The sequence below is a fragment of the Bifidobacterium sp. UTBIF-68 genome (genome assembly GCF_006408855.1).
Taxonomy (GTDB): Bacteria; Actinomycetota; Actinomycetes; order Actinomycetales; family Bifidobacteriaceae; genus Bifidobacterium; species Bifidobacterium reuteri.
In genome coordinates this window covers 57672-111395 of record NZ_JFAN01000014.1, presented here as the reverse complement: position 1 = coordinate 111395, position 53724 = coordinate 57672, and the positions used below count along the sequence as shown (strand labels likewise).

65 protein-coding genes, 2 tRNA genes and 1 pseudogene (2 of these 68 running past the window's edge) are annotated in these 53724 nt (G+C 62.5%); 12 read left to right on the top strand and 56 right to left on the bottom strand.

Annotated features, from left to right (window positions below; all coding sequences use genetic code 11):
- From BW14_RS04985 to BW14_RS04770, 47 genes are all read right to left on the bottom strand, one after another.
- A protein-coding gene (locus BW14_RS04985) for a tape measure protein (RefSeq protein WP_140489368.1) crosses the window boundary here: on the bottom strand, positions 1-1743 show its 5' portion. 1242 nt of this gene lie to the left of the window's left edge; only the first 1743 of its 2985 coding nucleotides appear in the window; it begins with the start codon at positions 1741-1743; its stop codon lies off the left edge, out of view.
- A 16-nt stretch (positions 1744-1759) separates the two neighbouring features.
- Entirely contained in the window at positions 1760-2116 is a 357-nt protein-coding gene (locus BW14_RS04980) for a DUF5361 domain-containing protein (protein WP_140489367.1), read from the bottom strand.
- Positions 2117-2127: 11 nt separating this feature from the next.
- A complete protein-coding gene (locus tag BW14_RS04975; RefSeq protein WP_140489366.1) occupies positions 2128-2442 on the bottom strand; it encodes a hypothetical protein in 315 nt (104 codons plus the stop codon).
- A 58-nt stretch (positions 2443-2500) separates the two neighbouring features.
- The gene (locus tag BW14_RS04970; protein ID WP_140489365.1) at positions 2501-3124 is read right to left on the bottom strand and encodes a hypothetical protein; all 624 of its coding nucleotides are present in this window, start codon (positions 3122-3124) and stop codon (positions 2501-2503) included.
- A gap of 10 nt (positions 3125-3134) precedes the next feature.
- Complete coding sequence (locus tag BW14_RS04965; protein WP_140489363.1) at positions 3135-3488, bottom strand: DUF3168 domain-containing protein; 354 nt, start codon at positions 3486-3488, stop codon at positions 3135-3137.
- 8 nt (positions 3489-3496) lie between these two features.
- On the bottom strand, positions 3497-3754 hold the full coding sequence (locus BW14_RS04960) for a hypothetical protein (RefSeq protein WP_140489362.1): 258 nt from the start codon (positions 3752-3754) through the stop codon (positions 3497-3499).
- Positions 3755-3756: 2 nt separating this feature from the next.
- A complete protein-coding gene (locus BW14_RS04955) occupies positions 3757-4110 on the bottom strand; it encodes a hypothetical protein (RefSeq protein ID WP_140489361.1) in 354 nt (117 codons plus the stop codon).
- Positions 4107-4520: a hypothetical protein gene (locus BW14_RS04950; protein ID WP_140489360.1), complete on the bottom strand. Its 414-nt coding sequence runs from the start codon at positions 4518-4520 to the stop codon at positions 4107-4109. Before BW14_RS04950 ends, BW14_RS04955 begins: the two co-directional genes overlap by 4 nt.
- Positions 4517-5764 carry a DUF5309 family protein gene (locus BW14_RS04940; protein WP_181162295.1) on the bottom strand — a complete coding sequence of 416 codons (1248 nt, stop codon included), beginning with the start codon at positions 5762-5764 and terminating at the stop codon, positions 4517-4519. The genes BW14_RS04950 and BW14_RS04940 overlap by 4 nt, the downstream gene beginning before the upstream one ends.
- A 24-nt stretch (positions 5765-5788) precedes the next feature.
- Positions 5789-6400 carry a DUF4355 domain-containing protein gene (locus BW14_RS11905; protein ID WP_181162294.1) on the bottom strand — a complete coding sequence of 204 codons (612 nt, stop codon included), beginning with the start codon at positions 6398-6400 and terminating at the stop codon, positions 5789-5791.
- Positions 6401-6498: 98 nt separating this feature from the next.
- On the bottom strand, positions 6499-7233 hold the full coding sequence (locus tag BW14_RS11900; protein WP_181162293.1) for a hypothetical protein: 735 nt from the start codon (positions 7231-7233) through the stop codon (positions 6499-6501).
- Entirely contained in the window at positions 7133-8683 is a 1551-nt protein-coding gene (locus BW14_RS04930) for a phage portal protein (protein WP_140489358.1), read from the bottom strand. Before BW14_RS04930 ends, BW14_RS11900 begins: the two co-directional genes overlap by 101 nt.
- A complete protein-coding gene (locus BW14_RS04925; RefSeq protein WP_258186047.1) occupies positions 8680-10131 on the bottom strand; it encodes a terminase in 1452 nt (483 codons plus the stop codon). Before BW14_RS04925 ends, BW14_RS04930 begins: the two co-directional genes overlap by 4 nt.
- Complete coding sequence (locus BW14_RS04920; RefSeq protein WP_140489357.1) at positions 10097-10522, bottom strand: hypothetical protein; 426 nt, start codon at positions 10520-10522, stop codon at positions 10097-10099. Before BW14_RS04920 ends, BW14_RS04925 begins: the two co-directional genes overlap by 35 nt.
- Before the next feature lie 15 nt (positions 10523-10537).
- Complete coding sequence (locus BW14_RS04915) at positions 10538-11302, bottom strand: hypothetical protein (RefSeq protein WP_140489356.1); 765 nt, start codon at positions 11300-11302, stop codon at positions 10538-10540.
- 77 nt (positions 11303-11379) lie between these two features.
- The gene (locus tag BW14_RS04910) at positions 11380-12183 is read right to left on the bottom strand and encodes an ADP-ribosylglycohydrolase family protein (RefSeq protein ID WP_140489355.1); all 804 of its coding nucleotides are present in this window, start codon (positions 12181-12183) and stop codon (positions 11380-11382) included.
- The gene (locus tag BW14_RS11895) at positions 12180-12335 is read right to left on the bottom strand and encodes a hypothetical protein (protein WP_181162292.1); all 156 of its coding nucleotides are present in this window, start codon (positions 12333-12335) and stop codon (positions 12180-12182) included. The genes BW14_RS04910 and BW14_RS11895 overlap by 4 nt, the downstream gene beginning before the upstream one ends.
- Before the next feature lie 2 nt (positions 12336-12337).
- On the bottom strand, positions 12338-12955 hold the full coding sequence (locus BW14_RS04905; protein ID WP_140489354.1) for a hypothetical protein: 618 nt from the start codon (positions 12953-12955) through the stop codon (positions 12338-12340).
- A gap of 43 nt (positions 12956-12998) precedes the next feature.
- On the bottom strand, positions 12999-14027 hold the full coding sequence (locus tag BW14_RS04900; RefSeq protein ID WP_219847187.1) for a DUF4417 domain-containing protein: 1029 nt from the start codon (positions 14025-14027) through the stop codon (positions 12999-13001).
- Positions 14014-14571 (bottom strand): bifunctional DNA primase/polymerase, encoded by a 558-nt coding sequence (locus BW14_RS04895; protein WP_181162291.1) that lies wholly within the window; start codon positions 14569-14571, stop codon positions 14014-14016. Before BW14_RS04895 ends, BW14_RS04900 begins: the two co-directional genes overlap by 14 nt.
- Positions 14572-14879: 308 nt before the next feature.
- The gene (locus BW14_RS04890; RefSeq protein WP_219847186.1) at positions 14880-15212 is read right to left on the bottom strand and encodes an HNH endonuclease; all 333 of its coding nucleotides are present in this window, start codon (positions 15210-15212) and stop codon (positions 14880-14882) included.
- Positions 15209-15520 (bottom strand): hypothetical protein, encoded by a 312-nt coding sequence (locus BW14_RS04885; protein WP_140489351.1) that lies wholly within the window; start codon positions 15518-15520, stop codon positions 15209-15211. The genes BW14_RS04890 and BW14_RS04885 overlap by 4 nt, the downstream gene beginning before the upstream one ends.
- 134 nt (positions 15521-15654) lie before the next feature.
- Positions 15655-15732, bottom strand: a tRNA-Leu gene (locus tag BW14_RS04880).
- 8 nt (positions 15733-15740) lie between these two features.
- Positions 15741-15825, bottom strand: a tRNA-Ser gene (locus BW14_RS11890).
- Positions 15826-15915: 90 nt separating this feature from the next.
- A complete protein-coding gene (locus BW14_RS04875; RefSeq protein WP_140489350.1) occupies positions 15916-16758 on the bottom strand; it encodes a hypothetical protein in 843 nt (280 codons plus the stop codon).
- Positions 16759-16897: 139 nt separating this feature from the next.
- Positions 16898-17125, bottom strand: coding sequence for an RNA polymerase subunit sigma (locus BW14_RS04870; RefSeq protein WP_140489349.1), 228 nt, complete (start codon positions 17123-17125; stop codon positions 16898-16900).
- Complete coding sequence (locus BW14_RS04865; protein ID WP_140489348.1) at positions 17116-17349, bottom strand: hypothetical protein; 234 nt, start codon at positions 17347-17349, stop codon at positions 17116-17118. Before BW14_RS04865 ends, BW14_RS04870 begins: the two co-directional genes overlap by 10 nt.
- Before the next feature lie 3 nt (positions 17350-17352).
- Positions 17353-17577, bottom strand: a complete 225-nt coding sequence (locus BW14_RS04860) for a WhiB family transcriptional regulator (RefSeq protein WP_140489347.1) — start codon at positions 17575-17577, stop codon at positions 17353-17355.
- The gene (locus BW14_RS04855) at positions 17574-17828 is read right to left on the bottom strand and encodes a hypothetical protein (protein ID WP_140489346.1); all 255 of its coding nucleotides are present in this window, start codon (positions 17826-17828) and stop codon (positions 17574-17576) included. Before BW14_RS04855 ends, BW14_RS04860 begins: the two co-directional genes overlap by 4 nt.
- On the bottom strand, positions 17825-18037 hold the full coding sequence (locus tag BW14_RS04850; protein WP_140489345.1) for a hypothetical protein: 213 nt from the start codon (positions 18035-18037) through the stop codon (positions 17825-17827). The genes BW14_RS04855 and BW14_RS04850 overlap by 4 nt, the downstream gene beginning before the upstream one ends.
- Positions 18034-18252: a hypothetical protein gene (locus BW14_RS04845; RefSeq protein ID WP_140489344.1), complete on the bottom strand. Its 219-nt coding sequence runs from the start codon at positions 18250-18252 to the stop codon at positions 18034-18036. Before BW14_RS04845 ends, BW14_RS04850 begins: the two co-directional genes overlap by 4 nt.
- A complete protein-coding gene (locus BW14_RS04840; RefSeq protein ID WP_140489343.1) occupies positions 18249-18578 on the bottom strand; it encodes a hypothetical protein in 330 nt (109 codons plus the stop codon). The genes BW14_RS04845 and BW14_RS04840 overlap by 4 nt, the downstream gene beginning before the upstream one ends.
- Entirely contained in the window at positions 18575-18790 is a 216-nt protein-coding gene (locus BW14_RS04835) for a hypothetical protein (RefSeq protein ID WP_140489342.1), read from the bottom strand. Before BW14_RS04835 ends, BW14_RS04840 begins: the two co-directional genes overlap by 4 nt.
- Before the next feature lie 96 nt (positions 18791-18886).
- Positions 18887-19195, bottom strand: coding sequence for a hypothetical protein (locus BW14_RS04830; protein ID WP_140489341.1), 309 nt, complete (start codon positions 19193-19195; stop codon positions 18887-18889).
- The gene (locus tag BW14_RS04825) at positions 19192-19500 is read right to left on the bottom strand and encodes a DUF3310 domain-containing protein (RefSeq protein ID WP_140489340.1); all 309 of its coding nucleotides are present in this window, start codon (positions 19498-19500) and stop codon (positions 19192-19194) included. The genes BW14_RS04830 and BW14_RS04825 overlap by 4 nt, the downstream gene beginning before the upstream one ends.
- A 67-nt stretch (positions 19501-19567) precedes the next feature.
- On the bottom strand, positions 19568-20215 hold the full coding sequence (locus BW14_RS04820; RefSeq protein WP_140489339.1) for an exonuclease domain-containing protein: 648 nt from the start codon (positions 20213-20215) through the stop codon (positions 19568-19570).
- Positions 20212-20619, bottom strand: coding sequence for an HNH endonuclease (locus tag BW14_RS04815; RefSeq protein WP_140489338.1), 408 nt, complete (start codon positions 20617-20619; stop codon positions 20212-20214). Before BW14_RS04815 ends, BW14_RS04820 begins: the two co-directional genes overlap by 4 nt.
- Complete coding sequence (locus BW14_RS04810) at positions 20616-21608, bottom strand: hypothetical protein (RefSeq protein ID WP_140489337.1); 993 nt, start codon at positions 21606-21608, stop codon at positions 20616-20618. Before BW14_RS04810 ends, BW14_RS04815 begins: the two co-directional genes overlap by 4 nt.
- Before the next feature lie 23 nt (positions 21609-21631).
- A complete protein-coding gene (locus BW14_RS04805; RefSeq protein ID WP_140489336.1) occupies positions 21632-22054 on the bottom strand; it encodes a hypothetical protein in 423 nt (140 codons plus the stop codon).
- Positions 22055-22068: 14 nt separating this feature from the next.
- Entirely contained in the window at positions 22069-22587 is a 519-nt protein-coding gene (locus BW14_RS04800) for a single-stranded DNA-binding protein (RefSeq protein ID WP_140489335.1), read from the bottom strand.
- Positions 22588-23094 (bottom strand): hypothetical protein, encoded by a 507-nt coding sequence (locus BW14_RS04795; RefSeq protein ID WP_140489334.1) that lies wholly within the window; start codon positions 23092-23094, stop codon positions 22588-22590.
- Entirely contained in the window at positions 23091-23375 is a 285-nt protein-coding gene (locus BW14_RS04790) for a hypothetical protein (protein WP_140489333.1), read from the bottom strand. The genes BW14_RS04795 and BW14_RS04790 overlap by 4 nt, the downstream gene beginning before the upstream one ends.
- A gap of 371 nt (positions 23376-23746) precedes the next feature.
- A complete protein-coding gene (locus BW14_RS11885) occupies positions 23747-23902 on the bottom strand; it encodes a hypothetical protein (protein ID WP_181162290.1) in 156 nt (51 codons plus the stop codon).
- The gene (locus tag BW14_RS04785) at positions 23902-24084 is read right to left on the bottom strand and encodes a hypothetical protein (RefSeq protein ID WP_140489332.1); all 183 of its coding nucleotides are present in this window, start codon (positions 24082-24084) and stop codon (positions 23902-23904) included. The genes BW14_RS11885 and BW14_RS04785 overlap by 1 nt, the downstream gene beginning before the upstream one ends.
- 107 nt (positions 24085-24191) lie before the next feature.
- Entirely contained in the window at positions 24192-24602 is a 411-nt protein-coding gene (locus tag BW14_RS11880) for a hypothetical protein (RefSeq protein ID WP_181162289.1), read from the bottom strand.
- On the bottom strand, positions 24586-25026 hold the full coding sequence (locus tag BW14_RS04775; protein WP_140489330.1) for a hypothetical protein: 441 nt from the start codon (positions 25024-25026) through the stop codon (positions 24586-24588). Before BW14_RS04775 ends, BW14_RS11880 begins: the two co-directional genes overlap by 17 nt.
- Positions 25023-25295, bottom strand: a complete 273-nt coding sequence (locus BW14_RS04770; RefSeq protein WP_140489329.1) for a helix-turn-helix transcriptional regulator — start codon at positions 25293-25295, stop codon at positions 25023-25025. The genes BW14_RS04775 and BW14_RS04770 overlap by 4 nt, the downstream gene beginning before the upstream one ends.
- A gap of 144 nt (positions 25296-25439) precedes the next feature.
- Between BW14_RS04770 and BW14_RS04765 the strand changes: the two genes are divergently transcribed.
- Together BW14_RS04765 and BW14_RS04760 are read left to right on the top strand one after the other, a co-directional pair.
- Positions 25440-25880 carry a helix-turn-helix transcriptional regulator gene (locus tag BW14_RS04765; RefSeq protein WP_140489328.1) on the top strand — a complete coding sequence of 147 codons (441 nt, stop codon included), beginning with the start codon at positions 25440-25442 and terminating at the stop codon, positions 25878-25880.
- 704 nt (positions 25881-26584) lie between these two features.
- Positions 26585-26896: a hypothetical protein gene (locus BW14_RS04760; protein WP_044089382.1), complete on the top strand. Its 312-nt coding sequence runs from the start codon at positions 26585-26587 to the stop codon at positions 26894-26896.
- Positions 26897-26974: 78 nt separating this feature from the next.
- Here BW14_RS04760 and brnA read toward each other — a convergent pair whose 3' ends face one another.
- The 3 genes from brnA to BW14_RS12095 all read right to left on the bottom strand — a co-directional run bounded on the left by brnA (position 26975) and on the right by BW14_RS12095 (position 30004).
- Positions 26975-27259 (bottom strand): type II toxin-antitoxin system BrnA family antitoxin, encoded by a 285-nt coding sequence (brnA, locus tag BW14_RS04755; protein WP_140489327.1) that lies wholly within the window; start codon positions 27257-27259, stop codon positions 26975-26977.
- Positions 27243-27515 carry a BrnT family toxin gene (locus BW14_RS04750; protein ID WP_044089381.1) on the bottom strand — a complete coding sequence of 91 codons (273 nt, stop codon included), beginning with the start codon at positions 27513-27515 and terminating at the stop codon, positions 27243-27245. Before BW14_RS04750 ends, brnA begins: the two co-directional genes overlap by 17 nt.
- 359 nt (positions 27516-27874) lie before the next feature.
- On the bottom strand, positions 27875-30004 hold the full coding sequence (locus BW14_RS12095) for a hypothetical protein (RefSeq protein ID WP_081886458.1): 2130 nt from the start codon (positions 30002-30004) through the stop codon (positions 27875-27877).
- Between the two features lie 616 nt (positions 30005-30620).
- On the opposite strand from BW14_RS12095, the gene BW14_RS04740 reads away from it, so the two are divergent.
- The 8 genes from BW14_RS04740 to valS all read left to right on the top strand — a co-directional run bounded on the left by BW14_RS04740 (position 30621) and on the right by valS (position 41175).
- Positions 30621-32633: an alpha-1,4-glucan--maltose-1-phosphate maltosyltransferase gene (locus BW14_RS04740; protein WP_375138431.1), complete on the top strand. Its 2013-nt coding sequence runs from the start codon at positions 30621-30623 to the stop codon at positions 32631-32633.
- 64 nt (positions 32634-32697) lie between these two features.
- Positions 32698-33192: an inorganic diphosphatase gene (locus BW14_RS04735; protein WP_044089378.1), complete on the top strand. Its 495-nt coding sequence runs from the start codon at positions 32698-32700 to the stop codon at positions 33190-33192.
- A gap of 479 nt (positions 33193-33671) precedes the next feature.
- Positions 33672-34250 carry a manganese efflux pump MntP family protein gene (locus BW14_RS04730; RefSeq protein ID WP_140489326.1) on the top strand — a complete coding sequence of 193 codons (579 nt, stop codon included), beginning with the start codon at positions 33672-33674 and terminating at the stop codon, positions 34248-34250.
- Between the two features lie 48 nt (positions 34251-34298).
- Positions 34299-35003: a membrane protein gene (locus BW14_RS04725; protein WP_044089376.1), complete on the top strand. Its 705-nt coding sequence runs from the start codon at positions 34299-34301 to the stop codon at positions 35001-35003.
- Between the two features lie 226 nt (positions 35004-35229).
- On the top strand, positions 35230-35988 hold the full coding sequence (locus BW14_RS04720; RefSeq protein WP_181162288.1) for a response regulator transcription factor: 759 nt from the start codon (positions 35230-35232) through the stop codon (positions 35986-35988).
- A 110-nt stretch (positions 35989-36098) separates the two neighbouring features.
- Positions 36099-36758: an endonuclease III gene (gene nth, locus BW14_RS04715; RefSeq protein ID WP_140489324.1), complete on the top strand. Its 660-nt coding sequence runs from the start codon at positions 36099-36101 to the stop codon at positions 36756-36758.
- A gap of 48 nt (positions 36759-36806) precedes the next feature.
- A complete protein-coding gene (locus tag BW14_RS04710; RefSeq protein WP_140489323.1) occupies positions 36807-38357 on the top strand; it encodes an ABC transporter substrate-binding protein in 1551 nt (516 codons plus the stop codon).
- Between the two features lie 85 nt (positions 38358-38442).
- Complete coding sequence (gene valS, locus BW14_RS04705) at positions 38443-41175, top strand: valine--tRNA ligase (RefSeq protein WP_044089372.1); 2733 nt, start codon at positions 38443-38445, stop codon at positions 41173-41175.
- A 365-nt stretch (positions 41176-41540) separates the two neighbouring features.
- Here the strand turns inward: valS and BW14_RS04700 are convergent, their stop codons facing one another.
- Complete coding sequence (locus BW14_RS04700) at positions 41541-43595, bottom strand: hypothetical protein (RefSeq protein WP_044089370.1); 2055 nt, start codon at positions 43593-43595, stop codon at positions 41541-41543.
- 198 nt (positions 43596-43793) lie between these two features.
- Entirely contained in the window at positions 43794-44183 is a 390-nt protein-coding gene (locus BW14_RS04695) for a chorismate mutase (protein ID WP_044089369.1), read from the bottom strand.
- A gap of 104 nt (positions 44184-44287) precedes the next feature.
- Between BW14_RS04695 and BW14_RS04690 the strand changes: the two genes are divergently transcribed.
- Together BW14_RS04690 and BW14_RS04685 are read left to right on the top strand one after the other, a co-directional pair.
- On the top strand, positions 44288-46522 hold the full coding sequence (locus tag BW14_RS04690; protein WP_044095742.1) for a P-loop NTPase fold protein: 2235 nt from the start codon (positions 44288-44290) through the stop codon (positions 46520-46522).
- Between the two features lie 107 nt (positions 46523-46629).
- Positions 46630-47247, top strand: a complete 618-nt coding sequence (locus BW14_RS04685) for a hypothetical protein (protein ID WP_044089366.1) — start codon at positions 46630-46632, stop codon at positions 47245-47247.
- A 131-nt stretch (positions 47248-47378) separates the two neighbouring features.
- Here BW14_RS04685 and rho read toward each other — a convergent pair whose 3' ends face one another.
- From rho to BW14_RS12225, 4 genes and pseudogenes are all read right to left on the bottom strand, one after another.
- Positions 47379-49484, bottom strand: a complete 2106-nt coding sequence (rho, locus tag BW14_RS04680) for a transcription termination factor Rho (protein WP_044089365.1) — start codon at positions 49482-49484, stop codon at positions 47379-47381.
- A 375-nt stretch (positions 49485-49859) separates the two neighbouring features.
- Entirely contained in the window at positions 49860-51473 is a 1614-nt protein-coding gene (locus BW14_RS04675; protein ID WP_044089364.1) for an NAD(P)/FAD-dependent oxidoreductase, read from the bottom strand.
- Between the two features lie 324 nt (positions 51474-51797).
- A complete protein-coding gene (locus BW14_RS12230; protein WP_140464798.1) occupies positions 51798-52922 on the bottom strand; it encodes a phosphatase PAP2 family protein in 1125 nt (374 codons plus the stop codon).
- Between the two features lie 309 nt (positions 52923-53231).
- Positions 53232-53724 (bottom strand): annotated as a pseudogene (locus tag BW14_RS12225) (histidine-type phosphatase); its annotated part runs 1160 nt beyond the window's last position; the annotation flags it as partial.

Sequence of the window (53724 nt, the reverse complement as noted above, 5' to 3'; positions counted from 1 at the left end):
CTGGATCGCCTGCAAGGGTGCGACGATGAGCGCGCCGATGACGGTGAACACGTTGACGATGAAGTCGCGTATCCCGTTGAAGATCGTGGTCACGGTCGTGCTGATGCCGGTCCAGACGCCGGTCAGGAACGTGGTGATCGCGTTCCATGCCGAGGTGACGCCGCCGCTGATCGTCGCCCATAGGCCGGTGAGGAAGTCGCCGATGCCGTCCCACGCGGATCGGACGCCGCCTGTGATCGTGGCCCATAGGTTGGCGAAGAATTCGCCGAGCCCGTTCCACAATGCCTTCGCGCCCTCCACGAGCGCGGTCCATGTCTCGGACAGCCATGAGGTGAACGCGGCCCATGCCTTGCGCCCGGTCTCGGTCTGGGTGAAGAACCAGACGAAGCCGGCGACGAGCGCGGCGACGAGCGTGATGACGATGGCGATGGGGTTCGCCATGAACAGGGCCCACAGGGCCTTGAGCGGGCCGCCTGCTGCGGTGACCACGGTGGAGAATTCAAGGCCGAGGGCCTTGGCTGCGCCTAGGGCGGTCTTGAATGCGTCGATGCCTTTGGTGACGCCGGTGACGGTCGCGTTGACTGTCTTCCACGTGGCGAACGCGGTGCCGAACGCGACGATGAACGGCATGAGTCCGGGCAGGATGTCCGAAAGCGTCTTGAGCACGTCGGCGACGGTCTTGATGGCGGCGGCGGCACCGTCGGGCGGGATGAGCTTGAGCCAGTCGATGACGAGGTTGACGACCTGCTTGATGACGTTGACGATGTTGTCCCATGCGGCCTTGAACGACTGGAGCGCGCCGTTGTCCTGCAACTTGCCGTACAGCTGTCCCAGCCATTCCTTGACGTAGCCCACCACCCCGGCCGCAGCGTCGCCGATCATGTTGAAGCTGCTGGAGAACGTGTTGACGGCATTGGCGATGTTCTCGCCGCCTATGACGTCGATGACCTTGGCGACGTTGTTCTTGACGCGGGTCTGGAGGTTCGCGAAGCTGGTGGCGATGCCGTTGGTGGAGTCCTTGGCCTGCTGCTGGAAGCTCGCGAATCCGTTGACGCCCTCCTTGTCGAGGCTCAGGAGCGCGTCGTTGAACTGGTCGAAGGTGATCTGCCCGTCCTTCATGGCCTCGTACAGGTCCATGCTGTTGGCCGTGGGGCCGACGAGGGCCTGCGCGAGCTGGTTGAGCTGGCCGGGCATGGCGGCCATGACGCTTCGCCATGCGGTCAGGTCCGGTTTGCCGTTGGCGAGCATCTGGTTGTACTGCTCCATGGCGTTGGCTTGGAGCACGGTGCTTTTGCCTCCGGCGAGCAGCGCGTCGTTGAAGGCGAGGCTGATGTTGGTGGCCTCGTCCAGCGAGCTGGTGATGGGGGCGAGCTGCTGCACCATGCCGGTCATGGAATCCAGTGACGTGGGAAGGCCTTGAAGCCTGTCGCTCATCTTTTGCACCTGTTTGGCCGCGTCGGCGCTGGAGTAGCCGAGGTTCTGCATGACCTTCGGGAACGAGTTCATGGTGTCCACTCGGCTGACCGCGCCGCCGATGCTGGATGAGATGACGCCCATCGCCTTGGACGTGACCGCTGCGGCGGCCCCGACGATGCCGCCCTTGGCGAGCAGGCCGGATGCGAAGCCCTTGCCTGCCTGCGCGCCGCCTGCGTCGCCGGCTGAGCCGAAGGCGTCCTGTATGGCTTTGCCGACGCCGCTCATGGAGGGGACTATCTGCACGTATGCGTGGGCAAGGGCGACCATGGTTCCTCCGTTCGGTTCAGGTGCGTGGCATGCGCAGGATGCGCAGCATGTCGTCGGGGTTGAGTTTCTGCACGTTGCCGCTGCGCGCGTATCCGGGGCGTTCGATCGCCCCGCGCCATTCGCCCTGTTTGGCTGCCTTGGTCTTCGTCCATGCGATGAAGCCGGTGTTGTCGGCGATGGTGGCGAGCAGATGCCTGACGGTGCCCCATGTGGCGCGTTCGTCGATGCGCCCCCATATGAGGGCGTCGTCGGGCAGGTTCGCGGCGAGGTCGGCGGCGCGCCGCACCCTCACCGTGTGTCCGAGTTCGTCCAAGTCGAGCCCGTAGAAACGTTGGAGGTCTGCCCTCAGGGCGTCGGGCGCGGCCTCCATCATTCCCACGAGCGTCAGGAGTTTGGGTTGAGTTGTCCGAGGAGCTGCTGGACGAATTCGCCGACCTTCTCGAACGGGATTCGCCCGCTGTCGTCGCGCAGCGCGTTCTTCACGTCCGTGTAGTCCTTGCCGCACAGCTTGCGCAGGAACGGGACGATCGCGAAGCCTCCCTCCTCGTTCTCGTCGGCGTGCTGGAGGTCGTAGAGGTTTTCGACCATGTCGAGGTCGTCGAAGATGGCCGGGGAGATGGTCATGGTGACGCCCATGACCTCGACCTTGCGTGGCGTGTCCTTGGGCTGCTTGTGATCCTGAGGCGTGGCTGCCGTCATGATGGTGTCCTTATGCTCGTAGTGGGGGGCCGGCCGTCACGGGCCGGCCCGGTGCCGGTCAGGCCGCGCTGGCGAGCGCGGCCTTGAGCGCCTTGGTGGCGGCTTTGGAGAGGGGTGCGATGATCTCCTTGCTGGTGGCTCCGTCGATCTGGTCGGAGGGGTTGGCGTTGTAGGTGACGTCGTATCCGATGACTTCGGTGCTGGAGTAGGTGATGTCTCCGACTTCGCTGAGGGTCGCGTCGGGCAGGATGATGCGTTTGACGCGGTTGCCGGTCATGAGGATTTCGAACACCCAGACGCAGGATTCGCCGTCGGGCATGGCGTGGAGCACGGTGATGGTCTGTGCTCCTTCGTCCCCGGTGGCGGTCACGTTGTCGTCGCCGTATCGGGCCTTGAGGCTTTCGGTGCGGGTTTCGATCATGATGAACTGGTAGGTTTCGGCGTAGCTGCTGATCTCGTTGATGACCTGTACGCCGCCCATGTCGTTGACGGTGGTGTTGTCGGTGTCGGTGGCGTTGGTGATGCCGTCCTCGCCGAGGAAGCCGACGCATTCGTATGCGGCCGCGAGCTGGGTGGTGGCGTCGGTGGGCAGTGCGGTGCCGGCGGGTGCGCGGTAGGCGACGCCGGCGACCATCGGTTTGCCGAGGCTGACGTTTTTCTTGTTGTTCTTGGTTGTTGCCATGAGGGGTTCCTTAGGTGGTTGTGGTGATTTCGGCGGTGATCTGGTGGCGGTGATCGATCGGCGGGCCGTTGAGGGTCATGTCGGCGATGCTGTGTATCTCGATGTCGGCGATCTCTGGGAGCTGCCACATGTCGAGCAGCAGGTCGGCGACCTGTTCGGCCGTGTCGGCGGCCTGTGAGCGGGTCGGGGCGTGGACTTGGACGATGAGCATGGCGTCGTCCTTGTACCGGTCTCTGACGCCGCCGGAGCGCTGGACGGTGATGTACCGTTCGGGGCGTGGGTCCGGTGTGCTGCCGTAGGCCGCGTATCCGTCTGGGGGGTGTTGGTTGATCCATTGGATGACGGTGCTGGCGATGCTGGGCATGGCGGCTCCTACATGGTGCGGAGGAGGGTGTTGTTTTCTGCGTTGTCGCGGCGGGCTTGGATGTTGCCGGTGCGGACGAGCGCGATGCTTCCTTTGTCGGTGTTGGCGGCCGGCACGGCGTCGTATTCGGCGTCGCGTCGTTGCCTCGCCGCGTTGGCGCGGGCGGCCCATGCCTGCGACTGTTCGTCGAGCGCGGCTTTGACGGTCGGGTCTCGCCGGTAGATGCGGAAGGCTTTGTAGTCGAGTTTGACGCGGGTCTTCGCCATGCTTAGGCCTCCTGTGTGCTGACTTGGACGGCGACGGGCCAGTGGCGGGTCGGTGTGAGATTGGTGCGGACGGGGTGGGGGTCGCCGACCACCCGGTAGCGGGTTCCGTCGATGGTGACGGTCGCACCTTTGAGGCTTCGCCATTCCCATGCGCGTGGCAGGTAGATGGTTCTGGCGGTGTCCACGCCGAGCGGCCGTTCCGTCTCGCCGGCGTTGGCTTGGCCGCCGTCCGTGACGATCACGTCGGCGATGGTCTCGGCCGGCGGGTCGATGGGCGTCTGTTCGTTCATCTCGTCGGGCAGCGAGTAGAGTTCTCGGCGGGTGAGCATGATTTCGACGCCTTGGATGCGTTTCATGGCTTGGCTCCCCCGAACGGGTCGTAGCTCCACGCCTGCTGGCGGCCGACGCCGAGCTGTTTCTCCTCGCTGGGCCATAGGCGCATGTCCGCGCCCGCGTTCCCGAACGTGTAGCTTTGCGACACCGGGCCGACGGTCTCGCTCATGTTGGTGACGTTGCTGCTGAGGTCGCTTTCCTCGTTTTCGAGGGTGCGTCGGGCCACGGCGCAGCAGATGCGGCGCAGCGTGGCCCGTGTGGCCCTCTTGTGGCCGGGATAGGAGCGGATCAGGTCGCTGGCGTCCTCAAGGAGGGTGCGGACGTGCTTCTCCTTGGCGGTGCCGGTGAACGTGCGTCCGTCCCAGCGGTCTTCGAGGTCGGCGACGGTGGCGAACGGCTCGTCTTCCGTTTCGTCGTCGCCGTTCATGGTCACGCGCTCACGGTGACGGCGACGGTGGCGACCTTCGCGCCGTCTGCGGTGGTGGCGGTCACGTTGGCGTTGCCTGCGGCGACGCCGGTGACGATGCCGGTGAGCGGGTCGTTCGGGTCGGCCTTGACGGTGGCGGTCGCGGCGGCGCTGGACGCCCATGCGACGGTCTTGTCGGTCGCTTCGAGCGGGCTGATGCTCGCCTTGACGGAGTTGGTCGCCCCCTTCTTGACCGCCATGGTCTTCTTGTCGAAGGTGATGCCTGTGACCTTGGTGGCGGGCGCGTTGGCTCCCACGGTGAGGATGGCGTGCGCCTTCTCGTTGCCGTATTCGAGGCCGATCTCGCCGTAGAGCTGCACCTTGTCGGATGCGCCGGTCTTGGCGAGCGGTTCGGCGAAGAAGTGGCCCTTGCCGGGGATTTCGAGGAATCGGGGCGCGAGCTCTTCGAGGCTGAGGACGAGCAGCTTGTCCTTGGGCACGTAGGGGTCGAGCATGATGTTGAACCGGCCGAAGTCGGTCTCGATGGTCTGGAGGCTGACGCCGCCCACGTTGCGGGTCTCCTCGCGGTAGTTGCGGTCGGTGACGAACGCGCGCGTGAGCGCTCGTTTGAGCGTGGAGTTGACCACGATGGTGCGGGTCTCGGTCTCTCGGATGCCGCCGTTGTCCCATGCGAGCTGGGCGAGGTCGAGCACGTCGTCGGCGGTGAGCTGTTCGGCGGTGTGGTCGGTGCTGCGCGAGTTGGTGGTGATCGCCTCGATCAGGCCGCGCGTCTTGCGCGGCTTGGTGTTGTCGGTCGGGTTCTGGTAGGTGCCGGAGATGAACGAGGCTTCGACGTCTCGGGCGATCTGCTTGAGCTGCTGGGTGATCTGCCAGCCGAGCTCGTCGGCCGGGATGACGGTGCCGCCGACGGTGACGACGGGCATGCCGTCGGTCGCGCGGTTGCCGGTGGCCCCCTGCTTCGTATAGCTGATCTCCACGCTTTCCTGATGGATTTCGACCACGTTGTTGGCGTGGAAGCGCACGCGGGCCTCGCCTTCGGGCGCGTCCGAGCCTTCGAGGCGCTGGCGGTTGGCGTCGGGGTCTCGCAGGTCGTAGCCCTGCCATTCGAAGAGGGTGGCGGTGGTGGATCGGCCGCCGGTCAGGCCGCCGATGGCGGACAGCAGCGGGGTGTCCTCGCGGCTGACGGCGAACAGTTCGCCCACGTAGTTGGGCAGGTTGTATGTGGTTCCTTGGCCGGTGATTCCGGGCATGATGGTTCCTTTCGGATCGTTTGGTTAGTGCTTGTCGGCGAGCAGCATGCTCTTGAGGGCGATGGCCTTGGCGGTGTCACCGTTCTTTTCGGCTGAGGCGATGAGCTCATGGATGGTCTTGCTGCCGGTGGCCGCAGGACGCATGCCTTCGCTCGGCACGGTTGCGTTCGGCGTCTCGCCGGCGGGCTTCGCCGTGCCTCCGAGGAGCTTGGCGACCTTTTCGGCGGATGCGTTGACGGTCTCCTCGTCCGTGCCGGTCACGAGGTCGGCGTATTCGGCGGGGATGCCGTGCGCGATGCATGCGTCGGACACGAGCTTGCCGTGTTCGAGCTGCGCGATGCGTTCGGCCTGCTTCTGGTTCTGCTCGGTGAGTTTCTGCGTCTCGGTCTTGTTGGCCTCCTCGGCTTCGTCGTAGAGCTTCGCCTTGCGGCGCAGTTCGGCGATGTCGCCCTGCTTGGCCCGCTCCCGTGCCAGACGGCGTTCGACGAGCTCGTTCACCTCGTCTTGGGTGAACGTGCGCGTCCGCTCGTCCTTGGGGGCTTCTCCCGCCTGTTCGGCGGTGCTCTCGGGGTTTCCGCCCGTATCGCCTTCGGCGACGATCGTGCGGATTCGCTGCATCCATGGCTTGCGGAACATGGTTGTCTCTCCTTGCCGGCTGTCCGGCCGTCGGGTTCTGGGGTTTCCACGCATGTCGGTGCGAGTGCCGCCGCGATCCGGTTCGGGTCGCGGTAAATCTATGCGTTGTCGGTGTACGCGCCGGGGTTCAGCACGCGCATCCAGTGGGCGACCTGTGCGTCGGTCGCGCCGCTGCCGCCGGCGGCGTCCCATGCGGCCTTGTACCGTGAGTAGTAGAGGTCGGGGTCGTAGCCGGCTATGTGGGTCTCGTCCTTCTCCCATTCGGGCACTATCGAGCAGTCGCAGTGGTCGTGCCAGTGGCTGAGCGCGCCGGCGGTCTGCTTGGAGTAGTAGACGAAGCCGCGCGAGCAGAGCATTTCGCACCATGCGCAGGTCTTCATGCCGCTGGGCACGCGGGCCCAGCGTGGTTTGAATGGGTCGTGCCGGCAGTTGCGGGCGACGGTCTGCCGTCCGACGTATCTGATCCAGCGCTGCAACGCGCCGGCGAGGAAGTCGAACGCCTGCTGCGGGTTGCCGGACAGGATCATCGGGTATGCCTTGGCGTCGATGCTGCCCCGTATGGCGTCGGGGTTGAAGCTGCCGTAGGTGAGCGCGTCGAACACGTCCCCCGTGTTTTCGAGGCGGGTCTGTTCGTACCATTCGGCCGCCGCCGTGCCGGCGATGTCGCCGTAGCGTGCGGCGAGCTGCGGGATGGCGTCGAGCAGCATGTCGTGCTGCCATTCGGGCGAGAGCTCATTGAGCGTCGTCCATAGTTTGCGCATCTCCGTTATCGCCAGCCTGACCGCCTGTCGCTGCGTCAGGTTGAGCTGGTTGAGCTGGTTCCTGCTGACCATTCTCCGGTGCCTCCTGTTGCTGTGAGGTGAGGGCTGCGAGCATCTGCGTGGCCGTGGCGGTGGCTTGGTTGCGGCGTTTCTCGGCGAGCAGGCGGGTGATCTGCTCGTCGGTGAAGCCGGCCTCCTCCAAGGCGACGCTGGTGTCTGCGAGCCACGGGAACGCGCCGATGAGCTTGACGATCGCGTCGCCGCTGTCGATCACGCTGGGCAGTGCCGGCGAGCGCCATCGTGCGGTGATGCCGGCCATTTCGTCGGTGATGTCGGCGGTGTGGTCGCGGATCATGATGATGTCCTGTGCGATGCGGCGTAGGGCTGCTCCGTAGACGCGGTTGGCTGCGGCGCAGTCGATGACGAGGTCTTTTTCGGCTGCGTGCATGGCTTCGGCGCTGGATGGGTTGTCGGTGACGACGCCGAGGCTGGAGACGGGTACGTTGGTTTCGCCTGCGAAGCGGCTGGCGAGTTCGCGCATCTGTTCGACGTGGGGTTGGACGGATTGCTGGCTGATCTGTTGGACGGTGGGCACGTCGCCGTTGTCGTCGCGGCTGATGGCGTTGATGCGTCCGATGATGAATTCCCAGACGGGTATCGGGTTGCCTTTGTCGTCGAGGAAGCTGTCTTTGTCGGCTCCGAGGAGCAGTAGTTGGGGTGCGCTGTAGAATTCGGCGCTGACTTCGGTGCGCATGACGGTGCGTACCGCGTCGTCGGTGATGCTCATGACGGGGCGGCTGATGATGCTGCGGCCGAAGGGGCGGTCGATGTCGGGTCGGTATGGCAGTGCTTCCATGGGGACGCGGCCGAGGTTGTGGTGCCATACGTCGTCCACGATCCATTCGCCGGCGAGGCGTAGGGTCGTCACTTCCGTCGGCGTGTAGACGCTGAACATCGTCGGTTGGGCGTAGTCGTCCACGTCCTTGATGACGAGTCCGGCCTTGAGGCTGCGGGTGCGGAAGTTCCATAGTCCGGCCGACCATTGCGCCGAGTAGGGCATGACGAGCACGGGCGGTTCTCCGGCTTGCTCGTCGCCGGGCGAGACGGTCATGAATGCGACGGAGTGCGTCATGCTGCTGCGGATCGCCTGAGGCAGTTCGAGGTCGAACTGGTTGGCGGACAGGACGGCGTCGAGGTCGAAGGGGTCGTCGTTGGCGCTTGGGCTGACGAAGCCGTCGAACATGCAGCGTTCGGCGTGGGCGGCGACGGCCTTGGCGGGCCAGCCGACGACCTCTTCGATGTGGCGCATGGCTGGCGGGATGGAGAAGCCGATGTGGTCGAGCCGGTGCTTGCCGTCAGCGTAGGCGCTTCTGAGGGTGTTGCGGGCCCGTTTGCGGTTCCATACGGCGCATAGGGAGAACATGAGGCTTTCGGTGTCTGGGTGGAGTCCTTCGACGCCGCTGGGTGGCGTGAACCATGGCAGCGCGTTGGAGAAGTCGGTGACCGGGGTGAGTCCGTTCATGCGAGTCGTACCATCCTTTGCTTGCGGTCGGGGTCGCGGCGGCTGGTCTTCTGGTTCCAGTAGGCGAGCGCTGCGGCTTCGAGCGGCATGACGTCGGTGTTCTGGTCGCCGGGTTCGTAGCCGTAGCCGTCGCCGATCTTGCGGTGTTTGGCGTGGGCTGCGGCGTCGTTGAGACCGGGTTGGTCGAAGTGGGTGAGTCTGTGGTCGTTGATGGCCTGTTCGAACATGCTGACGGCGTCGGCGACTTGGCGGCTGGTGGGGGTGACGATGACGCGGCTGGATACGCCGGCGTCTTTGAGCATCTGCACGAGGGTGGGGGCTCCGACGCGGCCGTCGATGACGATGCCGATGGTTTTGCGCCATCGTTGTTCGAGGAAGTCGGCGAGCCACATGACGCCGTTGCGCATGCTGCGCACGTCCACGAGTTCGATGTGTGGTTTGAGGTCGCTGCCTTTGGGCGGGCGGACGCAGGCGACGAGGCTGGCGGTGGCTCCGTCGGGGCTGAATTTGACGGCGAAGCTGTTGCGGCCCTCTTGGCATGGGGTCGTGGTTTTGCAGGCGGCCCAGTCCTTGGGGTCGATCTCGGTGCCGTTGGATTGGGATTCGTCCCACCAGCCGAGTCGTTCGCGGGCGAAGCCTTCGGGTGTGAATTTGCCGACCTCGCTTTCGATGACGGTTTCGACGAGGCGGATGCCGAGGCTGGGGTTGGCCTGCGCCCAGCGGGTGCGGTCGTGGATGTCGCCGATCTCTTCGACGCCCCACTCGTACCAGCAGGTGCGTTTGGGTTTGGTGGTGTGGGCATTGCGGCGGATGCGTTCGAACACGGTGCCGGGCGAGTGCGGCGGGGTGGGGGTTCCGGCGTAGATGGTCTGGGGGTTGCCGCTGGGCGCGGACGAGGTGGCGGGCTGTATGGCCTCCATCTGTTCGTCGGTGAGTTCCTGCGCCTCGTCGCATACGAGGATGTCCACGGTGAAGCCTCGGCCGGAGCTTTTGGAGCGGGCGATGAATTCGATGCTGCCGCCGTTGGTCAGGACGATGGCCTCCTGTCCGTTCGTGTTCCGAATGTAGTCCACCGCCTCGGCGAGCTCGGGGTATTGGCGGGCGTTCTCGAAGTAGTTCTTCATCCTGAGGAAGTGCTTGCGGCAGGTCTTGACCTCGTGGGCGGTGTGCAGGATCTTCAGGCCGAGTATGGCGGTGTCGTAGAGTTCGAGGAATTCGATGACGCCGTTCTTGCCGTTCTGGCGCGGCACGCTTACCCCGCAGTCGCCGGCGGCCCATCGGCCGTCCTTGAGGGTGCCCATCCACCCGTCGAGGATGGTGCGCTGCCATGGGTCGGGCGGCATGCCGTACCCTTCGGCCAAGGCGGCGGCGTCGGGCCCGTAGCTGTCGGCGTGGCGCGGCGTGAGCTGGTAGCTAGGTTGCTGTCTTCCTTTGAGCCTTGCCGCCATTCCTGACCTCCAGTCTCAGTTCGCGGGCGCGCCGGGCGCGTTCGAGCGGGTTGTCTCGCGGCGCGGCCTTGGTGTCGCGGCGGATGAGCGCGGTGTCGCCGCCGTCGGCGAAGAGTTGCTTGTTGAGCGCGCGGATTTCGGCGCTGGCCTGTTTCATGGTGGCGATCTGGGGCATGGCCTTGACGTCGCCCTGATCGTTGACGTAGGCGACGTGGGTGCCGTCGTCGGCGCTGATGTCGCGCATGCATTGGTCGAGGATCGCGTACCAGTTGACCAAGAGGGTGAGGGTGGGCACGGCGGCGGGGTCGATGTCGGCCCCGGCGGTCAGTTCGTCCCATTTGCGGCTCTTGTACGGGTCGGCGGCGATGAGTTCGGGCTTGAGGTCGTCCATGCGCCGCCCCTTTCGTCAGGCCTTGCGGAATTCGTACTTGTACCCGTATTTCTGCTGGTTGGCGGTGAGCCACTTGTCAACGGCGTCGTCGTAGCCGATGCCCTGCATCTGGGCGGTCTTGACGCCTTTGGCGAACGCCTTCGCCTTGAACTTCTGCGTCTTCCTCACGATGTAGCTTCCCTTCTTCCCGGTCGCGACGATGCCCTTGGCCGGGGTCTGGGCGGTGGACAGCAGGTCGCTGTCGGAGAACGCGCCGCCGTCGGGGTGGTTGTGGATGACCATCTGGCCCTTGCGGCCGGCGATCTGCACGGCCGTGCTGCCGCCGTGCCTGTACTGGTGGACGTATCCCTGTTCGTCCACGGTGATCGCGTATTCGGTGTCGCTGCTGGCGTGCTTGCGGCGGAATTTGGCTAGGGCCTTGTCGAACGACTGCGTTTTCTCGCCGTCGTTGAATTCGGCGGGGAACTTGGTCTTGCCGAGGTCTTCGCCGCCCTTGTGCGGGGCGTGTCCGAACCTGAAGGTCTTCAGGTTGCCTTTGCCGCTGCTGGATGCGCCGCGCCCGCCGTTCTCGTCGATCAGGACGCTGCGCAATGCCTTCACGTTGTCGGCGAAGCTGTATGTGCCGTCGTGGTAGGCGAAGGCCGCGTCCCAGTCGGGGAAGGTGACGGTCTTGGCGTCCTCGGGGTTCCACAGCTCCATGTCGTCGGCGGTGAACAGGCGGCCGCCGACCTCGCAGAATTCCACGAGTCTCGAATCGGCCTCGAACCGGGAGCGTTCCATGTCCTTCGCCTTTCTTCCGGGCATGAGAAAAGCCACCCCGCAGGGTGGCTTTCGGTGGGAGTCGGCGGATGGCCGCGTTATGCGAACAGGCAGGCGTCGATGACGTCCGTGCCGCGCAGCTTGGCGAGCCATTCGTCCGGGATGCCCCTGACGCCGTAGGCGACGCCGGCGAGTCCGCCGGCGACTGCTGCGGTGGTGTCGGTGTCGTCGCCGAGGTTGACGGCCTTGAGCACGCATGTGGCGTAATCGTCGGTGGTGACGAGGCACCAGACGGCGGCCTTGAGCGTGTCGAGCACGTACCCGCCGGAACGGATCGCATGCTCGGGTTCGTCGGCGAGCGCCGGCGTATAGCCGGCTGCGTCGATCGCTTCGAGTGGTGTCCGTCCCTTGAGGAGTCTTCGCGTGTAGTCCACGAGCCGGTCGCATGCGGTGGTGCTGGTGGGGTGGGCGTGGGTGATGGCGCTGACGGCTTCCACCTCGTCGTGGGTGGCGGTGGTGAAGGCGAGTGGGATGGTGCGCATGAGCGAGCCGTTTCCGTTGTCGCGGTCGCCGGTCATGCCGTGGCCGGTTCTGAGTGCCTTGATGGTGGTGTTGCCGATGTCGAAGAGTCCGTCGATGGTGTAATCGCCGTATCTGTACCAGTCGTTGAACCGTTCGCGTATGTCTTCCGGGTCGATGCGGCCGTCGTTGCGGCGGATGCTGTCGCAGATGGCGAGGGCCATGCTGGTGTCGTCGCTCCATGTGCCGGCGGGCTGGTCGTGGGTGCCGTGGCCGGTCATGGTCGTGGCGTGGAAGGTGCCGCGCGCGCGGAATTCGTAGGGTACGCCGAGCGCGTCGCCGACGGCTTGGCCGATGATGGCGTCCTTGAGGTCGGCGGTCATTTGCCGGCCTTCTTCTTCGGCACGAAGCTCGCGTCGGCGGGCGCGTCGGATTCGCGGCGCTGGCGGTAGCTTTCGGCGGTGCGCTTGAGCTGCGTGGGCTGCTTCCACCATTCGTCGGGGGTGGTCTTCTTGGTGGTTTTCTTGGTGGTCATGTCTAGTTCTCCTTTACGTAGACGTAGGTGTATGGGCTGCCGGGTTTGGTGGAGATGCTGGTGACGGTGTATTTCGCGTTCTTGGATACCAGCACTTCGTTTTCGTGTGCGTAATGGCTGATGTGCTTGATGGAGGTGCCCTTGTTCTGGGTCTGGCTGACGAACACGACGTGTGCGGAACCGCCTTTGGAGGCGAAGCCGCGTGCCGTGCCTTCCTGCGTGCTCCATGACGCCAATGCGCTCAGGCCGGGGTCTACGGGTTTGCCGGCCTTGATCGCGGCGAGCTGCTTCTTGCTCATGGGCACGCCTCGGTAGGTGACGCCGCCGCCCCATTTGGGTGCGTGGTCGATGTACTTTTCGGCCTGTTCCGCCAGTTTCTTGCCGGTGGCGCTCTGGTTCTTGCCCATTTGGGCGTCGCGCATCAGTCCGTAGCCGCTGTTGCTGGTGAACGTCTTGACGGCGTTGTACATGTCCTTGGCTTCCTGAACGGTCGAGCCGATGTACTTGGCGGTTTCCTCGGGCGTTTTGGGGATTTGGTCGCCGGTGAGGTGGCCTTTCTGTCGCGGCTTTTCCTTTGTCTTGGTCTTGCCGTGGCTGCTGGTTGCGCCTCGTCCGCCCATCGCGGGTACCTCTTTTCAGTTTTCAAGCGTGTTCCGCGCGTGGTTACGGCGGTTTGTCTCCGGCCATGCGGTCGGTGACGTCGTTGGCGTATTCGATGGTCTCGATGCCGCGCATGTCGTGGCCGAGGGTGCCGCCGTAGAGCAGCACGCGCTTCGGTCTGACGCGGTCGATGGCCTTGTCCATGCCGGCGTGCCAGATGCGTTCGCGTTCCTCGTCGCCCTTGACGCCGATGGTGCTCACGGCGACGGTGGAGCCGGTGGGCAGTCCGTTGAAGCAGTATTCGTAGCTGGCCGCGTCGCTCCATGACAGGGTCGGTACGACGGTCAGGCCCTGACGCTGCCACCAGTCGCCGATGGCGCGTGAGCGGTAGACGTTCCACTGCTGCATGGGGCGGGGCATGTCGAGGTAGAGGCTCCAGTCGGGCGTGCATGCCATGTCGAAGCCCTTGAGCAGTCCCGTGTAGTCCTCCGGCCTGTTCCAGAGGCGTTCGAACTGGTAGTCGTCGAGGAAGAAGTGGATGCCGACGCCGGTCCTGTCGCCCTTCCAGCTTTTGGCGTAGTTGAAGCCGACGAGCCGGGCGGGTTGGATGTCGCTGGGGGCGAGCATGGGCATGCCGTCGGGGCCGCATTGGTCGATGTCGCACAGGCGCAGGTTGTAGTAGTCGTCGGTGCGTTGGCGTTCGGCCCCGTAGGGCTTGACCTTGCTTTTGAAGTCGAAGCCGTAGCGGGCGAAGTCGAGTTTGCCGTTGAGGCGTCTGGCTTCGCTTTTCAGCAGGGCGACGTTCCATGTGGCGATCTCGCCGGTCTTGTTGTCGATGAGGCGGAAGGCGTCGATCTCGTCTTGGGTGAGCCCGTCGCAGTATTCGACGTGGCTGTCGGGCACTTCCGTCCAGCCGAGGCTTTTCATGGCGGCGACGCGCGTGTGTCCGCATACGATGACGGGGTTGTCTCTCGATTCGAGGACGATGCTGCCGCGCAGGCCGAACTTGGCGATGCTTTCGGCGACCTTGGGTATGGCCTTGTCGTTGTGGCGGGCGTTGCGCTCGTAGGGGATGATGTCACCGATGAGCATTGCGCCTCCTTTTCGGGTTCCACCTGATGCCGGTCATGCGGATGAATCGGCCGTGGCTGTAGAATTCGACGCCGTCGTGCTTCCAGCTCGGCGCGTCGGAGCGGACGAACAGGTGCAGGCCCTCGCCGCTGGCGCTGATCTCGGCGAACATGCAGCCCTCGCGCTCCAAGCGTTCGAGGATGAGGCGGCCGGGGTGCCGGGGTTTGACGCGGCCGTGCCCGTCGAGGATGTGGTCGAGGTCGTAGCAGGCGAGCCCGTCGCCGAGCATGATCCCGTATCCGTCGCCCTCCCCGGTGTTGGCGACCTCGTCGAACGCCGACCATGTGGCCGGATTGGTGCTGGACGCCGGCGAACCGTCGGGGCGGATGGGCCGTTTGCCGTCGGCCCTCGTCCACCGGCGCAGCGCTTTCATCTCGTCGGGGATGGCCTTGCGCCGCCGGCATGCCTCGACGCGGCAGCGGGTGGAGCATACGCGCTGGGCGCTGCCGCCGTGCCCGTTGTCGTCGGCGATGTATGTGCCGTCTATCTCGCACCGTCTTCCCATACCCAATACCATACCATGTTTTGTAACGCTTGACAACTGTTATTTCAACGTTTTTAAGCATTGTCGTCATGTTTGGGAGCGCGGGAGGCCGGTCTTGCGGGACCGATGCGCGCAGACGGCCGACCACGGCCGGAGATGGCGGAAAAGCCCCGGAAACGTTGGAACGACGCCGGAGCGGCCGTATATGCCGTTTCCGCACCCGTGTACGTTCCGGCCTGCGGGGAGGGTCCGTGGAAAAACCGGTGCCGGGGGTATTCCAAGCCCTATGACCGTGGAGGGGCTAGGCGTATGGGGGAGGGTATACCGCCCTACCATTGGCGCGACAGCGGGATCGGCTGCGGCGTGAGTCGCCGGGCGGGTGAGGCCGTGGCGTCGGCGTTGAGTGCGGTGTACTGGTGGTTGCCTTTGCGTTGGTTGCATCGGCGGTGCGTGAGCTGGCAGTTGTCGAGGTCGAACGGGTCGCCGCCCTTGGAGACGGGCAGTTTCTCGTCGATCTCCATGCTGCCGGGGTGCGGTGTCCTGAGGCTGGTGTCTATGGGCTGGCCGCACAGCGCGCAGATGGGGCGGCCGTTGCAGCGTGACAGCAGGCGTTTGCGGATGCGTGCGCGTGCCGCCCCGTTGGTGCGTCGAACGTTCGTCACGGCAGCCCCCATATGAGGGGTCTGAGCTCGGCAGGTATGGGGATGGCGTGGTATTTGAGTATAGGCATACAGTCGCGCATGGCGGGCCCTCCCCTATGGGCCGGTATGCAGGTGGGCGCATACAGGTGCATGGCGTCGATGCGGCACCGTTCGGGTGGCACGGCGGCGGGGATCATGCCGCGCCAGTCCCCCGCCAAGTAATGGACCAGTTCATCCAAGAGGAGCAGATGGGCCGGGTTGGACGGGTCGAGCCGTCTCAACCGTCCCCATGTCTTCGGGAAATGCTTCAGAGCACGGATGCGAGCCAACGGTGTAGCCTCCTTCAACGTCAACGGCGAGGCGGCCGGCGGGGAAAGGAGGAAAAGCCCGCCGGCGCTCGCCGCTGGTGGTGGTTTATTCGGGTGCCGCTGTCTGCCGGCCGTGCACGTTTGCCGGTGGCGGCTGGTGCCCCGTCGCGGATTCGAACCGCGACCATGGCCGCTGTTGGGGCGGCCGCCTCTGCCTGTTGGGCCAACGGGGCGGAAAACGCGGATGGTGCGGGATTCGCGCCCGCGAACCGTTGCCGGTCGCCCGCCTAGCAAGCGGGTGCATTCGACTGCTCTGCCAACCATCCCTCGGATACGAGAAAAGCCCCGCCGGATGGGCAGGGCTTTCTTGATACTCCGATTACACGCGACAGCGTATCACGAAACTGTCTCAGACCTCAAACGTCGTCGCGCCCGCGTTCGGCCCGCTCCTGCGCACAGGCGAGCAATTCGAGGATGTTCCATTCCCAGTACCGGCCGTCGATGCGCCGCGTGGAAGGCATCTTGCCCCGGCTCCTCCAGTTCGCCAAGTCCTTTCCGGTCACGTTCACGCCCGTGTTCTCGCGTATCCATCTTGCGGCGTCGGCCTGCGTGCGGGTGATGCACAACAGGCCGGCCGACCGCAGGTATTCGAGCCTGATGCGTTTGAGGTCGAGCCACGCGCCGCATACGGGGCATATCGCATACTTGGCGTCGAACGGGGCGTAGATGGGCGTGCGCACCGGCTCGCCGTCCTCCCCCACGTCGCCGAGGCAGTCGGGGCACACGCCGATCAGACGACGCTCGCGGCGGCGCGTGGTGGCCGCGTTCACACGCTCCGACAGGCGTATGGTGTCCGCGTACAGGTCGCCGGCCTCCTCCAACGCGCACAGCCCGCCCATATGGTGCAGCAGCAGGCGGATCAGATCAGACCACTGGCGAAGCGTGCGCGCACGCCCCCATCGGTCACAGCCCAACGGCTTGGCCCCCAACAGGCCGGCCAACACCTGCACATGCACCTCCACGCTGCCGAACAACGCCTGCGCCCGCTCGTCCACCGGCGACGCGGCTACCGCGCGATTGCCATGCCTAGGGCTGCGCTCGCTGACGTTGGCCTGCCTGTAGGCGATGCGTTGCAGGGCGGGCATGCCGGCCTTCAGGAGCCATGCGAGGCGTCGCGCCCAGTCCTTGCCGCATTCCTCGCACAGGCGCAGGCCGCTGCCGGCCGGTTTGCCGCATGCCGTGCATGCTTGGCGTTCCATCGTTGCCCGCCCTTCCTTGGTAGACTTGTCCTTGCGATGCGAGCCTCTGCCTGAAGGGTGGGGGCTTGATTTTTATTTGCCCCGCAACCGTTCCCGACACGTCGAATATGCCGGGAACGGCTTGATTATGCCGATTCTGTTATTTGCCTTGCTCATTGTCGCAGAAATGGGCCTCGTCTTCCAGCGCGGGAAGGCGCGGCTCCAAGAATTCGGGACGTTTCGGCTGGACGGGCGCTGGCCGGGCTTGCAGGACGATGGCCTTGACCTCGTCCACGGGGATGCGCAATGCGTGCGCGGTCTCCTCGGGGCTGACGCCCTTGTCGTGCCATTCGACGATCATGCCGCGTATCCGCTCCGTCACTCGCATGCGCTCGCCTCCCTGTCCGCCTGTTCGCGTGCCGCGTTGGCGGCGCACATGAGGGCGACGCGGCGCATGCATTTGCGGATCGCCTTCGCGTGTGAGAGGGCGATGACGGTGAACCGGCCGAAGCATTCGGGGTGCGCCACCCGGTAGGAGGGCGTGGCGGTGCCTCGCATGATGACGAGCGGGCCGATCTGGTGGGCCGTCACGTCGGTGTCGATGTGATTCATGAACTATCCTTTTCTTGGTCTTCCCTTGACGCCGTATTGCCTGCCGCCCCATATGCCCTGCAACGGGTAGCCGTTGATCCGGTCGTGCTCGTCCGCGAACCTGCGGCACTCGTCGATGACCGGGCATTGCCCGCAGACGGCGAGCGCCGTTGCGCGTTCGTTGGGGTCGGTGCTGAACCAGAGTTCGGGGTCGTAGTGTCGGCAGGTGGCTTGGTGTCGCCAGTTCATTTCTGGCCGTCTCGGTAGGGGTTGATGTGTTGTGCTTGTTTCATGGCGTCGAAGCGGCCGTAGCGTGTTTGCATGAGTTGTTTGCCTTCCTCGTAGGCTTGGATGGTTTCGGTGTTGGTGCGGGTGAAGGGTTGCGTGCTGTCGGCTATGGCGATGACGTGGACGTTGGTGAAGCCGGCGGCCTCCAAGCGTTGTTGGATGGACAGGGGGCTGTGGGCCGGCGTGTGTGCGGTGAAGCTGACTTGCATCATTGGTTCCTTTCGGTGAGTTTTTTGGCGACCGTCTCGCCGAGTGGGGTGATCTGCCAGCGTCCCCATGAGGCGTGTTCGATGCAGTCCAACGCCTCCAAGGCGTCGAAGGTGCGCTGGTGGTTGCGGTCGATCGGGTAGGCGCTGCCGGTGTCGTACATGTCGAGCAGCAGGCTGCGCATGGCGGGGGTGAGCCGTATTCGTTTGCTCATGATTGGTGTCCTTTCGTGAGCCATGCGAGCAGGCATGAGAGCATGCCGATGATGGTGAACGTGCTGGAATGCGGGTCGGTCAGGTAGTCCAAGTGCGCGCCGCCGGCCATCGTCTCGTCGAGTCCGCTGGTGTCGTAGACGAGGATGAACGGGCTGGTGATGCCGACCTGCTCGGCGATGAGGCGGCGCACTTGTTCCCGTTGTTGTTCGCTCATGCCGTTTCCTCCGTCCCGTAGACGATGGTCAATGCGTGCCATCCGAGCCGCACCCACCAGTCGAATACCGCGTCGGCCATCGCCTTGCCGCTCTCGTATTCGATGGGGCAGTCGCCGACCTGTCCGCGCAGTCGCATGGCGAACCGTTCCGCCTCATCAGGCGTGACGCGCTCGCCGTTGATCCGCTGTTCGACTTGGATGGCGAGCGCGAGCGCGTCGTCATGGCCGTGCTGGTAGCCGATGACGAACGCTTCGGCGGGGGTGTCGTTGCCGAGGCCTGCGTCGGCGAGCGCGTTCAATGCTTGTTGTGTCAGGTCGATGCTCATTGCTCGTCTCCGTGGGTCTGTTTGCTGATTTGTGCGCATTGTTCGAGGTGGCCGATCCATCGCAGCAGGGCGAGGGTGACGGTGTCCCGGTAGGCGTCCTGTATGAGGCTGCGGTTGGCTGAATAAATCTCTTCACCCTCGTCGTCGCTGATGCTGCCGAGGGTGACGGTGGTGCCGTCGGATTGGTCGCACATGATCCTGATGCGCGTCATGACGCCCTCACCCTTTCCTTGTGCCGTCGGGTAGCAGGCAGGCGAGCGCGTACAAGCCGTAAATGAGCAGGCAGACACCGATGTCCGTGATCCGTTTCATCGCATGGCCTCCTCTCTGGCCGCGTCCAACGCCAACCGTGCGAGCCGTCGGTACTGGGTTTTCGCGTCCGGGTTCATGCCGGGCCACAACGGTTCGACCTCCTCCAAGCTCATGCCCGTGGTCCCGGTGTAGACGGCGAGCGCCGCAGCATCGATCTCCCGGTCGGTGGGCGTGCGCGTGACGCCGGCCTTGTATGCCTTGCGCGACGCGAGGCACTGACCAAGGCGGGTGATGCCGGTGGGGCGCTCGCCGTTGTCGGGATAGGGGTAGCGTTCCATGATCTCGTTGGTGATGATGCTGCTCATTGCTTGTCCTTTTCGCGTTTGATGAGTTCGTCGAGGAAAATGAGGGCGGAATCGGGGAAGCCTTGCTTGAGTTTTGCCCATATACGGGCTTCGACGCCGACGGTGCCGGCGACGAGCGCCGAGAGGATGTCGCACTGTTGGCGCGTCCACGCGATCCTCTCACCCCGGTCGATGAGCCGGCACAGATACCAGCGGGCTTTCTCCAAGTCCTCCAACGGCCGCCCCTTCGACCGGTAGCGCCACATGTACTTGATCGCGTTGCCCATGCAGAAACTCGTGTCGGCGGTCAGGTCGATGCATTCCATGCCCGGATGCGCTCGCAGGTAGTGTTTGGGTTGTTGATGGGGTCGTTGGCCCACATGGTGGTGTTGCTCATGCGGTGGCTCCTTGGTGTCCGGCGCGTTGGATGTCGAGGTAGAGGGCGTAGTCGTTGCGGTCGCGGCTGATGCAGTCGGTGACGCGATGTGTGCCTGCGTGTCCTTGGTATGGGTTGTTGTCGAGGGCGGTTTCGGCGAGCCGGTAGGTGCTCAGGTCGAGTTTCCTGTGGTTGGTGAGTTCCCTGAGCCACCCGGCGTGCAGGTATGGTTCGAACTGGTGTTCGAGCAGGTCGATGTCGTAGTCCACGTTGGTGCCGGCCGGGTGGAGCGTGTATTGGGCGGCTTCGTCCTGCACCCATTCGTAGAGGTTGCGGGCCACGTTCGGGTAGCCGATCTCGTTGGGGTCGGCGTCCATGACCACATCGAGCAGGTGGTTGTCCAAGTGCATGCGCAGCACCTTGGGGTTCAGGTCGTAGAGGCTGAGCGTGTCGGGGCGTACCGGGACGACGAACCGGTCGCCTTCTTCCGCGCCGTCCATGCTGGTGACGATCATGCCGATCTCCAAGAGCTTCGCCGAGGTGCGGCTGATGCCGGTGGTTTCGGTATCGATCCACAGGAGCATGTGCGGCTTGCGTGGCGGCCGTGGCGGGTCGAGTGGGATGTTTTGGCCGCCGACGGTGATCCGGTGGGTTTCGGTGTTCATTCGTGGTTTCCTTTCCTGATGTCGGGGATGTAGCCGTCCTGTCCTTCCGGCGGATCGGCCGGCAGGAGTTCGCCTTGTTGGGTGAGTCGTTGCCAGCCGTGGCGCTGGTAGTAGACGGGTTGGGTTGCGGGGTTCTTGCCCATGTGGACGAGGTAGCCGAGTTGGTAGGCGCGTGCCGGGTGGGCGTGTACCCAGCCGTGGCAGCCGGTGGTGCCGCTGCCGCAGAGGGGCAGGAGGTTTTCGGGTTCGTGCAGGTTGTCGTGGCCGTGGCCGTGGCTGCGCATGAGCCGGTGGTGGATGCTGTAGCCGCTCCAGTGCGAGTCGATTTCACGGTTGCAGATGGCGCATTTCCAGCCGTCGCGTCGCAGGACGGTGCGGCGGATTTCCGTGTTTGGGCCGTTCATGGGGTTCCTTTCCGGTTGAGTTCGTTGACGACGTGGGTGGCGGCTTGTTCGGGGTCGCTGCCGGCTTTGACGTTGGCCCAGAAGCTGCTTGCGATGCTGCCTTCGAAGCTGCCTGACGGTACTCGGCTGAGGATGTGGTCTTCCAGCCATTGCTCGTCGCATTTGCCCCATGTGTATCGGGGTTTCGGCGGTTTGGGCAGCCATTCCCGGTATGCGCCGTTGCGGAGCCATCGGCTCATGTTGGGCGCGTACTGGGGCTGGTCCACGGTCTTGGCGTAGGCGATCGCCGCGCCGATCAGGTTGGCCGCGCTGACGGCCGGCAGGCCGTCACGGCCCGTCAGGGCGTCGTGGAACGCCTGTTCGGCCTCGCGTTGGCTGCCGGTGTGTTTCGGGTAGGCGTTCCACGCCGTGCGGAACGGGTCGGCCAACGCCTTGGCTTCGACCTCGGCCAAGGACACGAGCGCCGGTCCGGCTTGCTTCGACTTCGGCCCGGAGGGGTTAGGGGAGGTTAATGGATCGGATAGGTTAGGTATGGTTCCCTTTGCTTCAAGCAACCCTGAAGCATTTGCTTCGTTGTTGCTTGAAGCAAATGCTTCGCCGCTCGCTTCCGCCGCCAACGAAGCCGCTGCCTCGCTTTTGCTTCGACGTGTGCGACCACTGGCCTTGCCGCCCTTGCGTCCGGCCTCGCTGCGTTTGCTGCTCAGGTCGGCACCGCCGGCGAACTTGCACAGGTTCGGTCCCTCGGTGATCATGTACGTGCCTTCCTCCGTCTGCGTGAACAGGCCGGCCGCGACGCATTGGGCGACGAGCTTCGGAGTGCCGCCGAGCTTGCGCAGCCGACGCATGTCGAATGTGCCGTCATACTCCTTGTCACGCATCTGCCGGCCGACATACGAGCCTGCCTTGACCCACAGGCCCATAGCGGCCAGCGGTACGTCTTCGGTCTGCGGCGCGTCGTACACGCCGTCGTCAACCATGAACCAAGTCATAAGAACCTCTCTCAGGGATGGAGTCAGTGGATTTCGCCGGTGGTCGGATCGACGACCTCCCCGCCGTCGGTGCCGTCCGCGTCGTCGTCGGTGGTGGGCAGTCCGTTGAACGGGTCGGACGATCGTTTGAGATCGTCGAGCATGATGCGCCGGCGCGTGTCGGTCGGATAGGTCATCAGATCGTCCATCAGCGTGGCCTCGTCGATGATGTGCTGCGCGGCCGCGTCCGCGTCGAACAATGCTTCGACGTAGGGGCTGATGCCCTTGTATTTGGCGACGTATTCCTCTTTGTCCGCGCATTCCAAGAGCTTCGCGGCCTTCACTCGGAACGCCGATGCCGCCCTCTTGATCGCGCCGGCCGCCGCCGACATGGGCAGCAGCTGCAATGGGGTGATCTCGTCGGGTATCAGCGATTCCTGTATGCCCGCGTCCTTCTTCTTCGCCATGAGAGGTTCCTTTCCTAGAATTCGGGGTCGCCCGCATCGGACGTGAAGCCGTCCGACGTGTAGCCCGCGCCGCCGCCCCACTGGTCCGAGGCAGGCGGCCGGACATTGTTGGGCGGGTTGCCGTTGGGGTTGCCATAAGTGGTGCCGCCCGGATGGCCGCCGTGGCTGCCGGCCTGTTTCGTGACCTGCGCGGTCGCATAGCGCAGGTCGGGGCCGATGGCGTCCACGGTCAGTTCGACCACGGTGCGGTTCGTGCCGTCCTGCGCCTGATACGAACGCTGCGACAGTCGGCCCTGTGCGATGACGCGCATGCCCTTCGCGCAGGACTGGGCGACGTGGCGCGCCAAGTCGTTCCATGCGGAGCAGCGCATGAACAGGGCCGCCCCGTCCTCGTACTGCTGGGTCTGGCGGTTGTACGAGCGCGGTGTCGATGCGATCGTGAACGAGGCGACCGGGTTGCCGTTGTTGAGCGTGCGCAGTTCGGGGTCTGCGGTCAGGTTGCCGATGATCGTGATGATGGTTTCGCCGGCCATCTAGTCCTCCCAGTCCGCGAGCCGGCGGTCGAGCGTGGCATACAGGTCGTGGGCGAGCCTCGCGGTCTTGAGCGCCTTGCGCGTCAGATACCCGGTCTCGCGATCAAAGTGCAGGTCGCAGGCGAGATGGTGCAATGCGATGAACGCCATGCCGGCCATGTCACGCATGTGCCTCAGGCTGTCCTCGATCCCGACGCCCTCCTCGTCTTCGTCTTCCTCACCGTCAGGCTCGTCAACGTCGTCCTCGTCAACGGTGCAGCCCATCGGCTCCCCGTTCTTGAAGGTCTCTTCGAGGAACTTGGACACCTCGTCAGGATTAGGCGCGACGAACACGCTCGCCTTGAGCGGCCTGCACAGGCGCGCGTCGGCCACTTTGAGCGCGTCTTCGAGCGAGTCCTTCACGCTGTCGATGTCGTCCGCGCTGTCCTCGGTGTAGCCGGGCAGCCTGCCGGCCAGCTCCCTTGCCACACGCTCCTCAAGCGTCCTCTCGGTGTTGTCGTTGCTCATTGCTTGGTTCCTTTCATCTGCTGGTAGTCGGGTTTGATCTTCCACATGCATAGGGCGGTGATCGTTCTCCGGTCGCGGTCAACGACCACGTCGCCGAAGCGCGGGAAGATCAGGGTGCGATCCCACTGCGGGTCGGTGTTGAGCGTGCGGATCGCGTCGATGAGCGAATCCAGCAGCTCGCCGGCCCCCATGTGCTTGGCGTCGTCGGTCAGCGGCCATTCGAACAGGCTCACACCTTCCTGTCTGTGGTCGTATCCGTCCGGGGGCGGCTGATGCACCATGAGCTTTTCCTTTCCGTCGTCGTTGCATACGGGTCGCGATCGCGCTGGACGGGTCAACGGCCCGCAGGAGTTTGGGCCTGTTCCATCCATCGTTTCCCCGCTCGCCGCGCGCGTCCTGTCAGTGGCGTGCGAAGGGGCGGCGTTGACGCGATCGCAGTGGACGGCACCGGAATCGAACCGGTTCCCAGCCTTTGCCGGTGCATGCGCACGCCGATCTCGGCCGGGGGCAAACCTGCCCGCCCTTGCCATACGCCGCCGTTAAAAAGGGAGGACGGCGACGCATGGTGTGAGAGAGGTTGGTGTTAACGACTGTCCTTGTCGCCGCCCGCCGAGTATCGGAATGAAGGCCGCAATGCCTCGGCGGGCAAGTCTCATATGGTCAGCACGAGCGCGACCATGCCGGCGCGCCAGAACGTGCGAGCCAACGTGTCGGCCGGCTTCCGGCCCTGAGCCGGATCGATGGACGCGATGTCAATAAGCTCGGCCAGCACGTACACCGCGAGTACCGTCCACTGCTGCCAGACCATCACTCCCCCGCTTCCTCGAAGATGGCGAGGAACACGGTCGGCACGACCATGAACGCCCAGAGCGCGGCCAACCCATTGCCGAGCGGGTGCATGCAGGCGTCATGCGTGAGCAGCCAGCCAATGCAGACAAAGAACGAGACGGCGGCCAGCAGGCCGATCGTGTACGGATAACGCTTGAACATCACACCCTCCCTCGGGGTAACAAACGTGTAGGCCCTTCCCCCGCCGCCGATAGGCTTGCAAGTGCCAACAAAACAATCCGCTCGGAAGAACGGGGAAAGGAAGTTTTTCAATGCAGACGCAACGAGAGGCATTGGATGAAGCGCTCGGCAACATCCGATTCGGAACAAGCATCGCCGCCCGGCTCAAGGATCATGCACAGACCGAAGAGATGAGGGAACTTGCCAAAGCCGTTCATTACATCGGCTACGGAGCCCAACAGATCGCCCTCACCTTCACCGACAGGGGCAAGATCAAGGATCTGTAGAAGAAACAAGGCCACCGCGTCAAGCTGAGACAGCAGCGCACGCTCGTCCAGCTTCGCCGTCAACCGCCTGTATTCGGAGTCTCCCAACGCCTCACGCACGGCCGGTTCCGAATACAGGGACGCCTTCATGCGCAGCATCCCGGCATCCAGAAGATTCCGTTGAAGCCCCTCAAGAGAGGACAGCAACGAATCACGATCAATCTTCGCGACCACGGTCACCACCCCCTTGTTGATTCAGAGCATTGGCAATGGCACTGGTACGCTCCGGCAGCCCGTCTATGCGAAAAGATTCCCGGTATGAAGAAGTCAATACGTCTCGGGCATTGGCGTCCGATAGATGAACCGTGGTGGAAATCGTCGCTACCAGAAAGCGAGCTCCCGAAACAGGGTCTCGGTACATTACGGGATCGAATTCAACGCTGACCTCGGGCCACGGGAAATCATTTGCGGCATGTCCTTTGTTACCTCCGATGTACATTTGCAGCGCGCTGCTCAGCGAGAACAAAAGGGAGAGCACGCCCTGAAAGCCCATGCGCCCGTCGCCATGAGCGACGCCAAGCACGATCAAAACCACGCCGCACACGAGCAGCACCACAGCGCACACACCGAGCATGCAACGAACGATCCTGCCGCTCATGCCGTCACCCCTTCCGGGTGGATGTCCGTGGGCCACGGGTCAAGAGTGCGACCCATAAGGTAATCAACACTGGTGTTGAAAAAGTCAGCGAGCGCCTTGTAATCCTTCGCAGAGAAGGGACGAAGGCCATTCTTTTTGTTGCTGTAGGTCTGTTCTGCCATGCCGATGGCAGCAGCGACTTCGCGCTGGGTCAGATGGCGAGCGCCTTCTAAGTCATTGAGACGCTTCGCAGTCTCGTGCGCAACTAAACGTTTTTCATTAGCGGTCATGGCTGTCAATATAGCATCGCTAAGCGATTTCGTTTAATTGGCGTGTCGCACTTAAGTGAACATCTCTACGGACACGCGAAGTAAAAAAGCATCTCAATCTAAGCAAACTTGCGTAATTAAGCATATTCGTTTAACATTTCCTGTATGACCGCAACACTCACAGCTCCGATGGCGCGAGAACAGGCAACCGACCCTCAGTCGATCGCACTGCGCAACATCGATATGCTCATGCATCTCGAAGGCAAGTACCGCAAGGACTTAGCCAAGCACCTAGGAAGAGTCCCACAGGCTATTTCTAGGATGATGAAAAACGAAAGCTCATGGAGCTTCAACGACATGTACCGCACCGCTGAATTCCTCAGCGTGTCCGTCAATGACCTATCTGACCCCGATCTGTCTCCAACGAAGGCAGTAAAGATAATCAATGCGTCCAAGGATGACGGAGACGATGAGGGCGGCGAGCATCGCACCGAATGGTCTTGGTTGACCACAAACAAGAATGGAGGTTTGCCGGTCGTCAACGTTGACGACTTCCGCCTAGGTAGCGTGGCATGGATGGCCCCGGCTATGATTCTGGCCGCCTGATTCTCGGGCCGGTCGGGATCATAACCCAGAGGTCCATGGTTCAAATCCATGCCCCGCTACCAAGGAAGGCCGAGAATCGGAAGGTTCTCGGCCTTTTTGTTTTCCGACAAGATTAGCGCCCCGCCGTTTCCGGGCTATAAGAACTGCTATAAGGACTTTTTTGGGAGCATCAGAACTCTTGTGGCGCTTTGGAGCGTTGTTCTTTTTGAATCAGCGAGGCAAAACCTCGGGTCGGCCTCAGAAACACCGCCCCCTCAGCCAGCTCAGCGAAGCAAAATCTCGGACCGACCGACGAGACACCCCAGTCACAACTCCTCAGCGAAGCAAAACCTCGGACCGCCCGTGATAACGCCCCAATCACCGCCCATCAGCGAAGCAACACCTCGGGCCAACCGAGATAACGACTCGGCCAGCACCCCTCAGCGAAGCAAAACCTCGACCAGACCGACAAAACACCCCAGTCACAACTCCCCAGCGGGACAAAACCTCGGGCCAACCGAGATAACGCCCCAATCACCGCCCGCCAGCGCAGCAAAACCTCGACCAGACCGGGATAACGACTCGGCCAGCACCCCCCAGCGCAGCAAAACCTCGACCAGACCGACAAAACACCCCAGTCACAGCTCCCCAGCGGGACAAAACCTCGGGTCGACCTCAGAAACACCACGCCTGCACCAGTTCGACGACCAACCAAGGAGGACATCATGACCACCGAAACCGATTGGGACAAGCTCTCGGACGAATACTTCGAGCACACGCCCGACATCATCGGCGAGACCATCCGCCCACAAAAGGCAATCACCATGGATGACCTCGACGACATCTTCGCCCGCCGCCCCCTCGCCGAGAACCCCCGCGCCAAGGCCGACGTGCTCTACAAGGCGTACCTGACCGCCGACATGGACGAGCAGGTGCACGCACAGGCCACCAAGGAACACATCGGCAAGAGCGCGCTGATCCGCAAGGCGCTCGCCGCCTATCTAGCTGCCAATAAGACACAGCCAACGATGGCGTAAGCGCCTAAAGGACGACGAAAAGCCCCGACCCTGCCGCGAAAATGCGGCGGAGGTCGGTGCTTTCATCGTTTCCAGCTGTCAGGTATGGACGGTTTCATGCCGGCGCATGGAACGCAGTCGGTCGGCAATCCAGGTGTTGACGACCGCGTTGCGGCTGATCGCCAGTTCGGCGGCCTCGTTGTCCAGCTCGCTGACCATCCATACTGGCATCGTCAACGTAATGCGCTTCTCCAGCGGAGGATGGTGCTCGACCACGGGATGCTCCAGATCGACGTAGTCGAGGATGTCCTCACCGCTGTCGAACATCTCCTCGAGCTGGTCGCTGGTGACCGACTTTGCATCGGGCCTAGTCTTGGCTGTCATAGTATGCCTCCTCGTTCTTTCGTGACCTGCGCACAGATATGATGAGGATGCGCTTGCCGCGCTTGGTCGTGATCGCCGTCCAATGCCTGCCGTCGATCATGCCGAGCACGATGTAGCGCACATCATCGTTGCCGGGATTCGGAGCGATCAGCGTCACCGTCTTCGAGTTATCCCACATGCGCTGGGCCTGCTCGAAGTCGATACCGTGCTTGGCAAGGTTCTTCGCGCTCTTTGCCGGATCGTATTCGAATTCCATCACAATCTCCCAATAGCATCAATCATACATCAACATGACATCAAAACAATGGCTTACTGCAAGCCGTGCAGCATCAACGGTTGGACGACGCACAGGCAGCCAAGGAACATATCGGCAAGAGCGCGCTAATCCGCAAGGCGCTCGCCGCCTACCTGACAGCCAATCAGACATAGCCTGCGATGGACTGCTCCCCCGAAAACGACGAAAGCCCCGCCTCTGCCACACATTTCGGCGAAGGTCAGGACTTTCGTGTTATTCGGTCTCGGCGATGCGGACTGCTTCTCTGACTGGATGCGGTTTACCGCACTCCACTTGCCAAATCACGCCAAATCACGCCAAATCACGTCCGCCTCCCCTCGTTACCGTACCCGATGACGATTGGCAACGAACAGGACGGCAAGCCCTATGGATAGGAAGGCAGCGGCGATGCCCATCGGCGGCACCAGGTCGATGCCGGTGCCGGGCAACGGCTCTTCGGGCGGCGTCGGCTCCTCCGGCTGGCCGGGCTCCTCGGGTTCACATGGCTCCTCAGGCTTCCCGGGTTCGCAAGGTTCCTCAGGTTCACACGGCTCATCCGGTTCACAAGGTTCCTCAGGCTCACACGGCTCCTCCGGCTCACACGGCGCAGGCACCCACGTGCGCTCCCACGCATCGTCGTACCGGCTCGCGGCCGGCGTGACGCGGTCATCGCCCTCGAATTCCCAGACGAACACATACCAGCCATGGCGTTCCGCCGTGATATTCATCGGATCGCCATTGGCGTCCAAGGCACCGGCCCCGATCTTGAACGTACCGTTCCTCGCCGGAATATTCCATGTGATCAGCTTGCGATGATGCTCATCTGGGTCTGGCGTCTCGGCACCCGTCGGCTTGTACTCCTCGTCCTTGGAAGGATCGTTCTCATCGCCCGCCCACCAGACGCTGACTTGTGCATACGGGCGGTCCGCCCCGAACCCGAATGCTTCGTTGCCCGAAAACTCGCCATGATCCTCCGGGAATCCCTTCACCGTAATGGTGTCGCTCAGCTGCGAACCGACGTGTGCGGTGTGTTCGGTCACCGTAGATTCCACTTCGACACGGCTGCGGTTCGAGCTGCTTTCCTCCGCTTCAAGGAACGCGCTGCTCCAATCGCCTTTGAGATGTCCTTGCGCCTTGTCGCTTTGCTCGGATTTGCGGAACACCCACACCCAGGTGCCGAAACCGCCCGACTTCCCAGTCAGATACGGCTTATCTCCGTCCGGTTTGGTCATGGCCTGCACGCGTTCGCTCTGCCCGGCTCCGGTGAACGAAGCGCTGCCATAGGCCACCGGCGCATACCCCGCCTGTCGGATGCGCGCCAGATAGTCATCGGCGCTCTCCGCCGTCTTGGGGGCCATCATATTGTCCAGATCCCTGATGGTCAGACCATCGAAGTAATACCCCTGTGCCCTGAGCAGCAGATCATCCACCCACTGACGGTCCGCCTCGGCCACACCACTGGTCACTTCATCGAATACGGCCGCCCCGGCGTCAAGTACTTTGCCGGATACCTTGGTGCTGACCGACGGCGTGAAGTAATCCTGCACCTTGAACGTCACCGCACCACCCGGTTCGGAAACCATCGAATCAAAGCCTCGCATGTCCTGCACTGCATCCATATGCTGCATGCGCGGAATCTCATACGACACCGATGCCGACACCTCCCCCTTGCCGGTGGCTTTCCACGCGAAGCTCAACGGCTGCTCACCGGAATCGCCTGTGAGCACGGCCTCGCCATTCTTCTCGAACACGGCGGGACCGTTCAGGGCGATGGTGAACGGGACCTTTGAAATCAATCGTCCTGCACCATTCACCACGGACACCTTGACCTCGCCCCGCCGCAACCCCTCGGCATACGTGCTCTCCACGGTGGCGTTCGCCGGCGTCTTGCCTTCCGATTCCGCCCACATCTCCTCAGCCATGGCGAACACATTCGGATGCAGCGGCTCCAGATACGCCCGATGAGGCCGCCACTGCTCCTGATTGCCGAGCTTGTCCTGCACGAGAATGGCGATGGCCGCATACTGTTCGCGCGTTGCAGACCGGTACCATTTCATGAGCCACGCCAACCTGCGCACCACGGGATCGTCATCGACCCGATGCGTGGGCCCCTCCATGTAATCGGTCATGTTGCCCGCTTCGATGCAATAGAACTGTGTGTCATCCCTACCGAACGCAACGATCCCCAGATGATAATCCGTGCCATTGTAGTGGTAATTGATGCGATGCTGAGGATAGGAGAAGCCGAGCTTGTTCCCCTCGGTCTGAGTCTGTGTGACCTGCATCGTCTGTGTGGTGACCGCATGCGCGAGGGAGGGGCTCCCGACCGCCACACCGAGCAGCATCGCAAGGGCGACGAGCATCGCGCCCACAGCCAGAACGTGCGTACCTCCCTTACGCCGCGCCGGGATCCTGACCGAATGCCATGTCCGCGCCGTTTCCGTTTCCCTAGGCGTTTCTATTGCTGCCATGTTCATTCCTTTCCAAGACTGGTATCCGCCCGCTTCGTTGCGAACGGATAGACCACGAGCATGGCAGATTCGCGGCGGATACCGGCCGTTTTCCGACCTATGTGGTTCGAGCTTGCCGTTTTCGGGCGAGTTGTGGATAACTTCGGCTTCGAGTTATCCACTTCAAGCCATTTATCGAACGTTCATCCAAAAGTTGTCCACAATGCACGACAAATGATGGATTCCCCTTAAAATGGGCCGTATGGTAGTACAACATCGCGCGAATTCGCGCACATCCCATACAGAACAACCCTCCAAGGCCGAACCGGCCGCCCAGACCGTCAAGGTCTCCACGACCTCCAAGACGACGAAGTCAAAGGCGACTTCTCGCCCCAAAGCCGTCAAACCCACGACCAATGCCGTGAAGTCCGCGACCAAGCCCGCAGCAAAAACCGCAGCCAAAGCCGCCACGACCAAGGCCACCGCCGCCAAGACCACGAAGACCGCCAAAGCCACGCATAAGCGCGTCGACGCCGAAACCGCGCGCGCCAACGCTGCTCTGAAAGGCCTGGTCGGCGAGGCGCCAGCCCCCACCATCGAGGTCAAGGAGCTCGGCCAGTTCGGCCGCATCAACGTGATGGACGTCACTCCCGATGAGGAGCGCGGCATCTTCCCGGCCCGCGTGGAGCTCGGTGAACCGTTCAAGGTGACCGCACAGGTGTTCATCGAAGGACGTACCAAGGTGGGAGCTACGGCGATCGTCCGCAACGCCCGCGGCAGGGAGACGCTGCGCAGGCGCATGATGTGCACGAACCCCGGCCTCGACCGCTGGGAGGTCACGCTCAAGTGCGGTGAGCACAGCGATCTGAAACCTTGGGATGAGGGCTATGCCGCAGTCAAGCGCCAGCTCGGCGAGTGGACTGTGACTGTTGAGGGCTGGGAGGACACGTACACGTCCTGGCTGCATGACGCCCGCATCAAGGTGCGTGTGCTGGATGATGTGGACAACGCGCTGAACTCCGGCGCCGAGCTGCTGGCTCGCTGGGCGGTGACCCTGGATGCGAAGCTGACCGTGCGCGACCGCAAGACGCTGCAACAAGCCGCCGAGACCATGGCCGATGAATCGCTGACCGCCGAGGAACGTTTGGCCGCAGGCGACAATCCGCAGATCGCCGCCCTGCATGAGACCAACCCGCTGCGCGATGGTATTTCGCCGAGCCAGCCGCAACGCTTCAAGGTGGAGCGTCCGAAGTCCAGCTTCGCCGCTTGGTACCAGTTCTTCCCGCGCTCCGAAGGCGCCACCATCGACCCAGCGACCGGCAAGATCGTGCAAGGTACGCTCAAGACCTCGATCGCAGGCCTCGAACGCGCCAAGGCCGAGGGCTTCGACATCGTCTACCTTCCGCCGATCTTCCCGATTGGCGTCACCAACCGCAAGGGCCGCAACAATTCGCTGGTGGCCGGCCCTGACGATCCGGGTTCCCCGTTCGGCATCGGCTCCGCTCTGGGAGGCCACGATACGGTGGACCCGCTGCTTGGCACGATGGATGATTTCAAGGCCCTGACCGCCCGCGCCCATGAGCTCGGACTGGAAATCGCCCTTGATTTCGCGCTGCAATGCTCTCCTGATCATCCGTGGGTCAAGCAGCATCCGGATTGGTTCCGTCACAAGCCGGACGGCACCATCGCTTTCGCGGAGAATCCGCCGAAGAAGTATCAGGACATCTACCCGATTGACTTCAACGCCGACATGGAAGGCATTGAGAAGGAAGTCGAACGTGTGCTGAACCTGTGGATCGATGCGGGCGTGACCATCTTCCGCGTCGACAATCCGCACACCAAGCCAGTTCGTTTCTGGCAGGATGTGATCGCCGCCGTGACCAAGCGCCACCCGGAGGTCCTGTTCCTGGCCGAGGCGTTCACCCGTCCGGGCATGATGCGCGCCCTGAGCTATGTGGGCTTCACGCAGTCCCACTGCTACTTCCCGTGGCGCAACACCAAGGAGGAGCTGGAGGAGTATCTGCCCGTCACCAATGGCGACGACGGCTACTACCAGCACAACACCTTCTGGCCCACCACGCCGGACATCCTTACCGCCTACGTGCGCGACAACGGCATCGCCGGCCATTGCGTGCGCGCGGTGCTCGCCGCCATGGGCTCGCCGAGCTGGGGCATCTACAACGGTTTCGAACTGTTGGAGAACAAGCAGCGCCCGGGCTTCGAGGAGCAGATCGACAACGAGAAGTACGAGGTCAAGGTCCGCGACTGGTCCAAGGCCAAGAAGTACGGTGTGGCGGAAATGCTCACGGCGCTCAACAAGATCCGCCGCTCGCACCCGGCAGCGCTGAGCTATCACAACCTCACGGTGCTCGAGTCCTCCGATCCGAACATGCTGGCGTTCGCCCGTCATACTTCGGCGGAGCTGACAGGCACCGGTCAGGCGGATACGCTGATCGTGGTGGTGAACCTCGATGGACATGACGCGCATCAGTCGATGATTCATCTGGATCTCGATAAGCTGGGCCTGCCCACCGACCGTCCGCTTGCCGTGCGCGATGAGCTGACCGGCCGGGAATTCCAGTGGGGCTGGGACAACTACGTCTCGCTCGCACCGTGGGTGGATGTGGCTCACATTCTGTCCGTGCAGTGATGATGATGCGCCCGGACGGTAGTAGTGTGTGTAACGAATAGTTTCCAAACAAGGAGATAGCACAATGGCAGAAACCTTCAACGTCGTGGTCGAGATTCCGCGCGGATCCAAGAACAAGTACGAAGTCGATCAGGAGACCGGCCGCGTCTTCCTGGACCGTGAGCTGTTCACCGCCATGGGCTACCCGGACGACTACGGATACATCGAGGGCACCCTGGGCGAGGACGGCGATCCGCTGGACGCGCTCGTGATGGTGACCAACTCCGTGTTCCCGGGCTGCGTCATTGAGTGCCGCGCCGTGGGCCTGTACCACATGGAGGACGAAGAGGGCGGCGACGACAAGGTGCTGTGCGTGCCGGCCGACGTTCGTTACGACGGCGTCAAGGACGTCAAGGACGTCAACGAGTACCACCTCGCCGAGATCAAGCACTTCTTCGAGCAGTACAAGGCCCTCGAGCCCGGCAAGGAAGTCAAGCCCGGCGACTACTGGACCGGCGCGGACGTCGCCGAGAAGGAAATCGCTGAGGCGCGTGAGCGTCTAGCCGAGGCGTCTAAGTGACAGTCCAGTGGACTGTCACTAGCCGAGGTGAGCGGCTACGCCGCGAAGGCGCGTGAAACGCGCACGTCTAAGTGATTTCCGACAGGAAAGCCCAGTGGGCTTTCCGCGGCGACGTGCTCAGGCGCGACAGTGCCTGAGCCAATACTGAGCCGGCCGCAGGCCGTCCATAATTGCAGGACCGTCGCCGAGAAGGAAATCGCTGAGGCGCGTGAGCGTCTCGCGAACGCGTCAAAGTGACAGTCCAGTGGACTGTCACTAGCCGAAGTGAGCGGCTACGCCGCGAAGGCGCGTGAAACGCGCACTCCGAAGTGATCATTTTCGATTCCCCTGCTGAGGGAATCACATTGCAGAAGGCCCCTTCGGGGGCCTTCTGTTGTATACTGACATCTCGTCTTTTCAATTAGGCGTAGGCGGCGCGTGGGAACGCTGGTCGAGGCCCATCGCTTGGAGAAAACCGGCGATGAACCTGCTATATCATCATGATTTCGATCATCATTCAAACCCTATTGATTTCCGTTTCCGTGGCGATGAACGCGTTTGCCGTCTCCATTGGCAAGGGTCTGACCGTTTCCAAAGTCCGTACTCGGGACGCCATCAAAACAGCGCTCTGGTTTGGTGGCTTCCAGGCGTTGTTCCCTCTGCTCGGCTATTTCGCCGCATCCGCATTCAGCTCATACGTCACTGAATTCGATCACTGGATCATCTTCGGTCTGCTTGCGTTCATCGGCGGCAACATGGTTCATGAAGCGTTTGAGGAGCCGGACGAGAACGCCCGGGAAACACCGCAATTCGATTGGAAGCACATGCTGCCGCTGGCGGTGGCATGCAGTATCGACGCCTTCGCCGTGGGCGTGAGCCTGGCTTTCATGCAATCCAACGTGGTCTTTGCCGTGACCTGCATCGGCGTGGTCACCGGCCTGTTCTCCGCAGCAGGCCTGTATATCGGCCGCGTGTTCGGCTCCCGATGGCAGCAGCCTTCCCAGATCGCCGGCGGCGTGGTGCTGATTCTCATCGGCGTGAAAGTGCTGCTGGAGCATCTCGGCATCATCGCCTTCTAAGGAACGGCGTAGGATTGTCGCAGCACATCGTTTATCGGAGAGGTTCACATGGCCGAAATCACTCAGGAGAACTGGAAGCATAAGGCTGGCAGCATGCTGCTGACCCAGTGCACAGCATATGCGATGCTCATCGCCGCCACCGTGGTTCCCGAGCGCGGACCGATGCCGACCATTCCGCTCATCATCGCGGCCATGGTGCTCGGCGAATTCATCCTGTTCTGGCCATTCCGCGGCTCGGTGTTCGACCGGGCCATCACGATGGTCTTCGGTGCAGCCTCACTGATATTCGTGTTCGTGCCTTTCCCGGTCAGCGACATTCCCCCTCAGATGGTTAGCAGGCATGGCGAACCGCTGCCTTGGTATTCATGGGCCCTTGCCGTGGGCTTCCTGCTGGTGGTGCTCGTGGTCTTCTCGTTCGGACGCCAAATGGCCCGTAAAGAGCGCTCCCATCTGATTCGCGCACTCTCCCACGCCGTCACCTCCGGTGTGGCCGCCATCGCGGTAGCCGGTTGGTGCTTCCTGCCGACGCTGGGTGTGCTCATCAGCCGCGACGCCACTGCCGGCGGTATCGCGGTAATCATACTGATTGTGTTGGCCATCGCGCTGGCCATCGCCTCTGTACTGTGGGTGCGCGACGCCGATCCGGATCCCACGATGCGCGCACCGTGGATAGGCACCGGCCTGCTTCCGGTGATGATGATGGGCGTGACCATCGCAGCGGCCACTCTGCTGCTCACGCACTACCTCGGCTGAGCTGCCACGCTGGCTCATTGCATGTGTGATGCCCACATTCGCAACGTTATGTTCCCATTTATGAGCCAATGGCACCAAGGTGTCCCACGCAGGCGCGTACAATAAGGGGAAATCTGCGAATGACCGGTCATCAGCATCATGCCGACGCCGGTCGGCAACCGATACGCGCAATTCACTGATTGCGACAATTCACTAGGGGGGGATCAGCGTGACGGATTTGACGTTGATGACTTTCGCTAACGCCCCCGCAACCGTTCTACCGTCACTGGCCCTGCTTTCCCACCGCGTACGCGTGCTGCCCATGGACGCCGCGAGTCTCGTGAAAATGCCGGAGAACACGATTCTGTTTCTAGACGCACGAGATGATCTTGCCACTGCCAAGACACTGTGCAATCTGATTCATGCATCCGGCCTGTCCACGCCAATCGTGCTCGTGCTGACCGAAGGCGGCTTCACCGTGGTCAACTCCCAGTGGGGCATTGCCGACGTGGTGGTCACCAGCGCATCCCCCGCAGAGGTCGAGGGCCGTCTCCGTCTGGTTTCCGAACGCGGCAACGCACCCGCCACGTCCATGATGGGCAATGCGTCGGAACCTACCACCACCGTGGAAGACGGACAGATTCGTTCCGGCGATCTGATTGTGGACACCAATGGCTATACAGCATCCTTGCATGGCCGCCCCATCGATCTGGCATACAAGGAATTCGAGCTGCTCAAGTATCTGGTGCAGCATCCCGGCCGGGTCTTCACGCGCGCCCAACTTCTGCAGGAAGTATGGGGATACGACTATTACGGCGGCACCCGCACGGTGGATGTGCACATTCGTCGCCTGCGCGCCAAGCTTGGCGGCGAATACGAGCACCTCATCGGTACGGTGCGCAATGTAGGCTATCGCTTCGACCCGCCGGAGAACGACAAGGGCGACGCGGCGGCCCAACAGGCCGCACGTTCCAGCACGCACAGCTCCGACTCCGCCACCGAGTAGGCGTAGGCCGCCGTGCAATACCGCGAGCACCAACGCTCTTCTATACGGCGGCATGGGAAACGGCCATCATCATCGGTGGAAGAACCAGCATCACGATAGGAAGGCGAACGATGCGCGAAAGCAAATCGGCGCGACTGGCCCGGATGCACGCCGAATATGACATCTTATGCCGTATCATTCCCGCTCCGGAATGCGCATTGGATTTCAACTCCCCACTGCAATTGCTGATCGCCACTGTGCTCAGCGCCCAAACCACGGACAAGCGCGTCAATACCGTCACGCCGGAACTCTTCGCCACCTATCCCACTGCGGCGGCACTGGCTGTGGCCAATCCCTCGCAGGTCGAGGACATCATTCACCCCTTGGGCTTCTATCGTTCGAAGACCCAGCATCTTCTCGGACTGGCCGCCGCCTTGGACGAACGATTCGGCGGCGAAGTGCCGCAGACCATGGAGGAACTTACCAGTCTGCCCGGAGTCGGCCGCAAAACCGCGAATGTGGTGCTCGGCAACGCCTTCGGTATCCCCGGCTTCCCCGTCGACACGCATGTGATACGCGTCACAGGCAAATTGCGTTGGCGTTCGGACTGGCGAGCGTCCCATCCTGATCCCGTGCATATCGAACGGGAGATCACTGCATGCTTTCCGCCTGAGGATTGGACGAATCTCAGTCATCGGCTCATCCTGTTCGGCCGGGCCACATGCCATGCGCGCAAGCCCGATTGCGAACATTGCCCACTTGCGCAGTCCTGTCCAAGTTTCGGCCTCTGAGCGGAAGCCCACTCTTCCCGGTAGCCCGCCATCATTAGACTGAAGGGCATGCGCAGCAAGCAATCACGGAACAACAACGAGCTGGTCAGTTGGGGTGTGTTTCTGGTGGTGACCCTCGTGCTCAGCGCCTTGGTCTGGGCGGGATGGTCGGTCATCGGCCACCGGAGCGACGCACCGACGCTGACGCTGCCCGGCAAAGGTCCGGATACGTCGGTCACCGTCGGAGTCAAGGACATGCCACAGTCGTTGGATATTCGCGCCAACAGTTCCGACGCAGCACAGCGGCTCCTCATCGATAACGTGTATGAGACCTTGATCACGGTGGATCAGCAGAACCAGTTGCAGCCGGGGCTTGCCACCAGTTGGAAGGTCTCCGACGATGCGCTGACCTATACCTTCACCATCGCCGACGGCGTCACCTTCTCCAATGGGCATACGCTGGACGGCACTGACGTAGTGTGGTCGCTGCAGCAGGCGGTGACCAAGCAGTACGCCGACGTGAGCGATCTCGGCGAGCTTGCCTCCATCACCAATCCCGACGCGCACACCGTGACGATCGCGCTCACCTCACCGAATCCCACACTGCTGCGGGCGCTCTCCGGAAGACTTGGCATTGTTTATGATTCCGAAGCCGGCGATACCGATTATGCGAAACAGGCCATCGGCTCCGGCCCGTTCACCGTCAGTAAGTTCACCCCCGCTCAATCGCTGACATTGGCATACAGCGGCACCTACCATGGCACCAAGGCCAAGGTGGGCACCATCACCTTCAACCAGTATTCCGACGAAGCCAAGCTCAACGAGGCACTGGCCAACGGCAGCATCGACATGGCCGCCCCCGCCACGGCATCCGTAGCCTCTGCGGCGAACGGCAAGGAGAACCTCAAGGTCAGCGAAGGCACCACCACAGACAAGGTACTGCTGGCGTTCAACAACGGCACCGATTCGATAATGTCGGACGAAAAGGTGCGCACCACCTTCCGCTATCTCATTGACGCCGCTGCGATAGCCTCCTCCCAGCCTGATTCCGGCGGGCTTCTGGGCGGGCCGATAAGCCCCACCGAGCCCGGATACGAGGACCTGACCGGGTTGTTCCCGCATGACATGTCCCAAGTGCAGTCGATGACCAGCTATTTCGGTTCCTATCTGACCACCGTGGATTTCGTGGTGACCGAGCAGTATCGCTCCATGGCGGAGGCCATCGCCCAGCAAATCGCCCAAGTGCCACGCCCCACAGTGAACCTTGAGGTGGTGTCCGACCAGGATTACGCCAAACGCATCCAGGATGGATCATGGGAGCTGACGCTGATGAGCATGGACGGGACCGGCGATGCCGGCGAATTCGTCGACCCGAACTCCATATTCCATTATGATCATGCCGCAGCCGAGCAGGCGTACGCCTCCGCACGGGCGGCCACCAACGACCAGGAGTACGCCGACCGGATGAAGGCGTATGCCAGAACGCTCAGCCAGGATGCGGCAAGCGACTGGCTGTATACGCGCAAATGCTTCACCGTGGCCAGCAGCAAGCTGTCCGGCTACCCCACCGCACTGATCGATACACGCATGCCGTTGGGCGCTGTGGCCAAGGAACAGTAGGCGTTCACGGTCGTATTGCGTGCACCATATCACGGTCGTCGCTGCGGAAAAGCCTTGTCATACAACGCGCATAGACTTTGGCTTTATGACTGAAGGCAATTCCATCATCAACGCCAACCTCACCCCGCTGCCCGACAAGGTCGGCGTGGACGGTCTTGAGGACAAGTGGCGCGCCGTTTGGGATGAGAACGGCACCTATAAGTTCCAGAACACCCGTGACCGCAAGGCCGTGTACTCCATCGACACCCCGCCGCCCACCGTCTCCGGCTCCCTGCATGTGGGGCATGTGTTCTCCTACACGCATACCGACGTGATCGCACGCTACAAGCGCATGCGCGGCTACGACGTGTTTTATCCGATGGGCTGGGACGACAACGGCCTGCCCACCGAACGCCGCGTGCAGAACTACTATGGCGTGCGCGTGGACGTGACCCTGCCGTACGACCCGGACTTCAAGCCGCCGTTCGAGGGCACCACTGGCAAGAAGATCGACGCCAAGGATCAGGTGCCGATCTCCCGCAAGAACTTCATCGAACTGTGCGAACGTCTGACCGCTCAGGACGAGCAGCAGTTCGAGGCGCTGTGGCGCAAGCTGGGCCTGTCGATCGACTGGTCGCAGACCTACCACACCATCGGCGAACACCCGCAGCGCGTGGCCCAGAAGGCCTTCCTGCGCAACCTCGCCCGCGGCGAGGCCTACCAGCAGGACGCCCCCGGCCTGTGGGACGTGACCTTCCAGACCGCAGTGGCGCAGGCCGAGCTGGAATCCCGTGAATACCCCGGCTTCTACCACAAGATCGCCTTCCGATTCGAGGACGGAACCCCGATCTACATCGAGACCACCCGTCCCGAGCTGCTGGCCGCCTGCACCTCACTGATCGCCAACCCCGAGGACGACCGCTACAAGCAGTACTTCGGTCAGGAGGTCTACTCCCCTCTGTTCAAGGTCAAGGTGCCGATCCTGGCGCATCCGGCCGCCGAAATGGACAAGGGCGCCGGCATCGCCATGTGCTGTACGTTCGGTGATGTGACCGATGTGCAGTGGTGGCGCGACCTGAAGCTGCCCACCCGCTCCATCATCCAGCGCAACGGACGCATCGTGATGGACACCCCGGATTGGATCACCGACCCGGCCGGCCGCGAGATCTTTGCGGAGACCGCTGGCAAGACCACGTTCTCCGCCCGCAAGGTAATCGTCGACAAGCTGCGCGAATCCGGCGACATGGACGGCGAGCCGACGCCGACCAAGCGTATGACGAACTTCTACGAGAAGGGCGACAAACCGCTCGAGATCGTCACCTCCCGCCAGTGGTACCTGAAGAACGGCGGCACCGATCCCGAGCTCAACGCCCAGCTGATCGAACGCGGCAAGGAGCTCAACTTCCACCCGGACTTCATGCGTGTGCGCTACGACAACTGGGTGCACGGCCTGAACGGCGACTGGCTGATCTCCCGCCAGCGCTTCTTCGGCGTGCCGTTCCCGCTGTGGTACCCGGTGCGCGAGGATGGTTCCGCGGATTACGACCATCCGCTGACCCCGTCCGAGGATCGTCTACCGATCGACCCGACCATCGATGTGCCGGAAGGGTACGACGCTTCGCAGCGTGATGTGCCCGGCGGCTTCACCGCCGAGAAGGACATCATGGACACCTGGGCCACCTCCTCGCTAACCCCGCAGATCGTGACGCACTGGGAGGAGCCTGACGAGGCTTCCAAGGCGCTGTTCAAGGCTACCTTCCCGATGGACCTGCGCCCGCAGGGCCAGGACATCATCCGCACCTGGCTGTTCTCCACCGTGGATCGTGCGCACCTCGAGAACCATTGCCTGCCGTGGGCGCACGCCACACTGTCCGGTTGGATTCTCGACCCTGACCACAAGAAGATGTCGAAATCCAAGGGCAACGTGGTGGTGCCGAACGAGCCGATCGAGAAGTTCGGCGCGGACGCCGTGCGTTACTGGGCCGCAGCCGCCCGACTGGGCCTCGACGCCACCTATGATGTCGGCCAGATGAAGATCGGCCGCCGTCTGGCCATCAAGCTGCTGAACGCCACCAAGTTCGCGCTGGCCATCGGCCGCGAGGATGAGAACCATCACGTGGGCTCCGCCGCCACTGCCGCTTGGAACCCGGCCGATGTGACCGAGCCGCTGGATCGCGCCGCCATGGCCAAGCTGGCCCATGTGGTGCGCGTGGCCACCGAATCACTGGAGGCATACGAGCATTCCAAGGCGCTGGAAGTCATCGAAAGCTACTTCTGGCAGTTCTGCGACGACTACATCGAGCTGGTGAAGAACCGCGCTTACGGCACTCCGGACGAGAAGGGCGAGGAGCCTTCGGCCGCTGCCGTGAAGTCCGCACGCACTGCGTTGGGCTTGGGTCTGGACGCCTTCGCCCGCCTGCTCGCCCCATACCTGCCGTACGCCACCGAAGAGGTGTGGAGCTGGATGCATGCCGGATCCGGTTCCGTGCACCGCGCCGCATGGCCGACTCCGGAGCCTTACGTACAGGCAGCGACCGGCGTATCGCCCGAACTGCTGACCTGGGCAGGCAAGGCTGTGGAGCAGCTGCGCAAGATCAAGTCCGAGGCCAAGGTATCCATGAAGACGCCGATTCTCTCCGTGGCACTGACCGCCGCACAGGATGGTGTGGACGCCATTCACGCCGCTCTGGGAGACATCGCCCAGGCCGGCCGCGTGGTGGGCAAGTTTGACCTGGTCGCCAAGCACGTGGAGGAATCCGCTGCCGAGGATGCCGCCGAAACCGAAGTCTCCGTGTCCGCCAGCGAACTCGGAGAGCCGCCTGTTAGGCAGAAGAAGTAACAGCTTTCTTCTGCCTAACAGGCGGCCTTCGCGGTTGCCTATAGCGCTGCCGCTCGCCTCGACTACGGGAAGTTCACAGGACTTCCCACCCAAGGGGGAGTTCCATCGCATGTCGATGGGGCTCCTCCTGCCGTATGCGCATGAAATTCTCGATATTTACCCACTCCCCGAGAATTTCGTGCGCTGAGAACCGGTCAGTGAACGAAATTCTCGCGATAGCCTTTATTTTCGAGAATTTCGTGCGCTAAGACCTAAGTAGACCTAAACAGCCCTAGACAGCTGTGACACAGCCCTAAACATCTCACGGACACAACCCACGGGCCTATGACGCACCCCCAGACATCACATATTCCTGACACAGGGCACTAGCGCTGGTTGGACATCACGACGAGATATGCGGGAGTGTCAGTGGTCAGGGCGCTTGCAGGAACATCCGAGCCCAATTGAGGAATCGCCTGCGCGATCAGCCGACCGGCATCGCCGATAACCACGGTCTCACCGATGAGCACGCTGTAATCGTGGGTGAGCAACGTGCCGCCTTGCCCGAATCCGAAGAGGATCGGAGCGGCATCATCGTCAGCATCCGTTCGTGAATCGGAACTCACACCGGAGCCGTTCCTGCTGGCATCTGTACCGCTCTGCGCGGATTGTCCAGCACCTTGCGAAGCGGCAGTGTCAGCGGTAGTCCCAGCGGCATCGCCATCGGCACTGCTACCGGCATCGTTGCCGGAACCTCCGCCAATGGCGGAAGTCAACCCGTTGGCATAGCTCATCACATCGCTGGCGGACATGGACATCGTGTCATCGACCAGCGAGGTCTGCGTGTCCTGCGATTGCTCCCGTTGCGCGGCCTGCGCCTGCTGGCGCGCACGCTCGGCCTTGCGCTTGGCTTCAGCCGCCTTGGTCCGGCCGTAGAACGACTGGGATTGCACGTCGGCGAGACCATGAACCAGCACCTGCGATTCGCCGGCCAAGGTGTCGGCACCTGAACCATCCGAATCAACCGAATCACCAGCAGCTTCATCGCCGCTTGCGAACTGGTCGGAGAAGCGCAACAGTATCTGCCGCAGCGCCTGGGACTTGCCGGTATGCTCGCAGGCGGCGGCGAGCGCATCCATAGCGGCATCCACCTTGGCCTTCGAATCCTTCAGCTCATCACTGGCATTGGTTTGGGCGATGGCCTGTTGCGCATATGCCGTAGCTCCCGCCGACGTGCCACCGGTCAGTGCACTCAACTTGGACGTGTATACATCCGTATATTTCATCGAATAGGGAATCATCGCGGCGGACAGCTGCTTCTGGCCGGCCGAATACTGCTGCGATCCTTTGGTGGCTTCCTCGGCGGCTTCCTTGGTCAGATCGTCGACCAAGCCGGTCGTCCCCTGTTGCTGGATGTGGCGAATCACCTCATCGAGCGCATCCACTGCGCCGGCATGCATATGCGCGGCGCTCACATTGTTGACGGCATCAGCCAAGTCGATCACCGCTTGGGCCAGCGGCGTATCGCCGGACAGCTCACCGGCAGTGCCCACCAATGCAGGCAGCTGGGTGGAGGTGCCGATGGAGCCGGAAAGATGCGTGGTATAGGAGCCGACGTACGCGGCCATATATGCCTCGAACGTCCGCTGGTGGGCGGCTTCCCGCTCGGCGGTGACCGTCTGGGCCAATTGTTGTTCATTCGCGCGCAAGGCCTTGAGCTGGTCGATGAGCTGCTGATGCGCACCAGAACCGGCGTCGGTCAGGGAATCCACCAAGGTCGAGGACGTGGCAGCGAGCTGTCCGGCGGCAGTATTGGTATTGTCAGCAGGCTGCTGGACGGCACCACCATCCAAGACATCGACCGGCACGACAGCGAGCGCAATGGGGCTCATGGCAAAACGCTTCGCGTTCATATAACAGCTGAGCTCAAGTCCCGAGCCGCTGCGCCCCACTGCCGCGACCAGCGAATTGCCGCCCTGCGTGCTGACGGACACGCCGTCCGAAGCGGAGACATCATCCGACACTTGGCTGGGGATGGTGAACGCGATTATCGGGACGGTACGGTTGGCGCTGTTGTCGGAGGCATGCGATGGGCGCACAGTGATATGCACGCCCACAAGGCCGGACGTCCCGGCCACCTCCGCGGCAGACAGATTAGGCCCATCAAGCGAATATGTGACGTCGATGGTCCACGGCAATTGCGGAGCGGTGTCTGAGTCGGCGGGAATGCGCGTCACCGGCGATGCGCCCGTCGTCTCGGAAGGCCCGCCGACCGCATACCAGCGCGTGGGTTCGCCGTCTTCATCGAACACGGCATATCGGCTCGCGGATTGCGCCAGTACCGGCCCGTAATCCACGTCAGCCGGACGGCTCAGCAGAACACCACCGGCTGTAGAAGTCACGCACAGGGCACAACTGACCAACGCAGCGGCAAGCTTCATATCCTATCCCCGTTCATACACGTCAATGCATGCGTTCATATCATATCCGTTGCGATTGCCGCGTCTGCGGATTCCTCTCACCGACGAACACCTTGCAATGGGGATTCACACTGCACCGCTGGTTCCCCACCAGCGTGTGAATATGAGGAATATAGAGGATATGCATGCATGAGGCAGCGTGGCGCGGATGCATACGATTCAGGCGAATACGTCCAATACGCCCGGATCGCCGCCTGCCTCGGCGATGCGCTGATGACGTTTCTTGGCCTCGGTCACGACAAATTCGCGGTACTTCTCAGCGATTTCCGGGTCGAGACCGGCCTCGATGGCGATGCGATGCAGGCGCTCGATCTGATAGTCCTCACGCTTCATATCCTCCGGGGCGAACCCGGCGCTGGCTTTGAGCACCCCTACCTGGGACGTGGTTTTGAACCGCTCCGCCAACAGGGAGATGACAGCGGAATCAATGTTGTCGATGGACTGACGCAGTGCCTTGATCTGCGCCACCGTCTTGGCGGTTTCCGGGTGGGCCGCCGCCTGGGCGGAATCTATGGTGGTCCTCTGCCAGTCGCTGCTCGTTTCGCTCATGTTCTCGAGGATACCCCCAAATCGTATCATCGCGCGAGTGCCCTGCTCATATCACGCTGATGCGTGCGTATGATAAGAGCATCAACCGAGAGAAGGGCAAGGCAATGACGCGAGTATCCTCCATACCATCCTCTGCATCTTCCGCATCCCCCGAGCCTTTGCATGCACAGATCGACGTTCGCCTCGCGGCACAGCCTGCGTCAACCGGCAACGGGGGTAAAGCACCCACGAAGTATCTGGCCAGCGACATTCCTCTCGCATCCAGCGATGAAGATCGGTTCGGTGTGGGCAGCTACGTGGATTCCCTTTGCAATTTCATCCGCAACAGCAGCACGCCGCTCACCGTGGCCATCCAAGGCGAATGGGGCAGCGGCAAAACCTCGTTCATGCGCATGATCGAATCACAGTTATGCGACAGGCGACTGCCGGATACGTCACGGTTCGACGCGATCTGGCTGGAAACATGGAACCTGTTCCTGGAATCCGATCAGGAGGACGCCGCCAAGAAGCTCTTCATCAGCCTGGTCTCACAGTTGAGCGACCATTTCGACAAGCCGAAATCCAGCCAGGACAGCCAGCGTGCGGAAGGCATCAAGCGTTCGATCCGGACCATCTCCACCGTGGCGCTCAACATGCTCAATGTGGAGACCGAAAGCGTCGACCGCCTGTGGAACACGGTGGGACTGGACGGTCCTGCACGGTCCGGGCGCGTTTCCGACGTGAAGAAGTCGCTGGAGCAGATCATCGATTCCGAAGTCTCCGCGCCCGACAACGGCGTGACCGACAAGGGGTTCATCATCTTCGTCGACGATCTGGACCGGCTGGACCCCGGCATGGCCGTGGTATTGCTCGAGACCATGAAGAACCTGTTCGATATTCGCAACTGCGTATTCGTGCTGGCTGTGGATTTCGACGTGGTCAAGCTTGGCATCACGCAGAAGTACGGCCGTGAACGCATCAACGGACGCAACGTGGCCCAGGATTTCTTCGACAAGATCATCCAGCTGCCGTTCAATGTGCCCGTCTCCCAATATGATGTGATGCCGATGATCACGGAACGGCTCAAAGCCATGCGGCTGCTGCCCGAAGAATGGCAATATGCCTCGCTCAGTCGGCAGATCGAGAACATCTTCCTGCTCACCACCAACAAGAACCCGCGTTCCATCAAGAACATCCTCAACTCGCTGCAGATCATGGTGGAGATGGAGCGACGCAGTTCGGGAGTCCCCGAATACCGCCTGATGCTGTTGCTGTTGGTCGCCATGCACAAAGCTTTCCCCACCACATACGCGCTGCTGTCGCAGACCATCCAGCCGGTAGACGACTGGGGGCCGATGCTCAGCACCTTGTTCGACGATTCCCCGCAGGGCCAGCGCAATCGCGACCGCGTGGGGCAGCTGCTTGCCATCTACGCGGACCTGTATCAGGAATGCATTGACAAGGGCGTCCCCATCAATCCGCTGTTCGGCACGGTGAACATCATGGGCGGGCACGACAACGCCAGCTCGCATGTGCGGTACAACGGCGAGCGCTATGACAGGACCTCGCAGACCCAGCACAAGCAGGGCATCAAGCTCATCGACGACACCGACTTCTCCTGGCTGTCCGGCAGACGCGTGCTGGATGTGGGCTGCGGCAATGGCCGCACGACCATTGAGATGTGGGATGAGAACCGGGATATGATCGTCAGCGCCATCGATCTGTCCGAAGGGCAGATCAAGAAGGCGTACGAGAATTACGACAAGCATCTGACCGCATTGGACGCCGCCCATGGCTCATCCGATAGCACACGTGCATCCACCTACCGTGGGCGCATCAATTTCCGTGTGGAGGATGCCGAACAGCTCTCCAAACGCGAGCGGTATGATCTGGTGTTCTCGAATTCCGCGTTGCACTGGGCGCGTCGCCCGAAGCGCACCTATACGGCACTGTTCCGCGCACTGCGCCCGGGAGGTGAGCTGGCTGTGCATCAGGGCGGCCATGACACGTATCGCGGGCTCCACGCCAATGCGCGGCTGGCCATCGCCAATCTCGGATTTGACGACAAATTCCCTGAGGGATGGGCCTTCCCCGCCTTCTACCCCACCAAGACCGAAATGGAGGGCATGCTGGATTCCATAGGATTCGAGCATATCGATGTGGAGGAGGTCGAATCCGAAGACCCCAATCCGCTGGTGCTCACCAATGCATTCGCGGTGGCGAGCCTGATCTTCTACCGCACCGAGGCGATGTCCGACAACGAATACGAGGCTCTGGAGCGCGAATTCAAGCGTCTGTGCGCCGAACATCTGGATCCGTATACGAACCGTCTGTACATTCACGCGCGCAAGCCGCGCTGAGCTAGGTCGCCATTCGGTCCGACATCAGGAACAACCGCATCACTTGTATAACTTGTTACCGGCGATGTCCGCTGCTGACGGCATTGCCGAAGACAGGAGGTAATCGCATGACCGTCTCGATCGACTATGTACCGACGCTGGAGGAGACGCCGCGCAACGCCGAAGTACTGAAGCAATTGAAGACACTGCTGCGCTGGGGTGATGAGCAGTTCGTACCGCCGCTGTCCGCACGCCACAGCTCGACTCAGTCCGATTTGGCGCCGCACGCGGCAGCCGCCGACCATGCCATCGACGACTACTACCGGGCATTGTTGGAGCAGCGGTTCCTGCTGGCAGTGGATGATGGCTCCGATGCTGATGCCGGTACTAACGCCGATAACGATAGCAATTCCGAGGCCGGCGACAGCACAGGCAATCAGACGCTGGCAGGGTTCATGTCATACCGCCCGGATTACGCATGCGCGTACGTGGACGGCGGCGTATGCACGTATGTGAGTACTATTCTGGTGGCTGAAGCGTATCGCGGCGCGCATCTGACCGAGCGCATGTATCGCGCGTTGTTCACGCTGCCCGACGTGGCGGGAACCGTGGTGGCCACGCGCACATGGAGCAAGAACGGCGCTCATCTGCACATTCTTGGCGAAATGGGCTTCTCCCTGATCAAGACGCTGCCTGACGACCGCGGGCCCGGCATCGACACGGTGTATTACGCGAAGCACGCATAGGGGCACAGTGTAAGGGCGCTCAGCGCGTGACTATGACTCTGCTACGACTATGGCCCGGCTCCCACAGTGGAAACCGGGCCATAGTCGTAGTCATGCGCGCGGCATGACTCGGGTGAATCCAATCAGTTCAATCAATTGCCATTGACGGCATTGCCGTTGTTGGCCTGCTGCACGATGGCGGCAAGGAAGTCGCGGTTGGTGGCGGTCTTCTTCAGTCGCGGCACCAGCGTCTGGTAGGCCTGCTCGGGTTCCATGCCGCCCAGCAGTCGGCGCAGACGGTAGATGATCGGCAGTTCCTTCGGCTCGGTGATCAGCTCTTCGCGGCGGGTGCCGGAAGCGTTGATGTCGATGGCCGGGAACAGTCGCTTGTCCGCGAGCTCGCGGGACAGCCGCAGTTCCATATTGCCGGTGCCCTTGAACTCCTCGAAGATGACCTCATCCATCTTGGAGCCGGTCTCCACCAAGGCCGAGGAGATGATGGTCAGCGAGCCGCCGTTTTCGATGTTGCGTGCGGCGCCGAAGAACTTCTTCGGCGGATACAGGGCCTGCGCGTCGACACCACCGGAAAGGATGCGGCCGGAGGCCGGGGCCGCGATGTTGTAGGCGCGGGCCAGTCGGGTCATGGAATCAAGCAGCACGACGACGTCCTGGCCGAGTTCCACCAGACGCTTGGCGCGCTCGATGGCCAGTTCGGCGACCGTCGTATGGTCGGAAGCAGGACGGTCGAACGTGGAGGAGATGACCTCGCCCTGCACCGTACGCTCCATATCGGTGACTTCCTCAGGACGCTCGTCCACGAGCACCACCATCAGATGCACTTCCGGGTTGTTGGTGGTGATCGCGTTGGCGATGTTCTGCAGGGTGATGGTCTTGCCGGCTTTCGGCGGGGAGACGATAAGGCCACGCTGGCCCTTGCCAATCGGCGCCACGATATCCATGATGCGTCCGGTGAGCTTGTTCGGCGTGGTTTCCTGCTTCAGACGCTCCTGCGGATAGAGCGGGGTGAGCTTGGAGAACTGCGGGCGCTTCAGGGATTCCTCGACGCTCTGGCCGTTGATCGAATCGATGGCCTGCAACGGCACGAACTTCTGACGCTGATTGCGACGGTCGCCCTCACGTGGAGCACGAATGGAACCGTGCACGGCGTCGCCCTTCCTGAGGCCGTATTTCTTGACCTGGCCCATGGACACGTAGACGTCATTCGGACCGGGCAGGTAGCCGGAGGTGCGCACGAATGCGTAGGAATCCAGCACATCGATGATGCCGGCCACCGGGACCAGATCCTCCTGCGGCTCTTCACGACGGTCGTCGTCAAGCATGACGTCACGATCACGGCCGCGCATCCGGCGGTTGCGACGGTCATTGCGATCGCCACCGCGATCATTGTTGCGGTCACCGCCGCGATCAGCACGATCACCGCGGTTACGGTTGCGGCGGGTGAATTCACCGCGATCCTGATTGTCGTCGGTGTCCTCGTCGTCCATCGGCTCGTCATGCTTCTGCGTCGGCAACGTGGCGAGAATGTCATCGAGATCGCGCACGTTCTCGTCATCCGGTTCGACTCGACGACGACGGGCCTGCATGTCCTCGTCATCGCGAATACGGCGGATCAGCGGCGCTTCCTCATCGTCACGACGACGCCGGCGTTCGACAGGCACCGGCGAGGTACCGCCGAGATCGAGGCTGGCCAGCAGGTCGTCGGCCACAACCTCGGCATCCGCATGCTTACGCGGTTTGCGGCGAGTGAATTCGCCATCATCCTCGATACGCTTGCGACGGCCACGCGGCTCTTCGACACTATCCATCATCTCCTGGGTCCTGCGGCGGACGCGACGCTCGCCACGGGATTCCACATGGGATTCCACGTTGGTTTCCGTATGGGATTCCACGCTGGTTTCCGTATGGGATTCCGCTTCTGCGACTGGTTCAGGCAGTGTGATGTTCGGCTCAGCTGGCTGGGTATCCGGCTGGGTCTGAACGTGCTGTGGTGCTGCGGCGACCTGTTCCGCGGGCTGCTCGGCGGCAGCTGCAGGAGTGGCGACAGGCTTCGATGCCTTGACCGCCTTGGGCTGACGGACGCTGACGCCAGCCGGCGCTTCCCCGCCACTGCGAGCTGCCTGCAGGGTGGCGAGAAGCTCGGGCTTCCTCATAGCTGAAGTTCCGCGCAATCCCATCTGCTTGGCGAGCTCCTTGAGCTCAGGAAGCTTCATATCTTCTAGATTCTGGCTATTTGCCACTGGTTGCCCTTTCCATACCGAACAGGCTCATGCCCACTTACGGAGTTAAGAGTGATTTGCGGTTGCACCGCTCATGAATGTTCGCTGCGTCTCTGGCGCCCTTGCGAACTTCGCAACACTGTACAACCTTGGCACGACCAATGCAAACGGCCCACCGGATTATCCGGCAGGCCGTTCATGACGTTCACTGATCACTTTGCGTAAGCAAAGTGAATAACGCGTGCGGTAGCAAGGCGCACCGAGGGAAGCTGTACAAAGGTACCGCGACCGAGGAGCCGCGATGCACGCGGCCTTCGCGGCAAGCCGCTCACCTCGCCTACGGGCAGCCCACAGGGCTGTCCGCTTAACGGCTCGGCACAGCTAACGCTCCGTTATTTACTTTGCTTCGTGGTAGGACTTTTCGGTGTTGACAGACCACACATTCTTCTTGGACGTCTTGCCGGTCTTGATGTTGCTGACGGCTTCCATGGCGGTGGCCATGGAGTGGTCCATGTTGTTGTAGCGGTGCTGGCCGTTGCGGCCGACACAGTAGAGGTTGCCGAAACCATCGAGGTATTCGATGAGCTCGTCCATGTGCTCGTAGGTGTCGAAGTAGGCGGGGTACGCCTTCCGGACGCGCTCACGATGGGAGTCGAGGACCTCGTCGGGGCCGTTGATGACGCGCATGCGGGTGAGTTCGGAGATGGCGAACTTGGTGACGTCTTCTTCGGACATGTTCCAGAAGGAGTCGCCTTCCTCGCAGAAGTATTCGAGGCCGATCCAGACGGTGTCGTCGACGTCCTTGACCAGATAGGGGCTCCAGTTGTTGAAGATCTGGAGACGGCCGACCTTGTAGCCCGGATCCTGGACGTAGATCCAGCAATCGGGAACGATGGGAGGATTGCCGAGGGTGGGGATGTCGGTGGTGTTCTTGAGCTTGAGGTGCTTGACCAGAAGGCCCACGGTCACGAAATCACGGTACGGAAGGCCATTGGCGACGGCGGTCATGTCGGCTGGGGCCGCCTTGGAACCGGTGGCCTCGGGATCGGCACCGGCCGCGTCGATGGCGTTGACCAGATCCTTGACGGGCATGGAGGAGATGAACTGGTCGCCGGCAAGCTCGGTGCGGTTGCCTTCGGAATCCTCATACACCACGGAGGAGATGGCACCGTTGGTCTGACGCACCTCGACCACCTTGGCGTCGGTGAGCACCTTGACGCCGGCGGCTTCGCAGTTGGATTCCACGGTCTCCCACAGCTGGCCGGGGCCGTACTTCGGATACCAGAATTCCTCAATCAGCGAGGTTTCGACTTCGGCGTTGGAGCGCTTCTTGGGCAGCAGCTTCTGGAAGGCGTTCTTCAATACGCCCAGAATGCTCAGGCCCTTGACGCGCTGGGCGCCCCAGTCAGCGGAGATCTGGGAGGGGTGACGGCCCCAGAGCTTCTCGGTGTATCCCTCGAAGAACATGGAGTAGAGCTTGCGACCGAAACGGTTGATGTAGAAGTTCTCCAGATTGTCTTCCGGAAGCTTGTGGAACATGGACTTCAGGTAGCTGAAGCCGGCAACCAGCGTGAGCTTAAATCCCATGGCCTTGAAGGTGTTGGGGCTCAGCGAAATCGGGTAATCGAAGAAGCGGCGGTTCCAATAGATGCGGGACACGCGGTGACGCTTGAGCATCACCTTGTCTTCCGTCTCGGGATCCGGGCCGCCGGGCTCCATATCGTGCTCCCGGCCGAGCTTCTTGTCATCATAGGAGGGAGCGCCCTGCAACGGCAGCACGGTCTTCCACCAGTCCATGATGCGGTCGTCCTTGGAGAAGAAGCGATGGCCGCCGATGTCCATACGGTTGCCGTTATGCTTCACCGTGCGGGAGATGCCACCGAATTCGTGGGTCTCTTCAAGCACAGTCACGTCATATCTGTCGGAACCGCCATCCTTGACGAGCTCCCATGCAGCAGTCAAGCCGGCGGGACCACCACCGATAATCACCACGGATTGCTTTTCGCTCATTATGCTCCTTATAAACGCAAAATCAGAGACAGTCTACTAAACGCCCCGGAATCGCACACGGAAAGATGATCGAATGCTTACAGAATTCTCCCGTCACACGGGCCTAGTGCATTATGCCACATGGGGCGGAGTATCAAACAAAGCACGCGCTCTGATATCGGCGCCCACAAGCGATTGCCGTCAACTAATCGATGCGCCCGGCCTGCCATAATATGCAGACCGGGCGCATCGATTGGTTTGTGAGTTATTCACCATTTGCCAACAGGCATCGGTGTCATGCCATCCATCTCAACCATCGGCGGCATGACACCTATCGCCCATCAATCAGCGGCGGACCTTCCACAGGCTCAGGGAGATGCCGGCGAGCGCCAGCAGCACCATGGCGGCCGCGACACCGGTGACCGCGACGCCGGTGTTCGGCATCTTGGAGCCCTTGTCCTTATCCTGAGTGGACGGCTTGGTGTTCTGATCGGTGTCACCGGGTGTCACGGTCTCGTTGGAGACGATGACGCTGGGCTTGTCCGCGGCGGCGACGGCGATGACCTCGCCGGCCTTGTTCAGGGTGACCTTGGCGCTGAGCGCGGTGGCCAGATCGATGCGCTGCCAGCCCTGGGAGGAGGCGTCCAGCGGGTAACCGGAGTCGATTGCCGTCTTGGCGAGCACGGCATTGCGCTGCTCGTCCGTGAGGGACGGGTAAGCGTAACGCAGCAGTGCGGAGGCGCCTTCCGGAGCGGTGAAGGCCTTGCCGCCAGCGGTCACCTGGGTGAAGCCGTAGGTCATACGCGCCTGGTAGGCGGCGATAGCGGAGGCACGGTCGGTGACCGGCTTGGAGGAGACCTCGTCGGTGAAGGCGTTGGCGTAGCCCTTGTCGGCTGCGGCACCTGTGTTGTCGATGCACTGCTCGAGCGTGTCGCCCAAGCCGTCGGCCTTGCAACGGGAGGCAAGGTAGGTGGTGAGCTGTTCGGAAGCGGCGGCCACCTCATCGGCGTTGGCGTTCATGTAGGCCGCGACGGATGACTGGCCGCCGATACGGCCGGCCATCACGTCCAGCGGGTAGTGCACGCCGAGGACGATGCGGTTGTTGCCGGCTTCGGAGGTGCGGGCCAGGATCTCGGGGGCGAGCTGCGGCACCATGACGGCGAGCACCACGCCACGAGAGTAGGCCTTGTTCGTGTGGCCGGACGGGAAGGAGCCTTCATAGGAGTTCTTCGGATAGTCCGGAGAATGAAGCTTGCCGTCGGAGCCCAGAGCCTTGCCGTCCGCATCGGTGTTGACCTTGATGATGTCCAGGCTGGTGGGCAGCCCGGCGAGGTCGTTGGAGCCGGTGTTCTGGTTGAGGCCGGTGGCGTCATCCTTGATGGGAGCCCACGTGCTGCGGTCGGAGACGTAGGGTCGGGGCGACTGGTTGACATTCTTCGCGGGGTTGCCGGACCAGCCGTTGTTGTTCATGACCGCGGCCACCTTGTCCAGGCTGCCGTCGTTGTATCCCTGTGCGAAGTATTCGCCGATCACCGGGCCGAATCCGTCCTTGAAGGCGGTGGCCACGTCCTTGTCGGCGTCACGGTCGGAGAGCGCGCGCTGCTGCTGCTCACTCGGCGTGGCATCGGTGGCGCCTTCGGCGGCCTTGTTGTTGATGGCCACGACCTTCTCGTCGTTCTCGGCGAGCACCTGCTTGTTGAGCACCTTGCCGGCGCTCTTGAGCGTGCCGTCGTCATTGAACTGCGGGGCCTGCCAGTACGTGCCGAACTCGGAGACGAGGCCGACCAGCGGGTTGGAGCCGTCCTGCAGCTTGGCATTGTCGCCGGTGGTCTGGTGACCGGCTTCGAGGCAGCTCTTCAGCTCGGTGAGCTTGTACCAGGTGGAGCCATCAGCGATCGGCGTGCATTCGGAGCGGAAGGGGATCTCCTTCTCGTTGTACAGCATGCGCACCAGCGGCGTGTAGGCGCGGCCGGTCTTTGGGTCGTTGCCCGGCTTGACAGCCACATCCCACTGCACGTTGGCGGCCATCGGCGTCACGGACTCGCCTCGCCACTCGTTGTTGTCATAGGTGTAGACGTCCGTGGTGCTGGCCGGAGCCTGCTGGGTGGAACCAGGCAGGCCGAGCAGCGCGGCGAACGGCATGATGGTCTCGGCGTGGGCGAACCGGAAGGTCGCCACGGTGGAGCCGCCGTTCACACGCTGGTCGATGGTGTTGAAGAAGTCGTCCAGCAGCGGCTGGGCGATCTTGTAGGTCTCATCTTGACCGGTGTAG

What these genes read in the sequence shown, in the direction of transcription:
- BW14_RS04980 (WP_140489367.1), bottom strand. Translation starts at nt 2,116, where the DNA reads ATGATGGAGGCCGCGCCCGACGCCCTGAGGGCAGACCTCCAACGTTTC.
- BW14_RS04975 (WP_140489366.1), bottom strand. Translation starts at nt 2,442, where the DNA reads ATGACGGCAGCCACGCCTCAGGATCACAAGCAGCCCAAGGACACGCCA.
- BW14_RS04970 (WP_140489365.1), bottom strand. Translation starts at nt 3,124, where the DNA reads ATGGCAACAACCAAGAACAACAAGAAAAACGTCAGCCTCGGCAAACCG.
- BW14_RS04965 (WP_140489363.1), bottom strand. Translation starts at nt 3,488, where the DNA reads ATGCCCAGCATCGCCAGCACCGTCATCCAATGGATCAACCAACACCCC.
- BW14_RS04960 (WP_140489362.1), bottom strand. Translation starts at nt 3,754, where the DNA reads ATGGCGAAGACCCGCGTCAAACTCGACTACAAAGCCTTCCGCATCTAC.
- BW14_RS04955 (WP_140489361.1), bottom strand. Translation starts at nt 4,110, where the DNA reads ATGAAACGCATCCAAGGCGTCGAAATCATGCTCACCCGCCGAGAACTC.
- BW14_RS04940 (WP_181162295.1), bottom strand. Translation starts at nt 5,764, where the DNA reads ATGCCCGGAATCACCGGCCAAGGAACCACATACAACCTGCCCAACTAC.
- BW14_RS11905 (WP_181162294.1), bottom strand. Translation starts at nt 6,400, where the DNA reads ATGTTCCGCAAGCCATGGATGCAGCGAATCCGCACGATCGTCGCCGAA.
- BW14_RS11900 (WP_181162293.1), bottom strand. Translation starts at nt 7,233, where the DNA reads ATGGTCAGCAGGAACCAGCTCAACCAGCTCAACCTGACGCAGCGACAG.
- BW14_RS04930 (WP_140489358.1), bottom strand. Translation starts at nt 8,683, where the DNA reads ATGAACGGACTCACCCCGGTCACCGACTTCTCCAACGCGCTGCCATGG.
- BW14_RS04925 (WP_258186047.1), bottom strand. Translation starts at nt 10,131, where the DNA reads ATGGCGGCAAGGCTCAAAGGAAGACAGCAACCTAGCTACCAGCTCACG.
- BW14_RS04920 (WP_140489357.1), bottom strand. Translation starts at nt 10,522, where the DNA reads ATGGACGACCTCAAGCCCGAACTCATCGCCGCCGACCCGTACAAGAGC.
- BW14_RS04915 (WP_140489356.1), bottom strand. Translation starts at nt 11,302, where the DNA reads ATGGAACGCTCCCGGTTCGAGGCCGATTCGAGACTCGTGGAATTCTGC.
- BW14_RS04910 (WP_140489355.1), bottom strand. Translation starts at nt 12,183, where the DNA reads ATGACCGCCGACCTCAAGGACGCCATCATCGGCCAAGCCGTCGGCGAC.
- BW14_RS11895 (WP_181162292.1), bottom strand. Translation starts at nt 12,335, where the DNA reads ATGACCACCAAGAAAACCACCAAGAAGACCACCCCCGACGAATGGTGG.
- BW14_RS04905 (WP_140489354.1), bottom strand. Translation starts at nt 12,955, where the DNA reads ATGGGCGGACGAGGCGCAACCAGCAGCCACGGCAAGACCAAGACAAAG.
- BW14_RS04900 (WP_219847187.1), bottom strand. Translation starts at nt 14,027, where the DNA reads ATGCTCATCGGTGACATCATCCCCTACGAGCGCAACGCCCGCCACAAC.
- BW14_RS04895 (WP_181162291.1), bottom strand. Translation starts at nt 14,571, where the DNA reads ATGGGAAGACGGTGCGAGATAGACGGCACATACATCGCCGACGACAAC.
- BW14_RS04875 (WP_140489350.1), bottom strand. Translation starts at nt 16,758, where the DNA reads ATGGAACGCCAAGCATGCACGGCATGCGGCAAACCGGCCGGCAGCGGC.
- BW14_RS04870 (WP_140489349.1), bottom strand. Translation starts at nt 17,125, where the DNA reads ATGCGAGTGACGGAGCGGATACGCGGCATGATCGTCGAATGGCACGAC.
- BW14_RS04865 (WP_140489348.1), bottom strand. Translation starts at nt 17,349, where the DNA reads ATGAATCACATCGACACCGACGTGACGGCCCACCAGATCGGCCCGCTC.
- BW14_RS04860 (WP_140489347.1), bottom strand. Translation starts at nt 17,577, where the DNA reads ATGAACTGGCGACACCAAGCCACCTGCCGACACTACGACCCCGAACTC.
- BW14_RS04855 (WP_140489346.1), bottom strand. Translation starts at nt 17,828, where the DNA reads ATGATGCAAGTCAGCTTCACCGCACACACGCCGGCCCACAGCCCCCTG.
- BW14_RS04850 (WP_140489345.1), bottom strand. Translation starts at nt 18,037, where the DNA reads ATGAGCAAACGAATACGGCTCACCCCCGCCATGCGCAGCCTGCTGCTC.
- BW14_RS04845 (WP_140489344.1), bottom strand. Translation starts at nt 18,252, where the DNA reads ATGAGCGAACAACAACGGGAACAAGTGCGCCGCCTCATCGCCGAGCAG.
- BW14_RS04840 (WP_140489343.1), bottom strand. Translation starts at nt 18,578, where the DNA reads ATGAGCATCGACCTGACACAACAAGCATTGAACGCGCTCGCCGACGCA.
- BW14_RS04835 (WP_140489342.1), bottom strand. Translation starts at nt 18,790, where the DNA reads ATGACGCGCATCAGGATCATGTGCGACCAATCCGACGGCACCACCGTC.
- BW14_RS04830 (WP_140489341.1), bottom strand. Translation starts at nt 19,195, where the DNA reads ATGAGCAGCATCATCACCAACGAGATCATGGAACGCTACCCCTATCCC.
- BW14_RS04825 (WP_140489340.1), bottom strand. Translation starts at nt 19,500, where the DNA reads ATGGAATGCATCGACCTGACCGCCGACACGAGTTTCTGCATGGGCAAC.
- BW14_RS04820 (WP_140489339.1), bottom strand. Translation starts at nt 20,215, where the DNA reads ATGAACACCGAAACCCACCGGATCACCGTCGGCGGCCAAAACATCCCA.
- BW14_RS04815 (WP_140489338.1), bottom strand. Translation starts at nt 20,619, where the DNA reads ATGAACGGCCCAAACACGGAAATCCGCCGCACCGTCCTGCGACGCGAC.
- BW14_RS04810 (WP_140489337.1), bottom strand. Translation starts at nt 21,608, where the DNA reads ATGACTTGGTTCATGGTTGACGACGGCGTGTACGACGCGCCGCAGACC.
- BW14_RS04805 (WP_140489336.1), bottom strand. Translation starts at nt 22,054, where the DNA reads ATGGCGAAGAAGAAGGACGCGGGCATACAGGAATCGCTGATACCCGAC.
- BW14_RS04800 (WP_140489335.1), bottom strand. Translation starts at nt 22,587, where the DNA reads ATGGCCGGCGAAACCATCATCACGATCATCGGCAACCTGACCGCAGAC.
- BW14_RS04795 (WP_140489334.1), bottom strand. Translation starts at nt 23,094, where the DNA reads ATGAGCAACGACAACACCGAGAGGACGCTTGAGGAGCGTGTGGCAAGG.
- BW14_RS04790 (WP_140489333.1), bottom strand. Translation starts at nt 23,375, where the DNA reads ATGGTGCATCAGCCGCCCCCGGACGGATACGACCACAGACAGGAAGGT.
- BW14_RS11885 (WP_181162290.1), bottom strand. Translation starts at nt 23,902, where the DNA reads ATGGTCTGGCAGCAGTGGACGGTACTCGCGGTGTACGTGCTGGCCGAG.
- BW14_RS04785 (WP_140489332.1), bottom strand. Translation starts at nt 24,084, where the DNA reads ATGTTCAAGCGTTATCCGTACACGATCGGCCTGCTGGCCGCCGTCTCG.
- BW14_RS04775 (WP_140489330.1), bottom strand. Translation starts at nt 25,026, where the DNA reads ATGAGCGGCAGGATCGTTCGTTGCATGCTCGGTGTGTGCGCTGTGGTG.
- BW14_RS04770 (WP_140489329.1), bottom strand. Translation starts at nt 25,295, where the DNA reads ATGACCGCTAATGAAAAACGTTTAGTTGCGCACGAGACTGCGAAGCGT.
- BW14_RS04765 (WP_140489328.1), top strand. Translation starts at nt 25,440, where the DNA reads ATGACCGCAACACTCACAGCTCCGATGGCGCGAGAACAGGCAACCGAC.
- BW14_RS04760 (WP_044089382.1), top strand. Translation starts at nt 26,585, where the DNA reads ATGACCACCGAAACCGATTGGGACAAGCTCTCGGACGAATACTTCGAG.
- brnA (WP_140489327.1), bottom strand. Translation starts at nt 27,259, where the DNA reads ATGACAGCCAAGACTAGGCCCGATGCAAAGTCGGTCACCAGCGACCAG.
- BW14_RS04750 (WP_044089381.1), bottom strand. Translation starts at nt 27,515, where the DNA reads ATGGAATTCGAATACGATCCGGCAAAGAGCGCGAAGAACCTTGCCAAG.
- BW14_RS12095 (WP_081886458.1), bottom strand. Translation starts at nt 30,004, where the DNA reads ATGGCAGCAATAGAAACGCCTAGGGAAACGGAAACGGCGCGGACATGG.
- BW14_RS04740 (WP_375138431.1), top strand. Translation starts at nt 30,621, where the DNA reads ATGGACGTCACTCCCGATGAGGAGCGCGGCATCTTCCCGGCCCGCGTG.
- BW14_RS04735 (WP_044089378.1), top strand. Translation starts at nt 32,698, where the DNA reads ATGGCAGAAACCTTCAACGTCGTGGTCGAGATTCCGCGCGGATCCAAG.
- BW14_RS04730 (WP_140489326.1), top strand. Translation starts at nt 33,672, where the DNA reads ATGATTTCGATCATCATTCAAACCCTATTGATTTCCGTTTCCGTGGCG.
- BW14_RS04725 (WP_044089376.1), top strand. Translation starts at nt 34,299, where the DNA reads ATGGCCGAAATCACTCAGGAGAACTGGAAGCATAAGGCTGGCAGCATG.
- BW14_RS04720 (WP_181162288.1), top strand. Translation starts at nt 35,230, where the DNA reads ATGACTTTCGCTAACGCCCCCGCAACCGTTCTACCGTCACTGGCCCTG.
- nth (WP_140489324.1), top strand. Translation starts at nt 36,099, where the DNA reads ATGCGCGAAAGCAAATCGGCGCGACTGGCCCGGATGCACGCCGAATAT.
- BW14_RS04710 (WP_140489323.1), top strand. Translation starts at nt 36,807, where the DNA reads ATGCGCAGCAAGCAATCACGGAACAACAACGAGCTGGTCAGTTGGGGT.
- valS (WP_044089372.1), top strand. Translation starts at nt 38,443, where the DNA reads ATGACTGAAGGCAATTCCATCATCAACGCCAACCTCACCCCGCTGCCC.
- BW14_RS04700 (WP_044089370.1), bottom strand. Translation starts at nt 43,595, where the DNA reads ATGAAGCTTGCCGCTGCGTTGGTCAGTTGTGCCCTGTGCGTGACTTCT.
- BW14_RS04695 (WP_044089369.1), bottom strand. Translation starts at nt 44,183, where the DNA reads ATGAGCGAAACGAGCAGCGACTGGCAGAGGACCACCATAGATTCCGCC.
- BW14_RS04690 (WP_044095742.1), top strand. Translation starts at nt 44,288, where the DNA reads ATGACGCGAGTATCCTCCATACCATCCTCTGCATCTTCCGCATCCCCC.
- BW14_RS04685 (WP_044089366.1), top strand. Translation starts at nt 46,630, where the DNA reads ATGACCGTCTCGATCGACTATGTACCGACGCTGGAGGAGACGCCGCGC.
- BW14_RS04675 (WP_044089364.1), bottom strand. Translation starts at nt 51,473, where the DNA reads ATGAGCGAAAAGCAATCCGTGGTGATTATCGGTGGTGGTCCCGCCGGC.
- BW14_RS12230 (WP_140464798.1), bottom strand. Translation starts at nt 52,922, where the DNA reads ATGAACAACAACGGCTGGTCCGGCAACCCCGCGAAGAATGTCAACCAG.